53 protein-coding genes and 1 pseudogene (2 of these 54 cut by a window edge) are annotated in these 57,200 nt (G+C 71.9%); 35 read left to right on the forward strand and 19 right to left on the reverse strand.

What is annotated here, in order from left to right; genetic code table 11:
* On the reverse strand, positions 1 to 834 hold the start of the coding sequence (locus QCD66_RS00525; protein ID WP_375732706.1) for an ABC transporter. Its footprint begins 903 nt before the window's first position; the window shows 834 of its 1,737 coding nt (coding positions 1–834); it begins with the start codon at positions 832 to 834; its stop codon lies off the left edge, out of view.
* Positions 835 to 1,233: 399 nt separating this feature from the next.
* Between QCD66_RS00525 and dnaK the strand changes: the two genes are divergently transcribed.
* The 5 genes from dnaK to QCD66_RS00550 all read left to right on the forward strand — a co-directional run bounded on the left by dnaK (position 1,234) and on the right by QCD66_RS00550 (position 6,043).
* A complete protein-coding gene (gene dnaK / locus QCD66_RS00530; RefSeq protein ID WP_357543060.1) occupies positions 1,234 to 3,126 on the forward strand; it encodes a molecular chaperone DnaK in 1,893 nt (630 codons plus the stop codon).
* A gap of 37 nt (positions 3,127 to 3,163) precedes the next feature.
* Positions 3,164 to 4,042, forward strand: coding sequence for a nucleotide exchange factor GrpE (locus QCD66_RS00535; RefSeq protein ID WP_364212889.1), 879 nt, complete (start codon positions 3,164 to 3,166; stop codon positions 4,040 to 4,042).
* Between the two features lie 37 nt (positions 4,043 to 4,079).
* Complete coding sequence (dnaJ, locus tag QCD66_RS00540) at positions 4,080 to 5,261, forward strand: molecular chaperone DnaJ (protein ID WP_357543056.1); 1,182 nt, start codon at positions 4,080 to 4,082, stop codon at positions 5,259 to 5,261.
* A 39-nt stretch (positions 5,262 to 5,300) separates the two neighbouring features.
* Positions 5,301 to 5,744 carry a heat shock protein transcriptional repressor HspR gene (locus QCD66_RS00545; RefSeq protein ID WP_375732663.1) on the forward strand — a complete coding sequence of 148 codons (444 nt, stop codon included), beginning with the start codon at positions 5,301 to 5,303 and terminating at the stop codon, positions 5,742 to 5,744.
* Between the two features lie 95 nt (positions 5,745 to 5,839).
* A complete protein-coding gene (locus QCD66_RS00550) occupies positions 5,840 to 6,043 on the forward strand; it encodes an antitoxin (protein ID WP_375732664.1) in 204 nt (67 codons plus the stop codon).
* Between the two features lie 92 nt (positions 6,044 to 6,135).
* Here QCD66_RS00550 and QCD66_RS00555 read toward each other — a convergent pair whose 3' ends face one another.
* The 3 genes from QCD66_RS00555 to QCD66_RS00565 form a co-directional block, all read right to left on the reverse strand.
* Positions 6,136 to 6,567: a hypothetical protein gene (locus QCD66_RS00555; RefSeq protein ID WP_364212883.1), complete on the reverse strand. Its 432-nt coding sequence runs from the start codon at positions 6,565 to 6,567 to the stop codon at positions 6,136 to 6,138.
* A gap of 137 nt (positions 6,568 to 6,704) precedes the next feature.
* Positions 6,705 to 7,910 (reverse strand): cation:proton antiporter, encoded by a 1,206-nt coding sequence (locus QCD66_RS00560; RefSeq protein WP_357543048.1) that lies wholly within the window; start codon positions 7,908 to 7,910, stop codon positions 6,705 to 6,707.
* Between the two features lie 4 nt (positions 7,911 to 7,914).
* Entirely contained in the window at positions 7,915 to 8,415 is a 501-nt protein-coding gene (locus QCD66_RS00565) for a cation:proton antiporter regulatory subunit (protein ID WP_364212877.1), read from the reverse strand.
* Between the two features lie 146 nt (positions 8,416 to 8,561).
* Here QCD66_RS00565 and clpB point away from each other — a divergent pair, with 146 nt between their 5' ends.
* The 10 genes from clpB to QCD66_RS00615 all read left to right on the forward strand — a co-directional run bounded on the left by clpB (position 8,562) and on the right by QCD66_RS00615 (position 17,898).
* Complete coding sequence (clpB, locus tag QCD66_RS00570; protein WP_375732665.1) at positions 8,562 to 11,153, forward strand: ATP-dependent chaperone ClpB; 2,592 nt, start codon at positions 8,562 to 8,564, stop codon at positions 11,151 to 11,153.
* A 153-nt stretch (positions 11,154 to 11,306) separates the two neighbouring features.
* Positions 11,307 to 11,960 (forward strand): DUF4178 domain-containing protein, encoded by a 654-nt coding sequence (locus tag QCD66_RS00575; protein ID WP_364220964.1) that lies wholly within the window; start codon positions 11,307 to 11,309, stop codon positions 11,958 to 11,960.
* Positions 11,961 to 11,963: 3 nt separating this feature from the next.
* Complete coding sequence (locus QCD66_RS00580; protein WP_375732666.1) at positions 11,964 to 12,455, forward strand: DUF2617 family protein; 492 nt, start codon at positions 11,964 to 11,966, stop codon at positions 12,453 to 12,455.
* The gene (locus tag QCD66_RS00585) at positions 12,452 to 12,877 is read left to right on the forward strand and encodes a DUF4247 domain-containing protein (RefSeq protein WP_375732667.1); all 426 of its coding nucleotides are present in this window, start codon (positions 12,452 to 12,454) and stop codon (positions 12,875 to 12,877) included. Before QCD66_RS00580 ends, QCD66_RS00585 begins: the two co-directional genes overlap by 4 nt.
* A 38-nt stretch (positions 12,878 to 12,915) precedes the next feature.
* Positions 12,916 to 13,341, forward strand: a complete 426-nt coding sequence (locus QCD66_RS00590) for a DUF350 domain-containing protein (protein WP_364220765.1) — start codon at positions 12,916 to 12,918, stop codon at positions 13,339 to 13,341.
* A 142-nt stretch (positions 13,342 to 13,483) separates the two neighbouring features.
* The gene (locus QCD66_RS00595; RefSeq protein WP_375732707.1) at positions 13,484 to 15,031 is read left to right on the forward strand and encodes a polyamine aminopropyltransferase; all 1,548 of its coding nucleotides are present in this window, start codon (positions 13,484 to 13,486) and stop codon (positions 15,029 to 15,031) included.
* A gap of 142 nt (positions 15,032 to 15,173) precedes the next feature.
* Complete coding sequence (locus QCD66_RS00600) at positions 15,174 to 15,881, forward strand: hypothetical protein (protein ID WP_364220768.1); 708 nt, start codon at positions 15,174 to 15,176, stop codon at positions 15,879 to 15,881.
* Between the two features lie 105 nt (positions 15,882 to 15,986).
* Positions 15,987 to 16,796: an SDR family NAD(P)-dependent oxidoreductase gene (locus QCD66_RS00605; RefSeq protein WP_375732668.1), complete on the forward strand. Its 810-nt coding sequence runs from the start codon at positions 15,987 to 15,989 to the stop codon at positions 16,794 to 16,796.
* 127 nt (positions 16,797 to 16,923) lie between these two features.
* Complete coding sequence (pyrE, locus tag QCD66_RS00610; RefSeq protein WP_357542188.1) at positions 16,924 to 17,463, forward strand: orotate phosphoribosyltransferase; 540 nt, start codon at positions 16,924 to 16,926, stop codon at positions 17,461 to 17,463.
* Between the two features lie 57 nt (positions 17,464 to 17,520).
* Positions 17,521 to 17,898: a helix-turn-helix transcriptional regulator gene (locus QCD66_RS00615; RefSeq protein WP_212824755.1), complete on the forward strand. Its 378-nt coding sequence runs from the start codon at positions 17,521 to 17,523 to the stop codon at positions 17,896 to 17,898.
* 251 nt (positions 17,899 to 18,149) lie between these two features.
* Here QCD66_RS00615 and QCD66_RS00620 read toward each other — a convergent pair whose 3' ends face one another.
* The 6 genes from QCD66_RS00620 to QCD66_RS00645 form a co-directional block, all read right to left on the reverse strand.
* On the reverse strand, positions 18,150 to 18,887 hold the full coding sequence (locus QCD66_RS00620; RefSeq protein ID WP_375732669.1) for a DedA family protein: 738 nt from the start codon (positions 18,885 to 18,887) through the stop codon (positions 18,150 to 18,152).
* A gap of 103 nt (positions 18,888 to 18,990) precedes the next feature.
* On the reverse strand, positions 18,991 to 21,531 hold the full coding sequence (locus QCD66_RS00625; RefSeq protein WP_375732670.1) for a polynucleotide kinase-phosphatase: 2,541 nt from the start codon (positions 21,529 to 21,531) through the stop codon (positions 18,991 to 18,993).
* 70 nt (positions 21,532 to 21,601) lie between these two features.
* Positions 21,602 to 23,071 (reverse strand): 3' terminal RNA ribose 2'-O-methyltransferase Hen1, encoded by a 1,470-nt coding sequence (locus QCD66_RS00630; RefSeq protein ID WP_375732671.1) that lies wholly within the window; start codon positions 23,069 to 23,071, stop codon positions 21,602 to 21,604.
* 58 nt (positions 23,072 to 23,129) lie between these two features.
* Complete coding sequence (locus tag QCD66_RS00635) at positions 23,130 to 23,708, reverse strand: YdeI family protein (protein WP_375732672.1); 579 nt, start codon at positions 23,706 to 23,708, stop codon at positions 23,130 to 23,132.
* Positions 23,705 to 24,322 (reverse strand): hypothetical protein, encoded by a 618-nt coding sequence (locus QCD66_RS00640; protein WP_375732673.1) that lies wholly within the window; start codon positions 24,320 to 24,322, stop codon positions 23,705 to 23,707. The genes QCD66_RS00635 and QCD66_RS00640 overlap by 4 nt, the downstream gene beginning before the upstream one ends.
* Before the next feature lie 210 nt (positions 24,323 to 24,532).
* Complete coding sequence (locus QCD66_RS00645; protein WP_357542201.1) at positions 24,533 to 24,742, reverse strand: hypothetical protein; 210 nt, start codon at positions 24,740 to 24,742, stop codon at positions 24,533 to 24,535.
* 129 nt (positions 24,743 to 24,871) lie between these two features.
* Between QCD66_RS00645 and QCD66_RS00650 the strand changes: the two genes are divergently transcribed.
* The 3 genes from QCD66_RS00650 to QCD66_RS00660 all read left to right on the forward strand — a co-directional run bounded on the left by QCD66_RS00650 (position 24,872) and on the right by QCD66_RS00660 (position 27,083).
* Entirely contained in the window at positions 24,872 to 25,261 is a 390-nt protein-coding gene (locus tag QCD66_RS00650; RefSeq protein WP_364220788.1) for a phage holin family protein, read from the forward strand.
* A gap of 131 nt (positions 25,262 to 25,392) precedes the next feature.
* Positions 25,393 to 26,418 (forward strand): class II fructose-bisphosphate aldolase, encoded by a 1,026-nt coding sequence (gene fbaA / locus QCD66_RS00655; RefSeq protein ID WP_375732674.1) that lies wholly within the window; start codon positions 25,393 to 25,395, stop codon positions 26,416 to 26,418.
* Between the two features lie 146 nt (positions 26,419 to 26,564).
* Positions 26,565 to 27,083, forward strand: coding sequence for a hypothetical protein (locus QCD66_RS00660; RefSeq protein ID WP_357542207.1), 519 nt, complete (start codon positions 26,565 to 26,567; stop codon positions 27,081 to 27,083).
* Between the two features lie 32 nt (positions 27,084 to 27,115).
* Here QCD66_RS00660 and QCD66_RS00665 read toward each other — a convergent pair whose 3' ends face one another.
* The gene (locus QCD66_RS00665) at positions 27,116 to 28,297 is read right to left on the reverse strand and encodes an LOG family protein (protein WP_375732675.1); all 1,182 of its coding nucleotides are present in this window, start codon (positions 28,295 to 28,297) and stop codon (positions 27,116 to 27,118) included.
* A gap of 90 nt (positions 28,298 to 28,387) precedes the next feature.
* On the opposite strand from QCD66_RS00665, the gene QCD66_RS00670 reads away from it, so the two are divergent.
* The gene (locus QCD66_RS00670) at positions 28,388 to 28,816 is read left to right on the forward strand and encodes a DUF3151 domain-containing protein (protein ID WP_357542211.1); all 429 of its coding nucleotides are present in this window, start codon (positions 28,388 to 28,390) and stop codon (positions 28,814 to 28,816) included.
* 15 nt (positions 28,817 to 28,831) lie between these two features.
* On the opposite strand, the pseudogene QCD66_RS00675 reads toward QCD66_RS00670, so the two are convergent.
* Positions 28,832 to 30,229, reverse strand: a pseudogene (locus QCD66_RS00675) (MinD/ParA family protein); the annotation flags it as partial.
* 911 nt (positions 30,230 to 31,140) lie between these two features.
* Entirely contained in the window at positions 31,141 to 32,127 is a 987-nt protein-coding gene (locus QCD66_RS00680) for a hypothetical protein (RefSeq protein ID WP_375732676.1), read from the reverse strand.
* Positions 32,128 to 32,254: 127 nt separating this feature from the next.
* Between QCD66_RS00680 and QCD66_RS00685 the strand changes: the two genes are divergently transcribed.
* The 3 genes from QCD66_RS00685 (at position 32,255) to QCD66_RS00695 (ending at position 35,570) form a co-directional block, all read left to right on the forward strand.
* On the forward strand, positions 32,255 to 33,544 hold the full coding sequence (locus tag QCD66_RS00685; protein WP_375732677.1) for an adenylosuccinate synthase: 1,290 nt from the start codon (positions 32,255 to 32,257) through the stop codon (positions 33,542 to 33,544).
* A 56-nt stretch (positions 33,545 to 33,600) separates the two neighbouring features.
* A complete protein-coding gene (gene purD / locus QCD66_RS00690; protein WP_375732678.1) occupies positions 33,601 to 34,848 on the forward strand; it encodes a phosphoribosylamine--glycine ligase in 1,248 nt (415 codons plus the stop codon).
* Between the two features lie 101 nt (positions 34,849 to 34,949).
* On the forward strand, positions 34,950 to 35,570 hold the full coding sequence (locus QCD66_RS00695) for a hypothetical protein (RefSeq protein ID WP_375732679.1): 621 nt from the start codon (positions 34,950 to 34,952) through the stop codon (positions 35,568 to 35,570).
* Between the two features lie 49 nt (positions 35,571 to 35,619).
* Here the strand turns inward: QCD66_RS00695 and QCD66_RS00700 are convergent, their stop codons facing one another.
* The 3 genes from QCD66_RS00700 to QCD66_RS00710 all read right to left on the reverse strand — a co-directional run bounded on the left by QCD66_RS00700 (position 35,620) and on the right by QCD66_RS00710 (position 38,435).
* Positions 35,620 to 36,072, reverse strand: coding sequence for an SCP2 sterol-binding domain-containing protein (locus tag QCD66_RS00700; protein WP_375732680.1), 453 nt, complete (start codon positions 36,070 to 36,072; stop codon positions 35,620 to 35,622).
* 84 nt (positions 36,073 to 36,156) lie between these two features.
* Entirely contained in the window at positions 36,157 to 37,083 is a 927-nt protein-coding gene (locus QCD66_RS00705) for a MaoC/PaaZ C-terminal domain-containing protein (RefSeq protein WP_364220812.1), read from the reverse strand.
* Positions 37,083 to 38,435 carry a 3-oxoacyl-ACP reductase gene (locus QCD66_RS00710; RefSeq protein ID WP_364220815.1) on the reverse strand — a complete coding sequence of 451 codons (1,353 nt, stop codon included), beginning with the start codon at positions 38,433 to 38,435 and terminating at the stop codon, positions 37,083 to 37,085. Before QCD66_RS00710 ends, QCD66_RS00705 begins: the two co-directional genes overlap by 1 nt.
* A 62-nt stretch (positions 38,436 to 38,497) precedes the next feature.
* Here QCD66_RS00710 and QCD66_RS00715 point away from each other — a divergent pair, with 62 nt between their 5' ends.
* The 4 genes from QCD66_RS00715 to purB all read left to right on the forward strand — a co-directional run bounded on the left by QCD66_RS00715 (position 38,498) and on the right by purB (position 44,450).
* A complete protein-coding gene (locus QCD66_RS00715) occupies positions 38,498 to 39,790 on the forward strand; it encodes an acetyl-CoA C-acetyltransferase (protein ID WP_375732681.1) in 1,293 nt (430 codons plus the stop codon).
* A gap of 58 nt (positions 39,791 to 39,848) precedes the next feature.
* Entirely contained in the window at positions 39,849 to 41,159 is a 1,311-nt protein-coding gene (locus QCD66_RS00720; protein WP_375732682.1) for an MFS transporter, read from the forward strand.
* Between the two features lie 63 nt (positions 41,160 to 41,222).
* Positions 41,223 to 42,893 carry a sugar ABC transporter permease gene (locus tag QCD66_RS00725; protein ID WP_375732683.1) on the forward strand — a complete coding sequence of 557 codons (1,671 nt, stop codon included), beginning with the start codon at positions 41,223 to 41,225 and terminating at the stop codon, positions 42,891 to 42,893.
* 126 nt (positions 42,894 to 43,019) lie between these two features.
* Entirely contained in the window at positions 43,020 to 44,450 is a 1,431-nt protein-coding gene (gene purB / locus QCD66_RS00730; RefSeq protein WP_364220827.1) for an adenylosuccinate lyase, read from the forward strand.
* 43 nt (positions 44,451 to 44,493) lie between these two features.
* On the opposite strand, the gene QCD66_RS00735 is transcribed toward purB, so the two are convergent.
* Both QCD66_RS00735 and QCD66_RS00740 read right to left on the reverse strand, forming a co-directional pair.
* Positions 44,494 to 44,919: a heavy metal-binding domain-containing protein gene (locus tag QCD66_RS00735; protein WP_364220830.1), complete on the reverse strand. Its 426-nt coding sequence runs from the start codon at positions 44,917 to 44,919 to the stop codon at positions 44,494 to 44,496.
* 128 nt (positions 44,920 to 45,047) lie between these two features.
* Entirely contained in the window at positions 45,048 to 45,731 is a 684-nt protein-coding gene (locus tag QCD66_RS00740) for a DUF1986 domain-containing protein (RefSeq protein ID WP_364220833.1), read from the reverse strand.
* A 404-nt stretch (positions 45,732 to 46,135) separates the two neighbouring features.
* Between QCD66_RS00740 and QCD66_RS00745 the strand changes: the two genes are divergently transcribed.
* From QCD66_RS00745 to QCD66_RS00765, 5 genes are all read left to right on the forward strand, one after another.
* Positions 46,136 to 46,750 carry a TMEM165/GDT1 family protein gene (locus QCD66_RS00745; RefSeq protein WP_364220836.1) on the forward strand — a complete coding sequence of 205 codons (615 nt, stop codon included), beginning with the start codon at positions 46,136 to 46,138 and terminating at the stop codon, positions 46,748 to 46,750.
* Positions 46,751 to 46,986: 236 nt separating this feature from the next.
* On the forward strand, positions 46,987 to 47,241 hold the full coding sequence (gene purS / locus QCD66_RS00750) for a phosphoribosylformylglycinamidine synthase subunit PurS (RefSeq protein ID WP_357542243.1): 255 nt from the start codon (positions 46,987 to 46,989) through the stop codon (positions 47,239 to 47,241).
* Positions 47,238 to 47,921, forward strand: coding sequence for a phosphoribosylformylglycinamidine synthase subunit PurQ (gene purQ / locus QCD66_RS00755; RefSeq protein WP_364220840.1), 684 nt, complete (start codon positions 47,238 to 47,240; stop codon positions 47,919 to 47,921). The genes purS and purQ overlap by 4 nt, the downstream gene beginning before the upstream one ends.
* Entirely contained in the window at positions 47,918 to 50,509 is a 2,592-nt protein-coding gene (purL, locus tag QCD66_RS00760; protein ID WP_375732684.1) for a phosphoribosylformylglycinamidine synthase subunit PurL, read from the forward strand. The genes purQ and purL overlap by 4 nt, the downstream gene beginning before the upstream one ends.
* Before the next feature lies 1 nt (position 50,510).
* Positions 50,511 to 51,260 (forward strand): 2-phosphosulfolactate phosphatase, encoded by a 750-nt coding sequence (locus QCD66_RS00765; RefSeq protein ID WP_357542338.1) that lies wholly within the window; start codon positions 50,511 to 50,513, stop codon positions 51,258 to 51,260.
* Positions 51,261 to 51,273: 13 nt separating this feature from the next.
* On the opposite strand, the gene QCD66_RS00770 is transcribed toward QCD66_RS00765, so the two are convergent.
* On the reverse strand, positions 51,274 to 53,094 hold the full coding sequence (locus tag QCD66_RS00770) for a carboxypeptidase regulatory-like domain-containing protein (protein WP_375732685.1): 1,821 nt from the start codon (positions 53,092 to 53,094) through the stop codon (positions 51,274 to 51,276).
* A 496-nt stretch (positions 53,095 to 53,590) separates the two neighbouring features.
* Here QCD66_RS00770 and QCD66_RS00775 point away from each other — a divergent pair, with 496 nt between their 5' ends.
* The 4 genes from QCD66_RS00775 to amcB form a co-directional block, all read left to right on the forward strand.
* Positions 53,591 to 53,944 carry a sterol carrier family protein gene (locus tag QCD66_RS00775; protein WP_364220849.1) on the forward strand — a complete coding sequence of 118 codons (354 nt, stop codon included), beginning with the start codon at positions 53,591 to 53,593 and terminating at the stop codon, positions 53,942 to 53,944.
* Between the two features lie 135 nt (positions 53,945 to 54,079).
* On the forward strand, positions 54,080 to 55,660 hold the full coding sequence (gene purF / locus QCD66_RS00780) for an amidophosphoribosyltransferase (RefSeq protein WP_364220852.1): 1,581 nt from the start codon (positions 54,080 to 54,082) through the stop codon (positions 55,658 to 55,660).
* A gap of 110 nt (positions 55,661 to 55,770) precedes the next feature.
* Positions 55,771 to 56,931, forward strand: a complete 1,161-nt coding sequence (purM, locus tag QCD66_RS00785) for a phosphoribosylformylglycinamidine cyclo-ligase (RefSeq protein WP_357542255.1) — start codon at positions 55,771 to 55,773, stop codon at positions 56,929 to 56,931.
* A gap of 131 nt (positions 56,932 to 57,062) precedes the next feature.
* A protein-coding gene (gene amcB, locus QCD66_RS00790) for a cyclophane-forming radical SAM peptide maturase AmcB (RefSeq protein ID WP_375732709.1) crosses the window boundary here: on the forward strand, positions 57,063 to 57,200 show its 5' portion. It continues 966 nt past the right edge of the window; the window shows 138 of its 1,104 coding nt (coding positions 1–138); its start codon is at positions 57,063 to 57,065; the stop codon falls past the right edge of the window.

Consider the following 57,200-nt stretch of genomic DNA (forward strand, 5'->3'; position numbering starts at 1 on the left):
GTCGAGGGTCTGCCGGACCACCGCGGCGCGGGCGGCGGCGTCGCCGGCGAGCTGCTGGAACCAGTCCCGCAACGGCTCGGTGACCTGGTACGGCAGCAGGCCCTGGCCGTCGACGTCGGTCTCCGGCAGCACGAACAGCGGTGCCGCCGCGAGGTCGTGGGCGGCGAGCATCTCGGACAGGTGGTCGGCCACCTCGTCACTTGCCTCCGGTGGCACCCGGTCGAGGACGAGGGCGATCACGGTGCCGCGCAGCCGCGCGGTGCGCAGCAGCTCCCAGGGGACGGCGTCGGCGTAGCGGGCCGCGGTGGTGACGAACAGCCACAGGTCGGCGGCGGCGAGAAGCTGGCCGGCGAGGGCCCGGTTGGCGTCGACGACGGAGTCGATGTCGGGGGCGTCGAGGAACGCGAGGCCGGGGGGCAGCGCGGGCGCGGCGACCAGTTGCAGGGTGCCGGGGTCGTCGCCGGGCTCGGTGGTACGCGTCAGGCCGGGCAGCAGGTCGCCCTGGCGGAACCAGCCGATGTCGGCCGGGTTGGCGACGAGCACCGGCGACCGGGTGGTGGGCCGCAGCACCCCGGAGGCCGTGACCCGGGCCTGGACGATGCTGTTGACCAGGGTCGACTTGCCGGCGCCGGTGGAGCCGCCGACGACGACGAGCAACGGCGCGTCGAGCCGGGCCAGCCGGGGCAGCAGGTAGTCGTCGAGTTGCGCGACGAGGGCGGCACCGACCCGTCGTGCGTCGTCGGCGGAGGGCAGCACCAGCGGGTAGGCCGACGAATCGATCACGGTCCGGAGTCGGTGCAGGGCGTCCGGGAGGGCCGACGTGTCCTCGGTCACGTCCGCCTCGGCGGGCTCGGCGGCGCCGGCATCCGGGTCGTCGGTCGAGGGCTTCTCAGCCGGCGAGTCGGACTTTTCCGGACTATTCACGCTGGAATCGTCGGCGGGCGTCTCGACGACATCCTCGGGCGGCTCGGGAACGACGGACACGCCGGGATCGGTGGTCGGGTCACCCTGCGTCGTCACGGGTAAAAGGGTGCCTGATCCGTGCACCAGTCACAACATGAACCGCCCTGGGGGCTCCCTGCCCGCGATCGGTGTACGGGGTGGTCAGGGTGGGTCCGTCGACCCAGAGTTGCGTGTACCCGACTCAATGCCAACTTGACGCTGCCGATGATCGTGGCACTATTGAGTCCGGTCCACTCAACTTGTGACAACCAGTGAAGCGAGGAAGCGAAGATGGCACGTGCGGTCGGCATCGACCTCGGCACGACGAACTCCTGCGTCAGCGTTCTCGAGGGTGGTGAGCCCACCGTCATCGCCAACGCCGAGGGCTCCCGTACCACGCCCTCGATCGTGGCGTTCGCGCGTAACGGCGAGGTGCTCGTCGGTGAGGTCGCGAAGCGCCAGGCGGTGACCAACCCGGACCGGACCATTCGTTCGGTCAAGCGTGAGATCGGCTCCAGCTGGTCCGTCGACATCGACGGCAAGAAGTACACCCCGCAGGAGATCTCGGCGCGCACGCTGATGAAGCTCAAGCGGGACGCCGAGGCGTACATGGGCGAGCAGATCACCGACGCGGTGATCACCGTTCCGGCGTACTTCAACGACGCGCAGCGCCAGGCCACCAAGGAGGCCGGTGAGATCGCCGGCTTCAACGTCCTGCGGATCGTCAACGAGCCGACCGCGGCGGCGCTGGCGTACGGCCTGGACAAGGGCTCCAAGGAGCAGACCGTCCTGGTCTTCGACCTCGGCGGCGGCACGTTCGACGTCTCGCTGCTGGAGTTGGCCGAGGGCGTCATCGAGGTCAAGTCGACCAGCGGTGACAACCACCTCGGTGGCGACGACTGGGACGAGCGGATCATCGACCACCTGGTCAAGACGTTCCGTGGCCAGCACGGCGTCGACCTGTCGCAGGACAAGATGGCCATGCAGCGGCTGCGCGAGGCCGCCGAGAAGGCCAAGATCGAGCTGTCCGCGGCGTCGACCAGCAACATCAACCTGCCGTACATCACGGCCGGCCCGGCCGGCGCCGACGGTGCCCCGTCCGCGCCGCTGCACCTCGACGTCACCCTGACCCGCGCCGAGTTCCAGCGCATGACGCAGGACCTGCTCGACCGCACCAAGGGCCCGTTCGAGCAGGCCGTCAAGGACGCCGGCGTCAAGGTGTCCGACATCGACCACGTCATCCTGGTCGGCGGCTCGACCCGGATGCCGGCCGTCACCGACCTGGTCAAGCAGCTCATCGGCCGCGACCCCAACAAGGGCGTCAACCCCGACGAGGTCGTCGCCGTCGGTGCCGCGCTGCAGGCCGGCGTGCTCAAGGGCGAGGTCAAGGACGTCCTGCTGCTCGACGTGACCCCGCTGAGCCTGGGCATCGAGACCAAGGGCGGCATCTTCACCAAGCTCATCGAGCGCAACACCACCATCCCGACCAAGCGCTCCGAGGTCTTCACCACGGCCGACGACAACCAGCCGTCGGTGCTGATCCAGGTCTTCCAGGGTGAGCGCGACATCGCCGCCTACAACAAGAAGCTCGGCACCTTCGAGCTGACCGGCCTCCCGCCGGCGCCGCGCGGCGTGCCGCAGGTCGAGGTGACGTTCGACATCGACGCCAACGGCATCGTCCACGTCAACGCCAAGGACCTCGGCACCGGCAAGGAACAGTCGATGACGATCACCGGCGGCTCGGCGCTGCCGAAGGACGACATCGAGCGGATGATGCGCGACGCCCAGGACCACGCCGACGAGGACAAGCGGCGGCGCGAGGAGGCGGAGACCCGCAACCTGGCCGAGCAGCTCCAGTGGCAGACCGAGAAGTTCCTCGCCGAGAGCGGCGACAAGCTTCCGGCCGAGTCCCGCGACCAGATCAACGACGCGCTCGGCGACCTGCGCGGCGCCCTCGGCGGCTCCGACCTGGAGAAGATCAAGTCGGCGCACGAGAAGCTGGCCCAGGTCTCGCAGCAGGCCGGCTCGCTGCTCTACGCGCAGCAGGCCGAGCAGGGCGCCTCGGCGGGTGCCGGCGAGGCTCCGGGCGGTGCCGGTGCGACCGGTGCGACCGGTGGCCCCTCGGCGGGGGCCGACGACGTGCTCGACGCCGAGATCGTCGACGAGGACAAGGGCAAGAAGTGACCCGTCGTCCCGATGTCGAACGGAGTGAGGTAACCGAATGACGGACCAGCCACGAGCCGCCGCCCCGGCATCCGGGTCGGCGCCGGGTGGCTCCGCGTCCGGCGACGCGGCCGACGGCCGTCCCGCCGAGCGCGTCGTCATCCGCGACAAGCGCAAGATCGACCCCACCGGTGGCGCGGGGCAACCCGCCGCCACCGGCGGCAAGGAGACCGCCGCCGGGCAGCCGGCGGACGGCGAGCCGAAGCCGGCGGCCAAGGCCGGGCCGGCGGGCGACGACGGCACCCGGGCAGCCGAGGAATCGGTCGTCGAGGACACCGCGAGCGGTGAGGTCTCGGCGAGCGAGGAGCCGGCTCCCGGCGACGACGCCGAGCGCCCGGCCGCCGAGGGCGAGGTCCTGGTCGGCGAGGTGGAGGAGACCGTCGAGGAGGCCACCGCCCCCGTCGTCGACGCGCCCACGCCGGCCGCCGGGGCCAAGCCGCTCGGGGCCGAGCTGGAGGCACTGCGGGCCGAGCTCGACGAGCGGACCCGTGACGTCCAGCGGGTGTCGGCGGAATACGCCAACTACCGCAAGCGGGTCGACCGGGACCGCGGGGTGGCCGCCGAGCAGACGACCGGCACGGTGCTCACCGAGCTGCTGCCGGTGCTCGACGACCTCGACCGGGCCCGCGACCACGGTGACCTGGTCGGGCCGTTCGGCTCCGTCGCCGAGAAGCTCACCGCGGCACTCGGGAAGTTCGGGCTGACCGGCTTCGGGGAGAAGGGCGACCCGTTCGACCCGACCCGGCACGAGGCGGTCGCGCACCTGACCTCGGCCGAGGTCACCGAGCCGACCTGTGTCGAGGTGATGCGTCGGGGCTACCTGCTCGGCGAGCGTCTGCTCCGGCCGGCGCTGGTAGCGGTGGCCGATCCCGAGTGACCAGGTGACGACGGGCGTACGAGGGGAGGTGGACTAGATGGGTTCCAAGGACTGGCTGGAGAAGGACTTCTACTCGGTACTCGGTGTCTCGAAGTCCGCCTCCCCGGACGAGATCAAGAAGGCGTACCGGAAGATCGCCCGGGAGTCGCACCCGGACCACAACCCGGGCGACGCGCAGGCCGAGGAGCGGTTCAAGTCCGCGTCCGAGGCGTACGACGTGCTCTCCGACGAGCGCAAGCGCGGCGAGTACGACGAGATGCGCTCGTTGTTCGGTTCGGGGGCGTTCCGGCGCGGTGCACGGGCCGGTGGGCCGGGCGGCTACCCGTTCGACCCCTCCGATCTCTTCGGCGGGGCGGCGCAGGGCGGCGACCGGCGCTTCGGTGGCGCCGGGTTCTCCGACCTGTTCAGCTCGATCTTCTCCGGTGGCGGCGGACCCGGTCCGGGCCGCGGCACGGGGCCGAGCCGGGGCCGCGACGTCGAGACCGAGGTCGTGCTCGACTTCGGTGACGCCGTACGCGGCATCACCCTGCCGCTGTCGCTGCGGGCGCCCGGCGTCTGCGACACCTGCCACGGCAACGGCGCCCGGCCGGGCACCCAGCCCCGCACCTGTCAGCAGTGCCAGGGCTCCGGGCTGGTGACCCGCAACCAGGGGGCGTTCAGCTTCTCGGAGCCGTGCCGGGAGTGCCAGGGCGTCGGGACGATCGTCGAGGACAAGTGCCCGGAGTGCCACGGCACCGGCGGGGTCACCAAGACCCGTACGTTGAACGTCCGGTTCCCCGCCGGGGTGGCCGACGGGCAGCGGATCAGGCTGGCCGGGCGCGGTGAGCCCGGTGAGCGCGGTGGGCCGGCCGGCGACCTGTTCGTGCTGGTCAAGGTCCGTGGCGACGACCTGTTCGGGCGTACGGGCGACGACCTGACCCTGACCGTGCCGATCTCGTACGCCGAGGCGGTGGCCGGCACCGACCTGCGGGTCCCGACCCTGGACGGGGCGGTGACGCTGCGGGTGCCGCCGGGCACGCCGAGCGGGCGGAAGCTGCGGGCCCGGGGCAAGGGGGTCGTCCGGCGGGACGGTCAGCCGGGCGACCTGCTGGTGACGCTCGAAGTCGTCATACCGAAGGACCTGTCCGAGGAGGCCCGGGAGGCGCTGGAGAACTTCGCCAAGCTGGCACCGGCCCCTGATCGGGAACATATCGACGCCCGCGTGCGTCGGTCTGAGTGACGGTTTCCGGGAGGGGACGGGCATGAGGGAGGGGTTGTCATGACGGAGGAGTTCGTGATCTCGGTCACCGAGGCGTCCGACGCCAAGGTCTTGATGATCTCTGTGGCGGCGCGGATGGCCGGCATGCACCCGCAGACCCTGCGGCAGTACGACCGCCTGGGGCTGGTGCAGGCCGGCCGGGCCTCCGGCGGCGGCCGGCGCTACAGCGTGCGCGACGTGGTGCTGCTGCGCGAGGTGCAGCGGCTGAGTCAGGACGACGGGGTCAACCTGGCCGGCATCAAGCGGATCATCGGCTTGGAGCAGCTCGTCGAGCAGTTGCAGGAGCGGGTCGCGGCGATGGAGGCCGAGTTGGTCGCCGCCTACCGGCGGATCGCCGAACTGGAGGCGGTCGGGCCCTACCCGCGCCGTGACCTGGTGCCGACGAACCGTACGACGACGGCGCTGGTGGTCTGGCGGCCGGGCAGGTCGGGTGGCACGGACTGAGCCGTTCGGTCACCTGATCTGATCTTCTGGACTAATCTCCCTAATAGTTCGGAGGGCACAATCCGGACTAAAGGTCGACTAGGGAGGGGGTTGCGATGGGGATCGCCGACTCGTTCAAGGAGATGGCGGACAAGGCCGTCGACAAGCTCGGTGGCAGCGACAAGGCCAAGGAGGCCGTCGAGACCGCCGGCGACAAGGTGGACGAGCGGACCGGCGGCAAGTACGCCGGCCACGTCGACAAGGGCCAGGAGATGGCCCGCGACTACCTGGAGCAGAACCGGGACGACCGCACCGCCTGAACCGGGCGCACCCAGGGCGACACGGGGCCGGGACCCACGGGGGGTCCCGGCTCTGTCGTTTCCGCCCCCGCTCGCCCCGCCGGGACCAGCCCTCAGGCCAGCCGGCGGCCGCTGCGGACCAGGCCGCCCTCGCACCAGTCGGGGTAGGCGAACAGGTGCGGTTTGGCCAGCAGCATCCGGCAGTTGTGCGCCCAGTTGACCATCAGTTCGTCACCGGCCCGTTCGGCCTGCTCGACCAGCTTGCGCAGCCGCCGCTTCGGGTGGGCGCGGAAGTTGGTGCGGATGCCGTCGGCGGCATAGATGTAGAGGCAGTGCAGGGCGAACCGGCGGGCCGGGCAGTTGCGGTCCATCGCCAGCTCGAAGAGGGTGCCGACCAGCCGGTCACCGGAGACCAGCAGATCCCAGTCCTGTGGCATCGACTGCAACGGGACCGAGTCGGGCCGGTAGGCCCAGGCCCGCAACTCGGCCGGGGACGGGTCGACCGGATTGCCGAAACCGGTGAAGCCCGACTGCTCCACGCCCACGGGTCGACCCTCCGCTCGCGACCGGGGAGCATGCCCCGCGGACAGCACAGTGGTTGCGGCGCAACGGTAACGCGCCGCACGGAGACTGCGGTAGCGCCGCGCGGGCCGGGCGGCCGGCCGTGCGCGGCGATCGAAGATCAGTCGGGTGCGGCCAGCGCCGTCCGGCGGCGGGCGGCACTGCGCTCGGCCAGCCACTTCTTGAACCACGGATAGTCGGGGATGCGGGCCAGCATCGGTCCACTGACGACGGTGATCAGGACGTACGCCGTGGCGAGGGCGGCCAGTTGCGGTTCGATGCCCGGTGTGGCGACCGCCAGTCCGGCTATGACGATCGAGAACTCGCCGCGCGGCATCAGCCCGAGCCCGGCCCGCCACCGGCCGGGTATGGCGATCCCGACCCGTTTCGCGGCCACGTAGCCGGTGACCACCTTGGTCGCCATGGTGATGACGGCCAGCGCGAGCGCGGGCAGCAGGACCGGCGGGATGTCGCGCGGATCGGTGGCCAGGCCGAAGAAGACGAAGAACACGGCGGCGAACAGGTCACGCAGCGGGGACAGCAGTTCGGTCGCGTTGTGGGCGACCGGGCCGGACAGGGCGATCCCGACCAGGAACGCGCCGACCGCCGCCGAGACGTTGAGCTGCGCGGCGATGCCGGCGACCAGCAGGGTCAGCCCGAGCACGCCGAGCAGCAGCGCCTCGGGGTCCTTGGCCGAGAACATGGTGGAGATGAGGTTGCCGTACCGGATCGCCACCACGAGCACGACGACGACGGTGAAGACCGCGACGGCGAGCGCGATCCCGCCGCCGATCAGGCCGGTGCCGGCCAGTACGGCGGTCAGCAGCGGCAGGTAGAGCGCCATCGCCAGGTCCTCGATGACCAGGACGGAGAGGATGACCGGCGTTTCCCGGTTGCCGAGCCGGCCGAGGTCGGCGAGCACCTTGGCGATCACGCCGGACGAGGAGACCCAGGTGATTCCGGCCAGTACGACGGCGGCCACCCAGCCCCAGCCGAGCAGCAACGCGAAGGCGGCGCCGGGCAGCGCGTTGAGTACGCCGTCGACGAGCCCGGCCGGGGCGGCCGCGCGCAGGTTGCCGACCAGTTCGCTCGCCGTGTATTCGAGGCCGAGCATGACCAGCAGCAGGATCACGCCGATCTCGGCGCCGACGGCGAAGAACTCCTCGCTCGCCGACAGCGGCAGCAGGCCGCCGTGCCCGAAGGCGAGCCCGGCGAAGAGGTAGAGGGGGATGGGGGAGATGCCGAACCGGCGGCTGATCCGGCCGAGCAGGCCGAGCAGCAGCAGGAGGGCGCCGACCTCGATCAGAAGGGTGGTGGTGTGGTGCATCCGGTCAGCCGTCCGGGTCGCCGTCGGCGAGGATCGCGGTGACGCCGTCGAGCCCCTTGCGGGTGCCGACGACCACGACCACGTCACCGGCCTCGAACCGGAACTGCGGGCCGGGCGACGCGATGACCTCCCGGTCGCGCAGGATCGCGACGATCGACGCGCTGGTCCTGGTCCGGGCCTTGGTGTCACCGAGCGAGCGGCCGACGTACGTCGATCCGGCCGGGATGGCGATCTGTTCGGTCAGCAGCCCGGCGGCCTGCTGCCGGAGCCCGGCGAGCTGTCCCAGCATCAGCGACGCGCCCAGGATGTCGGCCAGCGCCTCGGCCTCGTCGTCGGTGAGCGGGATGTCCTCGGTCGAGGCGTCGGGATCGTCCTCGTCGTAGATGACCAGGTCACGCCGGCCGGTGCGGTGTGAGACCACACCCACCCGGCGGCCGGATTCGGTCACCACGTCGTGGCGTACCCCGATTCCGGGCAGGGTCGTCTGTTCCACGCGTACTCGCACGCCGCTCACCGTACTCGCGGGCGCAACGGTCTCCGGGGCGGTGAAATACGGGCGAAATGTGATCGGCGTCACTGCTCTAGAGTTGAGTGGAATAGACTCAAGTCTGGTTGTGTCGTGATCAGTGGACACGCCTGACAGGGGAGCCCATGAACGCCGAACGTCTTACCACGAAGAGCCGTGAAGTAATCACCGGCGCCGTCGCCATCGCCAGCCAGCGCGGGCACGCCACCGTCGAGCCGTGGCACCTGCTGCTGTCGCTGCTCGACACCGCGGGCTCGACCGCCGGTGGACTGCTGCGGGCGGTCGGCGCCAACCCCGTAGAACTGCGCCGGGCCGCCGCCCGGGCGGTGGAGAACATGCCGGCCGCGCGCGGCTCCAGCGTCGCCGAACCGAGCCTCGCCCGCGAGTTCGCCAACGCCATCGGCGCCGCCGAGCAGATCGCCCGCCCGCTCGGCGACGAGTACACCTCCACCGAACACCTCCTGGCCGGGCTGGCCCAGGTCGGTGGAGCCGTCGCCCAGGCGCTCAAGGCCGCCGGCGCCACCGAAGAGAACCTCGTCGCCGCTTTCCCGGCCGTCCGTGGCGGGGACCGCCGGGTCACCACCGCCGATCCGGAGCAGACCTACCAGGCCCTGGAGAAGTACGGCGTCGACCTGACCGCGAGTGCCCGGGACGGCAAGATCGACCCGGTGATCGGCCGCGACTCCGAGATCCGCCGGGTGATCCAGGTGCTGTCCCGGCGTACGAAGAACAACCCGGTGCTGATCGGCGAGCCCGGCGTCGGCAAGACCGCGATCGTGGAGGGCCTGGCCCAGCGGATCGTCGCCGGGGACGTACCCGAGTCGCTGCGCGACAAGAAACTGGTATCCCTCGACCTCGGCGCGATGGTCGCCGGCGCGCAGTACCGCGGCCAGTTCGAGGAACGGCTCAAGTCGGTGCTGGAGGAGATCCGGGGAAGCGACGGCCAGGTGATCACCTTCCTGGACGAGCTGCACACCGTGGTCGGCGCCGGCAAGGGCGAGGGCTCGATGGACGCCGGCAACATGCTCAAGCCGATGCTGGCCCGCGGCGAACTGCGCATGGTCGGCGCCACCACCCTCGACGAATACCGCGCGCACATCGAGAAGGACCCGGCGCTGGAGCGGCGCTTCCAGCCGGTGCTGGTCGGCGAGCCGACCGTCGAGGACACCATCGGCATCCTGCGCGGCCTCAAGGAGCGCTACGAGGTGCACCACGGCGTACGGATCACCGACGCCGCGCTGGTCGCGGCCGCGTCGCTGTCCGACCGCTACATCACCGACCGCTTCCTGCCGGACAAGGCGATCGACCTGGTCGACGAGTCCGCCTCCCGGCTGCGGATGGAGATCGACTCGCGGCCGGTCGAGGTCGACGAGATCGAGCGGGCCGTCCGCCGGCTGGAGATCGAGGAGATGGCGCTGGCCAAGGAGCCCGACATCGCCTCCGCCGAGCGGCTCGAACGGCTGCGCAAGGAGCTGGCCGACCGGCGCGAGCAGCTGACCGCGCTCAGCGACCGCTGGCACCTGGAGAAGGACCACATCACCCGGATCTCCACCGCCAAGGAGGAGCTGGAACGCCTCGGTGGCGAGGCCGAACGCGCCGAACGCGACGGCGAGCTGGAACGTGCCGCCGAGCTGCGCTACGGCCGTATCCCGACCCTGCAGGGCGAACTGAAGCGGGCCGAGACCGAACTGGTCGGCCTGCAGGCCGACGGCGCGATGCTCAAGGAGGAGGTCGGCGCCGACGACATCGCCGCCGTCGTCGCCTCCTGGACCGGCATCCCCGCCGGCCGGCTGCTGGAGGGCGAGACCGCCAAGCTGCTGCGGATGGAGGAGTCGCTCGGCGAACGGGTGATCGGTCAGCGGGAGGCCGTCACCGCGGTCTCCGACGCGGTCCGCCGGGCCCGTACCGGCATCGCCGACCCGGACCGGCCGACCGGTAGCTTCCTCTTCCTCGGCCCGACCGGCGTCGGCAAGACCGAGCTGGGCAAGGCGCTCGCCGAGTTCCTTTTCGACGACGAGCGGGCCATGGTTCGCATCGACATGAGCGAGTACGGCGAGAAGCACTCGGTGGCCCGCCTGGTCGGTGCCCCACCCGGCTACGTCGGGTACGAGGAGGGCGGCCAGCTCACCGAGGCGGTGCGCCGCCGGCCGTACTCGGTGGTGCTGCTCGACGAGGTGGAGAAGGCCCACCCGGACGTCTTCGACGTGCTGCTCCAGGTGCTCGACGACGGCCGGCTCACCGACGGCCAGGGCCGTACGGTCGACTTCCGCAACGCCATCCTGATCCTGACCTCCAACCTCGGCTCGGCCATGATCGCCGATCCGACTTTGACGGAGGAACAGCGGCGCGAAGAGGTGCTCGCGGTCGTCCGCACGCACTTCAAGCCGGAGTTCCTCAACCGGCTGGACGACATCGTGGTCTTCTCCTCGCTGACCGGCGAGGAACTGCGGTCGATCGTCGACATCCAGTTGGCCCGGATGCGGCGGCGGCTGGCCGACCGCCGGCTCACCCTGGACGTCAGCGACGACGCCCGGGCCTGGCTGGCCGACCACGGCTACGACCCCATCTACGGCGCCCGGCCGCTGCGCCGACTGGTCCAGTCGGCGATCGGCGACCGGCTGGCCAAGGCGCTGCTTGCCGGCGAGGTCCGCGACGGCGACACCGTCCGGGTGGACCTCGCCGAGGACAAGGACGGCCTCACGGTCGCCGCGGGCTGACCCGCGCACAGGGACGACGGCGCGGCCGGACCGTCGACGGTCCGGCCGCGCCGACGTTTCCCGAACCCTCATGGATCACCGCCAGCGTGCGGCACCTGCGGACACTTGTTACCGTCGTTGCCCACCACCGGGTGGCCTAAGGAGGCGGGCGTGTTGAACGGGTCGACGGCGTGGCTCGTGGCGGGACTCGGCTGCCTGCTCGGCGTCGCCGGCGTCGTCGTCGCCCTGTGGGCCGTGCAGTCCGCCAAACGGAAGGCCGCCCCACCGCCCGGTCCGGTCCGCGGCACCGACCCGTTCCGGTCCCACGACGACGACGCCGACGCACTACGCGGCGACCCGCGCCGCCTCAGGCCCGGCGACATCGTCGAGATCCGCGGCACGTCGTACGGGGTCCGGGGCTCGCTGCGCTTCGACGAGGGCGGCTGGAGCTGGACCGAGCACCTGATCGACGACGCCAGCGGGGCCAAGCTGTGGCTCTCCGTCGAGGAGGATCCGGACCTCGAACTCGTGCTGTGGACCGTGGTGCCGTCCGCGACCGTCACCCCCGGCCTGCCGACCATCGACTTCGACGGCCGGCGCTACGTCTCCGACGAGTCCGGCCTGGCCCGCTACACCGCCACCGGCACGACCGGGCTCCAGCCGACCGGCGGCGTCCGCTACCACGACTACACCTCCCCCGACGGGGCCCTGCTGTCGTTCGAGTCGTACGGCGACAGCATGAAGTGGGAGGTTTCCCGGGGCGAGAAGCTGCACCGCGCCGAGGTGCTGGTCTATCCACAGGCCGGGCCACCCGCGAAGGCCGGGTGAACCGTGCTGGTCACCCTCGCCACCCCGTACGCCGACACCACCGCAACCGACCTGAGCTTCGCCCTCGGCCTGCCCGAGCAGCCCGCCCTGCACGTGCTCGACCTCGCCCGTCTCGGCCTGCGGCTGCGCCTGCTCGGCGCCTCGCACCAGGTGGTCGTCGACACCCCGGCCGGCCCGCTGACCGAGACGGTGGCCTGCCTGCCCGGCCGCGCTCCGGCGCTGCCCGCGGCGGTGGCCGACGAGGCGGCCGGCTATTCGTTCACCTCCCGCGTGCACCGGCTCGACCGGGCCGGCATGTCGGAGCGGATCGGGCTGCTGCGCGGGCGGCTCGCCGACGACCCGTACGCGCTGGTCGGGGTGTTTCCGGGCGGGGCCGACGCGGTCACCGCCCTGCACGCCTTCTCCGCCGGGCCGACGGTCGGCTGGCACACGTGGCACGCGTACCCGCAGAGCGGTGAGCTGGTGGAGACCGAGACGGTGGTGACGGTGCGGTGAACAGGCGTGGCTGGCTCGTGGTCGGGGTGTCGATGGCGCTGGTCGGCGCGCTGGTGGCCGGGGCCGCGATCGTCTTCGGCACGTTCTCCGCCCGCGCCTGGGTCGAGGACCGCTACTCCCGCTCGGTGGCCGACGACATCGGCCGGGACGCGACCGCCTACCGGTCCGACCAGACCCCCGCCCGGGTCGCCGACGAGATCACCGACTCCTGGAACCCCGACGACCGCTACGTCGACGACAGCGGCGTCTACCTGCGCTACGACGACGACTCGGTGGTGATCCTGCCGCTGGCCGCCGGGTCGCTGATCCTGCTGGAACGGATGTCGACCGCCCATCCGCGTTACCACAGCACGGTCGGCACCGCGTGGGTCTGGGGACGCGACACGAACGTCCGGGGTGGCGGCCCCGGCGCCGGCAAGTAACCCCCTCCGTCCACCGCCTGCCTCCGGGAGCCGCAGAGATGTTGGAAGACCTGTTCACCGACCTGCTGGTCGTACTCGCCTACGGCGGGGTCGGCGTCGTGCTGATGGCGATCGGCTACGTCCTGGTCGACGTCGCCACGCCGGGCCGGCTGCGGGACCTCATCTGGACCGAGCGCAACCGCAACGCCGCCCTGCTGCTGGCGTCCAACCTGGCCGCCGTCGGCATCATCGTCATCGCCGCGATCACGGCCAGCGCCGACGACCCCGTCGACGGCCTGATCAGCGCCGGGGCGTACGGCCTGCTCGGTCTGGTCATCATGGCGGTGTCGTTCCTGCTGCTGGACGCGGTCACCCCGGGCAAGCTCGGCGAGCTGCTGGTCGACGCGCAGCCGCACCCGGCCGTCTGGGTCAACGCGGTCGTGCACCTGGTCACCGGCGGCGTGATCGCGGCGGCGATCCTGTGACACCGGCGGCGTCGCCGCCCGTCGCGCGGTGAGCGCGTCGGCGGACCCCGCCGCCACGATCGGCGCGGACCAGGCCGGTACGGACACCGACACCGGCACGGACCGGACGGACCAGGCCGGTAGGGACGGTGGTGCGGTCGGCGTGGCCGGGCACCGGTGGCGGCTCGCCCGCGCCGCCGTGCTGGCGGCCGTCTTCGTCTGCGCCGCCTGCGGCCTGGTCTACGAGCTGGCGCTGGTGGCGCTCGGCAGCTACCTGATCGGTGACACGGTCGGGCAGGCGTCCATCGTCCTGGGCGTCATGGTCTTCGCGATGGGGGTCGGCGCACTCGCCGCCAAACCGCTGCAGTCCCGCGCCGCCGCCGCCTTCGCCGCCGTCGAACTGCTGCTCGCCCTGCTCGGCGGGTTGTCGGTGCTGCTGCTCTACGCCGCCTTCGCCTGGCTGGACCTCTACGGACCCGCGCTCGTCGCGACCGCGTTCGTACTCGGCCTGCTGATCGGTGCCGAGATCCCGCTGCTGATGGTTCTCCTGCAACGCATCCGGGAGCAGTCGGCCGGCAGTGCCGTCGCCGACCTGTTCGCCGCCGACTACGTCGGCGCGCTGCTCGGCGGGCTGGCCTTCCCGTTCCTGCTGATCCCGGTCTTCGGCCAGTTGCGCGGTGCGCTGGTCGTCGGGGCGGTCAACGCGGTCGCCGGCCTCGCCCTGGTCTTCACCGTCTTCCGGCGCGACCTGGGGCCCCGGGCCAAGGCGGGGCTGACCGCCGGGGCCGTCGCGGTCATCCTCTGTCTCGGATACGCCTATCTGGTCGCCGAGGACTTCGAGGTGACCGCCCGCCAGCAGCTCTACCGGGATCCGGTGGTGCACGCCGAGCGCAGCCGCTACCAGGAGATCGTGCTGACCCGGTCGGTGGCCCGTGGCGGCCAGCCCGACCTGCGCCTGTTCCTCAACGGCGACCTGCAGTTCAGCTCGCTCGACGAATACCGCTACCACGAGGCGCTGGTGCACCCCGTGCTCACCGGTCGGCGCGGTTCGGTGCTGGTGCTCGGGGCCGGCGACGGGCTCGCCGTACGCGAGGTGCTGCGCTATCCCGACGTGTCGGCGGTGACCGTGGTCGAGCTGGACCCGGCGGTGGTGGCGCTGGCCCGTGCCGAGCCCGCGTTGCGGGCGCTGAACGGCGACGCGTTCGCCGACCCCCGGGTACGCCTGCTGCACACCGACGCCTTCGGCTGGCTGCGTACGGCGGCGGAACGGTTCGACGCGGTGATCGTCGACCTGCCCGACCCGGACGAGACGGCGACCGCGAAGCTGTACTCCGTCGAGTTCTACGCGCTGGTGCGGCAGGTGCTCGCCCCCGGGGCCCGCATCGTCGTGCAGGCCGGGTCGCCGTACTTCGCGCCGCGGTCGTACTGGTGCATCGAGGCGTCGATCCGGGCGGCCGGCTTCGCCGTGACGCCGTACCACGTGGACGTGCCGTCGTTCGGCGACTGGGGTTTCCTGCTCGCCGGGCCCGGCCCGGGGGCGCCGCCACTGGAGTTGCCGGCGGGGGCACCGCCGCTGCGGTTCCTCGACGCCAACACGCTGGCGCTGGCCGCGAACTTCCCGCCGGACCGGGCCCGGCTCGACGTACCGGCCTCGACGCTGCTGCAACCGAGGGTGCTGGAGTACGCCCGGGCGGAGTGGCGCGGCTACTGACCGCTTTCCGGAGCTGGGCGGCTGGTTGTTTTACGACTTTTGTCGACCAGGCGATTCTTCCGTCGCACGACGCGCGCGGGTTTGGTGAAACAACGGTGCAGGGTACCGCTACGGTGGTTTCTGGATCTAGGAAGGGAGAAACGTGTCGATTCCGACGAATCCCGGCCGGCCGGGCCCAGCCGCGCGCCCGAGCACGGTCACCATCTCCGGATATCTGCTCTACGCGGTGGCCGCCATTCTGGCGATCACCGGGCTTCTGTCGCTGGTCACGATCGGTCCGATCAGCGACGTATACAGCGAGTCGTACGCCGGTACGGAACTCGAGGGCACGGAGAGCTTCGTCGTGGTCGGCGTCATCGCCACCCTCGTCGTCAACATCCTGCTCGCCATCGGGCTCGCCGTCCTCGCCGTCCTCAACCTCAAAGGCAAGAACGTTGCCCGGATCATCACCTGGGTGGTCGGTGGCCTCGGTGTCTGCTGCCTCGGCTTCGGCCTGATCGGCTCGTCCGCCACCAGCAGTTTCGGGGCGCCGACGACCGGTGACCTGCCGGATCCCGCCGAGATCCAGGAACGGACGATGGAGGCCCTGCCGGGCTGGTACAACCCGCTGTCCATGACGCTGAGCGTCATCGCCCTGCTGGCCCTGCTCGCGGCCCTGATCCTGCTGGCCCTTCCGGCCTCCAACGAGTACTTCCGCCGGGCCGGCCACGGCGGCGGCGAACCGCCGCTGCCCGGAGGGTCCTACCCCGGCTACCCGCAGTCGCCGGGCGCCGAGCCGGGCTATCCGCAGGCGCCCGGGTCGGATCCCGGCTACCCGCCCGCGCCCGGGAGCAACCCGCCGCCCCGCTGACCCGACGACCACCCGCGATCCCCGTTCGGCTCAGCCGTTCGGGGATCGCGCGTTTGCAACCCCGGCCGGCCCGAACCCGACCCGAGCCCAGTGAGGACAGGAACGATGGCAGCACCCAAGGAGCACCGTCGCACCGCACTGATCACCGGCGCCACCGCCGGGATCGGAGCGGCCTTCGCCGAACGCCTCGCCGCCGACGGCTACGACCTCGTGCTGGTCGCCCGGGACGGGCAGCGTCTGGCGGTGTCCGCCGCCGACCTGTCCGAACGGCACCGGATACGCGCCACCGCGCTGCCGGCCGACCTGTCCACCGACGACGGCTGCACGCTCGTGGAGGACCGGCTGCGGGCCACCGACGAGCCGGTCGACCTGCTCGTCAACAACGCCGGGATCAGCCTGCACAAGCCGTTCCTGCGGTCCAGCGTCGCCGAGGAGACCCGCCTGTTGCGGCTGAACGTGCACGCGGTCATGCGGCTGACCCTCGCCGCCGTGGCCGGCATGACCGAACGGCGGCACGGGGCAGTGATAAATGTCTCTTCGGTCGCTGGGTTCGGTCCGGTCATGCCGGGATCGACGTACTCGGCCAGCAAGGCGTGGGTGACCAATTTCAGCGAGTCGATAGCCATGTCGGTGCGCCGGTTCAACGTACGGGTGATGGCGCTGTGCCCCGGATACACCCGAACCGAGTTCCACGACCGGGCCGGCATAGACATGTCGGGGCTGCCCGGTTGGCTCTGGTTGCGGGCCGAGAACGTGGTCGACGCCGCGCTGCGGGATCTCGGCCGGGGGCGTCTGGTGAGCGTGCCGGACTGGCGCTACAAGAGCGCTACGTTCGCGCTGCGTCACGCCCCGCGTGGACTGATCAACTCAGTGACGCGCGACACTCGCGGTCGGATTGGCCGCGCGGAGCGATGATCGCAACCGTCCAGAGTCACCAGCCAGCCGACTGGCCCACCTGCAGACTCATCTAACGAGTCAATCTTTGCCCCGGTGCCCGGGCCGACAGTTTGCTTCACAGAGTTGAGCAGTACCCTTGTGCGCCATGGGGGACCACGACGACCTGCGTAAATTCATCACTGAACTTGCCGTGGTGCACGGACGGGTGGTGCTGTCATCGGGGCGTGAAGCGGATTGGTACGTCGATCTGCGACGAGTCACGTTGCACCACGCGGCGGCCCCCCTGGTGGGTAGTGTGCTGCTAGACCTCACTGCGGACTGGCAGTTCGATGCGGTTGGCGGTCTGACGTTGGGTGCGGACCCGGTGGCTCTTTCGATGCTGCACGCCGCTTCGGCGAGGCAGCGGCGACTCGACGCCTTCGTGGTGCGCAAGACCGGCAAGGCACACGGATTGCAACGGCGGGTCGAAGGACCCGACGTGAAAGGCCGTCGGGTGCTGGCGGTTGAAGACACCTCGACCACGGGTAGCAGTGTGCTGACCGCGGTCGAGGCTCTGCAAGAGGCCGGGGCAGAGGTGGTCGGCGTGGCAGTGATCGTCGATCGCGGTGCGGGCGAAGCGGTGCGGGCCGCTGGTCTGCCGTACCGAGCGGCCTATTCGTTGGCTGACCTTGGCCTTGTGGCCTAAAAGTTTGCCGATTCGGACCGGCCGATATGCAGGCAGGTCAATGCTCTTGGTGGAAGGATGGATTACGTGGGAACTGCGTTGGCTGAAATGACAATGCCTCAGATCTCGCCGCTGGCCGGCGAGCCGATCGAACGTGCCGACGCCGAGCGACTCGCGGGAGTCCTCAAGGCGCTCGCCGATCCTGCCCGACTGCGGCTGCTCAGCCTCATTCAGTCGGCGCCGGAGGGCGAAGCCTGCGTCTGTGACCTGACCGCACCGCTCGGCCTCTCGCAGCCGACCGTGAGCCACCACTTGCGCATCCTCACCGAAGCCGGCTTGCTGGAGCGGGAGAAGCGCGGTGTGTGGGCTTACTACCGGCTGGTGCCGACCGCGATCGCTACGATCGCGGACCTGCTGACTCCGCCGCGTAAGCGGGCCACCAAGAAGGCTCGCTGAATCAGACAGTGGTCCTCGTCTGGCGTCCCTCCGCAGTGAGGTGACGCCAGACGGTTCCGCCGGCCGGTGACTTCCCGCAAGTCACCGGTTTTGCCCGGCTGCGCACAGACCCCGCCACCCTGGCGGACGCCGTGCGAGGCCGGGCTGACGTGTCCCTGGTCCCGGTCGCCGCTGCTTCGGCACCGGTGGGCCAAACACGGCTGCGGGCGAGGAATCCCCCGCCCGCAGCCGTTTCGTGTCGGTAGCCGTGTTCAGCCGCGCTCGTATCGCTCGCGGGCCGTCTCCTGGGCGGCGTGGGCGATCGCGTCCCGCTCCGCCTCGGCCAGCGCCGCCTGGTCCGCCGGCTTCGGTTGCCGGCGTCCCGCCAGCCAGGCGCGGCCGAACTCGATGATGATCGGCAGCACCGACAGGAAGACGATCAGGATCAGGATGAACTCGATGTTGGCCTTCACGAACGGGATCTGGCCGAGGAAGTAGCCGAGCACCGTCACGCCGGTGCCCCACAGGATGCCGCCGACGATGTTGTAGATGACGAACGTGCGGTAGTTCATTTTGCTGACGCCGGCCACGATCGGCGTGAACGTCCGGACGATCGGCACGAAGCGGGCCAGCACGATCGAGCGGGGACCGTACTTCTCGAAGAACTCGTGCGCCTTCAGCAGGTTCTCCTGCTTGAACAGCCGCGAGTTCGGACGCCGGAACAGCGCCGGCCCCACCTTGCGGCCGAACATGTAGCCGACCTGGTCACCGGCGATCGCCGAGAGCGTGATCAGCAGACACACCAGCCACAGCGGGTACGGCAGGTACTGACCGTCCGCCACCAGCAGACCGGTGGTGAACAGCAGCGAGTCTCCCGGCAGGAAGAAGCCGATCAGCAGGCCGGACTCGGCGAAGACGATGACCAGGATGCCGATCAGCCCGAACGTCTGGATCAACCACTCCGGGTCGAGCCATTCCGGGCCGAGGGCGAGTGGCGTGGTTGGCGGCACGAGAGAGTCCTCCGAGTCTTGCCATCCGATTGGCCCGGCCCTTCCCGGGCGGGCGGCGACGACAGCAGTCTAGGCGTCCTGCCTGAGAGTCGGGTGGCTACCGTCACAGCCGGGGGTCCACCGGCTCCGACTCGCAGGCCAGGATCGCGAACACCAATTCGTGCCGGCGCCACAGCGGCGCCCCCTCGGTCAGGCGGTCCAGAGCCGCCAGCCCCAGCCCGTGCTCGCGTAGCGCCAGCCCGCGCTTGCGGCCCAGCGACCGCTGCCGCAACGCGGCCAACCGCTCCGGTGCCGTGTACTCCGGGCCGTAGATGATCCGCAGATAGTCGCGCCCCCGGCACTTCAGCCCCGGCTGCAACAGCCGTCCCCTGCCGTCCAGTGCGGCCGGTCCGGCGTACGGCTTGACGACCATGCCCTCGCCACCGGCGGCGGTCAGCTCCGACCACCAGTCGGTCGCCGCCGCGACCTGCGCCTCGTCGGCCAGGTCGACGACCGTACGCCGGGTCGGCGTGAACGTCTGCGGATCGGCGGCACACAGCCGGTCGGCCAGCGCCAGATGCCAGCCGTGGTCCCGGTCGGTGTACGCCGTACCCGCCCCGGCCAGCACCGCGAACGGCGCCAGCGTCACCCCGGTCAGCCCGTCCGTCGGCCGGACGTACGCCCGGTAGGCGTCGGTGTAGCGGGCCAGGTCGGCGGCCCGGCCGATGGTCCGCTCCCGCAACTCGTCGACGGCGAGCCCGCGCGCCGCCGCCCCGGCGAGCACGTCCAGTACGGCCGGCAGCGCCGCCCGTCCGGCCGCACCGACGCTGGCGTACTGTTCGCGGATCAGGCCGGTCGCCTTCGCCGACCACGGCAGCAACTCGCAGTCCAGCAGCAGCCAACCGGTGGCCAGTTCGTCCCACAGTCCGGCCGACGTCACCGCCGCCCGGACCCGGGCCAGCAGCGCCTCGTTCAACGCCGGGTCGGCGAAGAACGGCCGGCCCGTACGGGTGTAGACGACTCCGCCGCCCTCGCCGAAGCCGGCGGTCACCCCGCCCCCGTCTTCTCGGACGACGAGTACGACGCACCGCGACCCCATGTGCTTCTCCTCGCACACCACCCGGTCGACACCGGCCGCCCGGTAGTCGCCGAACGCCTGCGCCGGATGCTCCAGAAAGCCGTCGACCGTCGACGTCGACGACGGTGCCATCGTCGGCGGCAGCCACGGCAGCCAGCGCGGGTCGACCGCGAACCGGCTCATCACCTCCAGCGCGGCGGCGGCGTTCTCCGCCGCGATCGTCGTGGTGCCGTATCCGTAGTCGTGGTGCCGTCGCCCGGCCACGTCGGCGAGGTCGAGCACGCCCGGGTCGCGTACCGGCTCGACCGGAACCAGCGGGCGGACCGGCGGGTAGTGTTCCCGCTCCGCCGGCACCGAGACCAGGTCCCGCTCCGGATAGCGCAGCGCCGTCAACTGCCCGCCGAAGACACAACCGGTGTCGACACAGATGGTGTTGTTGACCCACTCGGGTGTCGGGGTCGGGGTGTGGCCGTACACGACCGTCGCCGACCCCCGGTAGTCACGCGCCCACGGATAGCGCACGGGTGCGCCGTACTCGTCGGTCTCGCCGGTCGTCTCGCCCCACAGCGCGAACGCCCGCACCCGGCCGGAAGCCCGCCCGTGGTATTCCTCCTTGAGCCCAGCGTGCGCGACCACCAGCCTGCCGCCGTCGAGCACGTAGTGGCTGACCAGGCCCTCGATGAACTCCTTCGCCTCGGCGACGAACGCGGGCTCCTCGGCGTCGAGCTGCTCCAGCGTCTCGGCCAGCCCGTGCGTCACCCGTACCTGCTGGCCGCGCAGCTTGCGACGCAGCTTCTCCTCGTGGTTGCCCGGTACGCAGATCGCGTTGCCGGCCGCCACCATGCCCATCACCAGGCGCAGCACCCCGGGCGAGTCCGGGCCGCGGTCGACCAGGTCACCGACGAAGACCGCGGTACGCCCCGCCGGATGCGTCGCGTCGACCGGCCGGCCCAGCCCGTCGCGGCGCAGCACCCAGCCCAGCTTCTCCAGCAGCGCCTCCAGTTCGGCCCGGCAGCCGTGCACGTCACCGACGATGTCGAACGGACCGGTCACCTCGCGACGGTCGTTGTACAGCCGCTCGTACCGGACCCGCGCCGCCTCGACCTCGTCGACGCCGCGCAGCACGTGCACCTTGCGGAACCCCTCCCGGCCCAGCTGGCCGAGCGAGCGCTTCAGGTCCCGCTGCATCCGGGCGAGCACGTGCCGGCCGAAGTCACGTTCCGGCCGGTCACGCGTACGCTCCCAGCACACCTGCTCCGGCACGTCGAGCACGATCGCCACCGGCAGCACGTCGTGTTCGCGGGCCACCTTCACCAGTCCGGCCCGGGCGTGCGGCTGGAGGTTCGTCGCGTCGACCACGGTGAGCCGGCCGGCCCGCAGCCGCTTGCCGGCCACGTAGTGCAGCACGTCGAACGCGTCCGACGAGGCGGACTGGTCGTTCTCGTCGTCGGCGACCATCGCCCGGAACGTGTCCGACGACAGCACCTGGGTCGCCGCGAAGTGCCGCCGGGCGAACGTCGACTTGCCGGACCCGGACAACCCGACGAGCGCCACCAGCGCCAGCTCGGGGATCTCCAGCTCGCTCACGTCGTCACCTCGCTTCGCTCGGCGCCACCGTGTTCTCGGCTGAGCCCGATGGTTCGCTCGCTGCGCTCGCTCACTGGGCCTGTCCTTCCGTCGGTCGGGTGGTCTCGGCCCGGTTGAACAGGGCGAGCTGGGTCGGGGGGCCGACCTGCGGATCGTCGTCGCCGACGCCGGAGAACGCGACCGTGTAGCCGTACCGGTCGGCGACCTCGGTCGCCCACCGGGTGAACTCGGCCCGGGTCCACTCGAACCGGTGGTCGGGATGCCGCGTCGCGCCCGGCGCCAGCCCCTCGTAGCGCACGTTGTATTCGACGTTCGGAGTCGTCACCACCACCGTCCCCGGCCGGGCGTGGCCGAAGACCGCGTCCGCCAGCGCCGGCAGCCGCGGCGGGTCGACGTGCTCGATGACCTCCATCAGTACGGCCGCGTCGAACCCCCGCAACCGGTCGTCCCGGTACGTCAACGCCGACTGCCACAGCTTGATCCGGCCACGCTGCCGATCCGGCAGCCGGTCGAGCCGCAGCCGCCGCTCGACCATCTCCAGCAGCCGGGCCGATACGTCGACGCCGACGATCTCGGTGAACCGGCGGTCCCGGGCCAGGTCGCCGAGCAGCGCGCCGCCGCCGCAACCGAGGTCGAGCACCCGGGTGGCGCCGACCTCGGCGAGCGCCGCCAGCACCGCGGCCCGGCGCCGCACCGCCAGCGGCCGGCGGACCGTCTCGTCGGCGGCCGGGCCGGCGGCGTCCGGTTCCACCGCGTCCGGGTCCGGCGCGTCCTCGACCAGCCGCTGCTCGGCCAGCCGGGCCAGCGCCTGCCCGGCCAGCGCGCGGCGGTGTGCCAGGTAGCGCCGGGTGATCAACCCGTGCTCCGGGTGGTCGGCGAGCCAGCCGGTGCCGGCCCGCAACAGCTTGTCGATCTCGTCGGGAGCCACCCAGTAGTGCTTGGCGTCGTCGAGCACCGGCAGCAGCACGTACAGGTGGTTGAGGGCGTCGGACAGCTGTACGGTGCCGGCCAGGGTCAGGTCGACGTAGCGGCTGTCGCCCCACTGCGGATACCGCTCGTCGAGCGGGATCGCGGTCGCGGTGACCGTCCAGCCCAACGGGGCGAACAGCCGGCCGGCCAGTTCCGCACCGCCCCGGCAACGCAGCACCGGCACCCGCACCTCCAGCGGGATCGCGGTCGCCGCCAACTCCGGGCGGTCCTTCGAACTGCCCCGCAGCGCCGACCGGAACACCTTGGCCAGGGCGGCGGCGAGCAGGCTCGACGCGGCGTAGGACCGGTCGTTGACGTACCGGCCGAGGGTGAAGTCGTCCGGCATCGCCCCCGGCTGACCCTTGCCGCCCCTGCCCTTCGCACCCGACAGCCGCAGCGGATCGACGTCGAGCAGCAGCGCGGCCGTGCAGCGCTGCGGCGTCGCCTCCGGAAACAGCACGTGCGCGGTGCCGGTCGGCATCTCGAACGAATGTGCCCGGTCGGGATGCTTGACCAGCAGATAGCCCAGATCCGTCGCCGGTTGGTGGGTGGTGGACACGGTGATCAGCACACCGGCGATGATGGCAGCCGGAGGCCCTGCCCGGCGCCCCGGTTTTTCGGTGCCGGGTCTACTGCGGGTACGGCGTCTCCCCGCGCGCCAGCATCCCGACCAGGTTGGCGATCCGGCGTTGCCTGGTCGCGTCGGTCGCGGCGGTGGTGACCCGGTGCAGGACCGCGTACCGGTTCTGGCCGTTCAGCGTCGCGAACTTCGCCGCGGCGGCCGGGCTGTCGTCCAGCGCCCTCGCCAGATCCGGCGGCATCTCGATACCGGCCGGCCCCTGGTAGGCCCGCTCCCACCGGCCGTCAGCCCTGGCCCGCTCGACCTCGGCGACCCCGCGCGGGCGCATCCGCCGCTCGGCGGTCAGCCGGGCCACGTTCTGTACGTTGCGGGCCGACCACAGGCTGCGTTGGCGGCGGGGCGTGAAGCGTTGCCGGTAGGTGCGCTCGTCGACCCGCTTGGCCTGCCCGTCGATCCAGCCGCTGCACAGGGCCTCGTCGAGTGCCTGCGCGTAGCTCAGCGACGTGGGATCGGTGACACCTTTGCGGGCCAGCAGCAGCCAGACACCGTCGGAACTGTCCTCGTTGGCGTCGAGCCAGGCCCGCCACGCCGCGCCGTCGGGGACGACCAGGACATCAGGATCGGTCATCCCGCCACTATCGTCCGCCGGGAGGTCCGGGTCTTGTACTTTCCCGACGTGTCCGCGGCCGTCTCCTGCCGGCACTCCGGGCGTGGATCACCGAGCGGTACGACCTCACGGGCCTGCCGTACGCCGCGCAGCCCGTCGTGCCGCGTCACCTCGGTGGCGAGGGCGGACGGGGTGCTGGCCTGCGCCCGTAACGCGGCGTCGACCACGGCGAGTGCGTCGATCCGGGAACAGGTCCGGGCCAGGTCGACGACCACTCGTTCGGGTGCCGCGCAGGGCAGTCCGGCCATCTCGACCGGGACCAGGGGCAACACGGCCTGGTGGCCGACGACGCCGTTGATCTGGGGGACGGGACGACCGGTCGGGCTGACGACGTGGATTCGGTCGGTCGGCACGACGTCGAAGCCGTACAACCGGGCGGCGGTGTGGAACCCGAAAACGGTGTCGGGTGGCAGCACCTGCCGAACCGCGTGCAGGCGGTCGGTGAAGGACGGCGGGCCGCCGGACACGTATGTTCCCCGCGAGATCCGGTGCAGGGCGCCGGCGCGTACCCGGTCCTGGATCTGGTTCGGGCTGAGGCCGCGCGCGAGCAGATCGGCGTACCGCCAGGTCGTCATGCCCGAGAGCGTGGCCATCGCCGGACCCGGCCCGCCACCCCGTACCCGGAACCTGTGGACAACCGGGTGCCCTGTGGATAACCGGCGGTCCGCCGCCGCCGTGCACGCCCACCCCGCCCTACGCGTTGATCGAGGAGTAATCGTGGGTCTTTTGTCCGTTCCTGCCCACGACTAGTCCTTGATCAACGGGAAACCCCGCCGGGCCGCGGGCTAGCGGTAGTCCTCGTCGAGGTTGACTATGCGGGACTGTTCGGCCGCGTCCCATTCGGTGACTTCCAGGCCGCGGTGCATCTCGGGTTCGTCCTCGGCCGGATCGGCGACGGTCGCCTGCTCGACGGCGTCGGCCTGCGGCGTTTCCGGGTCGCGCTCGTCGGGAGCAAGGTGGTCGCCGGGTGCGAAGTCCTCGTCTGGCCTGGTCATCGCCGCCTCCTCGCGGTTCGCGGTGCTGAACTCACCGTACGGGTTGACATCCGTGCCCGCCGGGCGCCGTCGGTAAACGAGTCATCCATTTCCGTGTCACGACTGGTCCTGCGGTGACACGATGGGACCGTGGGGATTCTGATCCGATTGGTGGTCAACGCCGTCGCGCTGTGGGTGACCACACTCGTGGTGCCGGGGATCGACGTGACCGGCGGGTCGGCCGGCCGTAACGTGCTGACACTGCTGGCGGTCGCCTTGATCTTCGGCATCGTCAACGCGGTGATCAAGCCGATCGTCAAGGTGGTCGGCTGCATCTTCTACATCCTGACCCTCGGTCTGATCGCCCTTGTCGTCAACGCCCTGTTGTTCCTGCTGACCGACTGGCTCGCCAGCGCGCTCAACCTTCCGTTCCACGTGGACGGCTTCTGGCCGGCGTTCTGGGGCGCGATCGTGATGGCCGTCGTCGGCTGGGCGATCAGCCTCGCGGTGCCCGACCGGTGGGAGGGCACCAGGGCCTGAGGCGGCCGGGGCCGATTCTCGGCCCGCGAAGCAACTACGGGATACTGCCGGGCGGAGGACAGCGCGGTCCGGCGCACACACCCAGGACACTGCGGCCCGTGGCCGTGAGCGGTCAGTAAGGAGCATTTGTCATGCCCATCGCTTCCCCCGAGGTCTACGCCGAGATGCTCGACCGCGCCAAGGCCGGCGCGTTCGCCTACCCCGCGATCAACGTGACGTCCTCGCAGACCCTCAACGCGGCCCTGCGCGGCTTCGCCGACGCGGGCAGCGACGGCATCATCCAGGTGTCGACCGGTGGCGCCGAATACCTGTCCGGCCCGACCGTGAAGGACATGGTCACCGGCTCGGTGGCGTTCGCGGCGTACGCGCACGAGGTGGCGAAGAACTACCCGGTGAACATCGCGCTGCACACCGACCACTGCCCGAAGAACAAGCTCGACGGGTTCGTCCGCCCGCTGCTCGCCATCTCGAAGGAGCGGGTCGCCAAGGGCGGCGAGCCGCTGTTCCAGTCGCACATGTGGGACGGCTCGGCGGTGCTGCTGGAGGAGAACCTCCAGATCGCCGAGGAACTGCTCGCCGAGGCCGCCGCCGCCAAGATCGTGCTGGAGATCGAGGTCGGCGTCGTCGGGGGCGAGGAGGACGGCGTCGTCGGCGCCATCGACAACAAGCTCTACACCACGGTCAGTGACGGCATGGCGATGGTCGACCGGCTCGGGCTGGGCGAGAAGGGCCGCTACATGGCGGCGCTGACGTTCGGCAACGTGCACGGCGTCTACAAGCCCGGCAACGTCAAGCTCCGCCCGGAGATCCTCAAGGAGATCCAGGACGCGGTCGGTGCCAAGTACGGCAAGGAGAAGCCGCTCAGCCTGGTCTTCCACGGCGGATCCGGCTCGCTGCTGTCGGAGATCCGTGAGGCGCTCGACTACGGCGTGGTCAAGATGAACATCGACACCGACACCCAGTACGCCTTCACCCGCCCGGTCGCGGACCACATGTACCGCAACTACGACGGCGTGCTCAAGGTGGACGGCGAGGTCGGCAACAAGAAGATGTACGACCCCCGGGTCTGGGGCAAGGAGGCCGAGGCCGGCCTGGCGCAGCGGGTCGTCGAGGCGTGCGAGCACCTGCGTTCGACGGGCACCTCGCTGAGCAAGTGATCTTTCAGCGTCACCGGACGGGCGTCACGAATTCGTGGCGCCCGTCGCCGTGTCCGCCGTCACCCCCGGTCACCGCCTAGAATTGTCCGATTCGGAGGTTGGCGTACGCCCCACGCCGGCCTGCCCCCGGACGGTGGAGGTCGGTCGTGCTCGGCATCGAGGGCTACGAGCCGCAGTGGACCCACAGTGCCCGTACCCTCGCCGCCGCCCACCGGGCCCGGTTCAGCCGGCTCGTCGGACGGCCGCTCGTCGGGGCCTGGCTGATGTGGGACGTCGACCAGCGGACCTGGTTCGCCGGCGGACCGGTGATCCTCGGCTTCGGCGACGTCAACGTCGAGGTGACCCACCGCAAGTTCGACGAGTGCGCGATCACCTGGAACCAGATCGACATGTCGATGCCGCTCGACTGGCCCGGCGTCACCCTGGACTGGCGGGCCGACGGACACGAGGCGCTGCGTGGTGCCCGGGGCCGCCGGCTGCTGGCGGTGAACGTGATCGAACGGATCATGCCGTCGCCCTGGCGCCCCCGGGTGCTGCACGCCGTCGAGTTCCTCTTCGACGGCGCCCGGCTGGCAGTCCACAACGCACTCGACGAGAACGGACTGACCGACTCGCCCGAGGTGGCCCTGCCGATCGGCTTCTGGCGCCGGGTCTCGGTCGCCTGAAGCGGACCGCGGGCACCCGGGCGACCCGCCGGTCAGGCTGTCAGCAGCCGTACGACGTCGTCGACATCGTCGGCCAGGTGGACGGTCTTGGACAGGTCGCCGTCGGGTGACAGCGCCAGCAGCGGTCGCAGCAGCGCCTCGACCGGCAGGGTCTCGGTCCAGAACGCCCGGTCGAGGAAGACGTACGGCCCGCTGTCGCCGTCGGTGCGGTAGAAGGTCTTCGTCGCCGCCTGGAAGACCTCCTGTACGGTGCCGGCCCGCCCGGCGGCGAAGACGATCCCGCCCCGGGCCAGCCGCAGGATGGTGTCCTCGCGGATGGCGTTGGAGAAGTACTTCGCGATCTGGCCGGCGAACAGGTTGGCCGGCTCGTGGCCGTAGAGCCAGGTCGGGATGGCGAGCCCGCCGCACCGGGCCCAGTCGTCCGGATCGGTTGGCCCGAACCGTTCACGTACGTCGAGTGCCGCGGCCGTGTACGGGTCGTGGTCGTGGAAGTCCGGTGCGCCGGCCAGCAGGTCGATCGCGGCCGCCAGTTCGTCGGCCGTCCGGCTGGCGAGGTAGGCGCCCAGGTTCGCCGCCTCCATCACCCCCGGGCCGCCACCGGTGACGACCAGCCGGTCGGCGCGGGCCAGCCGCCAGCCGATCGCGGCGGCGAGCCGGTACGTCGCCGTACCCCGGGGCACCGCGTGCCCACCCATCACCCCGACCACCGAGGCCGGGCCGTGGGTCGCCAGCCAGGCGTCGGTCACGTGGGCGAGGGCGTTGTCGATGGCGTGGTCGTGCAGCCGCTGCGCCAGCGCCTCACGGATCTCCGGCAGCGCCCCGCCGTGTGCCCGGAAGTGCTCGTAGACGGCGGTGTCGTACATGCCGGCGAACCCGGCGGCGCCGAAGCCGGCGGCCAGGTCCGGCGGGGTGTAGAGCCGGGACGGGTGGATCGCGTACGGTAGCGCCCGGAACGGCGGGACCACGTGGGCGCCGCGCAGCACCACCTCCGCCTCGACGGCGCGGGACGCGAAGCGGCACCCGATGAACAGGGTGTCGGTCAGGTCGACCGTGGCCAGGTCGGGGACCGGCTCCTCGTCGAGCCGCAGCCCCTGGACGGTCAGGCCGGCGAGGCTGCCGGCCCGCAGGTGCAGGTCGAGTTCGGCCCGCGACTCGATCTCGTCGGGCGAGTTGTCGTGGGGGAGCAGGACGTCGATCGGCGGTGGGGTGGACACGCCGCCATCCTGCCCGGTGCCGGCAACCGGGACGGACGCGTACCCCGCCCCTGGATCGGCCCGGTCCGGTGCGGCGGGTTGAATGGGTTCATGCAGAACCTGTTGCCCGAGCCGCCGCCGACCCTGCTGCCCGCCGACGACGACGCCGAGGCGGCGCTCGCCGCCGCCGAGAAGGAGGAGACCGACGAGGCGTACGCCTCGGTCGCCGCACGTTTCCCGACCCACAGCGGGGCCTGGGCCGCGCTCGGCGCCCGGGCGTTCGACGCCGACCAGGTCGTCGCGGCGTACGCCTACGCCCGTACCGGCTACCACCGGGGCCTCGACCAGCTGCGCCGCAGCGGGTGGAAGGGCCACGGCCCCGTGCCGTGGTCGCACTCGCCCAACCGCGGCTTCCTGCGCAGCCTGCACGTGCTGTCGAAGGCCGCCGGTCAGATCGGCGAATCCGACGAGGCGGCCCGGTGCGCCCAGTTCCTGCGCGACTGCGACCCGGCGGCCGGCGACGCGCTCGCGAGTTCCTGAGCCGCCGCCAGCCCGTCACAACCCGACGGCCACCGCCGCGGCGATCTTCAACCAGGCGTCGCGGGTGGCCGTCGACAACTGCCCGTAACGGACCGGCTCGCCACTGTCGATGAGCCGCTCGTACGGCGCCAACAGCACCGCCCGGGTACGCGCCGAGAAGTGGCGCTCGATCGCCGGCAGGTCGATCTCCTTGCGGGACGGTGGCATCGACACGACGGTGATCGCCTGGCGGACCAGCCGCTGCCGGCCGGTCTGCTCCAGATGGTCGAGCATCCGGGCGGCCGGTTCGGCCGAGTCGTTGCGGGCCGACATGGTCACCACGAGCTGGTCGGTGGCGTCGATGGCGGCCTGCCAGTTCTCCGCCCGTACGTTGTTGCCGGTGTCCACGAAGATCAACTTGTAGAACCGGCTGACCACCTCGCGGATGTCGCCGAACGCCATCCGGGTCAGCATCTCGCCCGCGGTCGCCGACTCGTCCGAGGCGAGCACGTCGAACATGCCCTCGCCCTGCGCGCGGACGTACTGCGACAGGTCGCCGACCCGGCCGTGCGTGCCCCGGAACTGGTCGAGGTCGCGCAGCAGGTCACGGACCGTACGCGAGTGGAAGTCCTGCTGCGCCCGCATGCCGAGGGTGCCCTGCGTCTCGTTGTTGTCCCAGGCCAGCACGTATCCGCCGCGCTTCTGGCCGAACGTCATCGCGAGCAGCAGGATCGCCACCGTCTTGCCGGCACCGCCCTTGGGGTTGACCACGGTCACCTGACGCAGTCCGCCGAAGTTGCGGCGGACCATCTCGATGTCGTGCTTGATCTCCTGCTCGTAGCGGCCGGGACGCATCTTGACCAGCCCGAGCGTGGTCTTGTTGACCGCCGCCCGGACCCCCATCGTGGCGACCGGGTCGGGTGGCCGGACCGCCCGCCGCCGGGCGAACTCCTCGGCGGTCGGGATGACCGTTGGCGGCCGGCCGGGACTCGGGGGCCCGCCATACGGCCCGCCGGGCGCACCGGGCGCGGGCTGACCGGGCGCCGGGTGACCGGGTGCGGGGTGACCGGGGGCCGGGTGACCGGGCGGTGGCAGCGCGGGGCCGGGCTGGCCCGGCGGCATGCCAGGGGTGTAGACGGAACCCGGATGGCCGTACGGCGGGGCAGCGGGTCCGGCGGGCGATGGGGCGGCCGGCCCGGTGGGTGCGCCCGGTCCGGGCGGGCCGCCGTGTTCCGCCGCCGGCGGTGCCGAACGGGGAACCCCGGTGGGAACCCCGGAATGGCCCACGACACCGGGATGGCCCCCGGTATCGGGATGGCCCGCGTTGCCGGAATGGTGCCCGGCACCGGGAGGGACGCTGGTCGGGGCGGGGTAGGTGCCGTCCGGCGGCGGGCCGGCGGGACGAGGCTCGGGACGGCCGGGCTCGTCGGGCGCGACCGCCGGGGGCACGTCGCGAAGCGGCATCTGGTGGATTCCGGTCGCCTTGTGCGGTTGGGGCGCCGCCACCCCGGGCGCCGCCGGGCCGGAAGGCGTCGGGCCGGAGGGCTCGGGACCGGAGGGCGTCACACCGGAAGGCATCGGGCCGGAAGGCATCGGGCCGGAAGGCATCGCGCTGGGTGCTGCCGGACCCGACGCTGGGCCGGGCTGTTCCTGCCAGGTCGGCGTGCCGGGTTGGGCCGTCGGCCCGTACGACCAGGGCGAGACCGGGCGTGGCCCCGGCGGCGGCCCGGGCTGCGCCGGCACCGGGGGCTGCGGTGGCACCGGGGACTGCTGCTGATCCGGTGGCGGCGGCGCACCCCACGCCGGGGCGGCGGCCCAGGCCGGCCGCGCCACGGGCTCGGGGCGGGCCGGTGGCTCGGGCCGGACCGCCGGATCGGGCTGCTCCGTCGGGGCGGGGCCCGGTTCGGGCTGTGTGGTGGGCGCCGGACCCGGTGGCTGCGTCAGGCCGGCATCCGGTCCGGGCGGACCGTCGAGCGGGACCGGCTGGTCGAGGGAGGACGCCCCCGGGCCTTCGGGCGGCTCGGGGCTTCCGGCCGGCCGGGGCGCCTGATCGCGCCGGTCGCCGAGGATCGGGACCAGCTGGGTCCGCGACGCGACCGCGTGCGGGCGGCCGTGCACCGGCCCGCTCTCCGGTACCTCTCCGTCGGGCTCCTCCGGCGGCCAGTACGGCTCCTCGGACCAGGTCGGGCCGGTCCCGGCGGGCCCCGGTGGAGGCTCCGGACCGGTCCACCTCGGCTCGCTCGCGCCCGGCACGTACAGCCGGTCTGCATGATCGTTCGCCACGGCGGCCTCCCCTCGTCCCTACGAGGATAGGTAAGCCGGCCAGATCGCACCCGTTGCCGACATCAACCGGGGTAGACCGCCCAGGCACCCGGCTCGGTCCACCAGGACCGCTTCCGGCCCAGTTCGCCGGCCACCCCGTCGTCGAGGTACGGCACCTCACCGTCGCGCGGAACGACCGCGGTCGCCCGCCCCCGGGCGCGGCGTACCTCGAGGCGTACCCGTGATCTGCGCCACCGTGACCGGACGGTCACCGGGACCGCCACCGCGACCTCGACCAGGCCGTCGGCCGGGTCGGCGTGGGCCAGCAGGGTCACGTCGGACAGTGCGGCGTAGCCGCCGGCGTTGCCGATCGCGCAGGCGAGCAACGGTTCGTCGCCGTTGCTGAGCACCGTGTCGTCGACCTCGACCCGGCCCCGCCAGGCCAGCGGCCGGCCGGCCTCGTCGGCCCCACCGAGAAGGGCACCGTCGAGAGTGACCGAACCGCCGTCGTTGCGGAGCAGGTCGAGGCGGCGGACCCGGTCGCCGAGCACGGCCGCGGCGACCGCCGCCGGGTCGCGGGGCAGGCCGAGCTGGGCCGCCAGGTCGCGCTGGTCGGCGCCCCGGGCCGGGTCGAGCGGCAGGATGCCGATCGCCGGCAGGTCCGGCAGGGTGCGGTTGGCGGCGAGATCGGCGGGCCGGCGGCTGGGCGGCGGGGCGTACCGCCGGACCATGCGGCGCATCACGGCGCGTAACTGCCCGTCGCTGGCCGTAGCCACCACCAGCCGGGTCTTCGCGTCCTCGTCGGGCCAGTCGAGGCCGTCCGGCCGGGCCGGGCCGTCGAGCCGGGCCAGCACCGAGTCGATCTCGGCGTCGGAGTGCGCGGTCACCGTCGTCACCCGGGCACCGGCCGCGGTGAGCGCGTCCGCGCAGTTCAGCACCGGTACGCGGGGTGTCTCGGCGCACTCGTCGCCGGCCGGTCCGGACGCGCCGCCGCAACAGCCGCCGCCGGTGCCGCAACCCGCCCCGCCGTCGTCGGCGGAGCCGAGCGTGAGCAACACCACGTCGTACACGCCGATGGCCTCCTGCCTCGAGATACAGCCCTTTGCCGGCCGTACCGTAACTTCTTGTTAGCCTGACACCTCGGGCTCGCCACGCGGTCGCCACCTGGCACCCGAGCCCTTCGGAGGCGGGATTTAGATGCCAGCGATCGTGCTCATCGGCGCTCAGTGGGGCGACGAGGGCAAGGGCAAGGTTACCGACCTGCTGGGCGAGCGGGTCGACTACGTGGTGCGCTACTCGGGCGGCAACAACGCCGGCCACACGGTGATCACCCCCGACGGCCAGAAGTACGCCCTGCACCTGATGCCCTCCGGGGCACTGTCACCCAACGCGATGATCGTCATCGGCAACGGTGTCGTGGTCGACCCGAAAGTGCTGCTCGCCGAGATCGACGGCCTCGCCGAGCGCGGCGTCGACGTGTCCCGGCTGCGGATCTCCGGCGACGCGCACCTGATCATGCCGCACCACCGGGCGATGGACCGGGTGGTCGAGCGCTACCTCGGCTCGTCGCGGATCGGCACCACCGGCCGGGGCATCGGCCCGGCGTACGGCGACAAGGTCGCCCGGATGGGCATCCGGCTGCAGGACCTGCTCGACCCGGGCATCCTGCGCAAGAAGCTGGACCTGGTGCTGCGGGAGAAGAACCAGATCCTGTTCAAGGTCTACAACCGCAAGGGCCTGGAGGCGGACACAGTCGCCGAGGAATACCTGGAGTACGCCGAGCGGCTGCGGCCGTACATCGCGGAGACCCGCACGATGCTCTGGGACGCCCTCGACCGGGGTGAGACCGTGCTGATGGAGGGCGCCCAGGCGACCATGCTCGACATGGACCACGGCACCTATCCCTTCGTGACGTCGTCCAACCCGACCGCCGGCGGGGCGTGTGTCGGCGCCGGGATTCCGCCGACCGCCATCTCCAAGGTCATCGGCGTGACGAAGGCGTACACCACGCGGGTCGGGTCGGGGCCGTTCCCGACCGAACTGTTCGACGACAACGGCGTACACCTGCGCAAGATCGGTGCCGAGTACGGCACCACGACCGGTCGCGAGCGCCGGTGCGGCTGGTTCGACGCGGTGGTGGCCCGCTACGCCACCCGCCTCAACGGCATCACCGACCTGGTGGTGACCAAGCTCGACGTGCTGACCGGCCTGGAGAAGGTGCCGATCTGCGTCGGCTACGAGATCAACGGCGAGCGGTTCGACGACATGCCGATGACGCAGACCGACTTCCACCACGCCGTGCCCGTCTACGAGGAGCACGACGGCTGGTGGGAGGACATCTCCAAGGCCCGCACCGAGGCGGACCTGCCGGAGAACGCCCGCCGCTACATCGCCCGGATCGAGGAACTCTGCGGCACGAAGGTGTCCGTGGTCGGCGTCGGCCCCGGCCGTGAAGAGAACGTCGTCCGCCACCCGCTGCTGCCGTAGGACCTCCGTCCCCACTCTTCCCCCCAAGGAAATCCCACTCTTCCCCAAGGAAAACAGTGCGCGTACTTCTCATCGGTGGTGGCGGGCGTGAGCACGCCCTCGCGCTCGGGCTCGCCGCCGACCCGTCCGTCGACCACCTGATCGCCGCACCCGGCAACCCGGGTATCGCCGAGGTCGCCGAGCTGCGGACGGTCACCCCGACCGATCCCGACGCGGTCGCGGCGCTCGCCGTCGAGACCAACGCCGACCTGGTGGTGATCGGCCCGGAGGCGCCGCTGGTGGCCGGGGTCGCCGACGCCGTACGCGCCAAGGGGGTCGCCGTGTTCGGCCCGTCCGCCGCCGCCGCGCGGCTGGAGGGCTCGAAGACGTACGCGAAGGAGATCATGGCGGCGGCCGGGGTGCCGACCGCCCGCGCCCACACCTGCACCGACCCGGACGCGGCGGCTCGGGCGCTCGACGACTTCGGTGCCCCGTACGTGGTGAAGGACGACGGCCTCGCCGCCGGCAAGGGGGTCGTGGTCACCGACGACCGGGAGGCCGCGCTGCGGCACGCCGCCGAGTGCGGCCGGGTGGTGATCGAGGAGTACCTGTCCGGCCCCGAGGTCTCGCTCTTCGTGGTCACCGACGGCGAGGCGGCGGTGCCGCTGCTGCCGGCCCAGGACTTCAAGCGGGTCGGCGACGGCGACACCGGGCCGAACACCGGCGGCATGGGGGCGTACGCGCCGCTGCCGTGGGCGCCCCCCGGCCTGGTCGACGAGGTGATGGCCAAGGTGGTGCACCCGACCCTGGCGGAGCTGCGCCGGGCCGGGAACCCGTTCGCCGGCCTGCTCTACGTCGGCCTGGCGATCACCGCCGACGGTCCCCGGGTGATCGAGTTCAACGCCCGCTTCGGCGACCCGGAGACGCAGGTGGTGCTCGCCCTGCTGGAGACGCCGCTGGCCGGCCTGCTGCACGCGGCGGCGACCGGCACGCTGGCCGGGCACCCGCCGCTGCGCTGGCGCCCCGGTGCCGGGGTGACCGTGGTCGTCGCGTCGGACGGCTACCCGGCGGCGCCGCGCACCGGGGACGTGATCACCGGTGCCGACCGGCCGGGCATCATCCACGCCGGCACCCGCCGGGCCGACGACGGCGCACTGCTGTCGGCCGGCGGCCGGGTGCTCTGCGCCACGGCGACCGGCGCCGACCTGGCCGCCGCCCGGGAGACCGCGTACGCCCTGGTCGACGGCGTACGGCTGGACGGCTCGCACCACCGCGGCGACATCGCGCTCGCCGCCGCCGAGGGCCGGGTGACGCTGCCCGGCTGACGCTGCCGGCACGAAAGCGGGATTCGCGGATGTCGCTGCGTTCCTAGCGTGGAACACATCACCGGTCGTGCGGCCGGGGTGATTCCCGCTAGGAGCGAATCATGAAGCTGTCCACCACGACCCGCCGGGTGACCGGGTCCGTCACCGGCCGGGCCGCACTCGTCTTCGCCGGGGGTGCGCTCGCCCTGCTGGCCACCGGCTGCAGTGTGCAGGTGACTCCGGCGCCGGGCACTCCAAGCGCCGCGCCGGTCGAGTCGACCGCACCGGCCCAGCCGACCGGTGAAGCCTCGCCCGTGGTCAGCGCCACGCCGGCCGGGCTACCCGGCGGGATGCCCGGCGGCCTGCCGACCAAGGGCGCTCCGGGGGGCGGCCACCCGACCCAGGGCGGCGGGCACCCGACGAAGCCGCCGGCCGGCGGCACGTCGATCGTCTACTTCAAGGTCGTCCAGAAGCCGACCTGCCCGAGCGGCACCGACCCGGGCCGGTCGCTGATCGTCGGGTGGAAGACCACCGGCGCGACGGCGGTCGCGTTGTCGGCCGACAACCCCGGCATGGTGGGCAGCTACGGCACCTACCACGGCAACGAGGGTTCGCAGGAGTTCTCGTTCTCGTGCGCGGACAAGGGCAACACCGAGACGCACACCTACACGATCCACACGATCGGCGACGGCCCGCAGCGGTCGAAGACCATCAACGTCTCGTTGCGGGTGCCGCAGAGCTGAACGACGACCGGGTCGGCGCCACCGGCGCCGACCCGACCGCCGCGCCCGGCTACGCCTTCGGGATGTCGAAGAGGTTCGGGATGCTGGCGGCCAGCGCCATGTCGCCCTTCGCCTTCACCTTGCCGGTCATGAAGAGCATGACCGGGTTGGCGCCGCCTGAGATGATCTTCAGGAACTCGACCGGGCCGACGGTCAGGGTCAGCTTCGGCTCGCGCTGCGGCGGCTTCGCGGTGGTGCAGGTGCCGTTCTCGATCACGACCTCGTACGTGTCGGAGCCGCCGTCCAGGGCGCCGGTGATGACCCAGTGCAGCACCGTGTTGGTGTTGGCGCCCTTGTCGGCGCGGAAGAGCGAAGGCATCCGGTTGAACACCTCGTCGAGGACCTTGCCGCGTACGTCGCTCTGCATCACCTGCGCGATCTGCGCGTCCGGGGTGGCCTTGACGAGCCTGGCGAACTCCTGGGGCTCTACCGAGGCGAACGTGGCCGGGTCGAAGTCGGTCATCGCTGATACCTTCCGCCGGTCGAGAAACTTACTGACAAGTAACCTTATGCAGGAGCAGGAACGGCGGCAAGCCGGCCACGCCGGCTAGCCGGGCGTGACGGTACCGGTCAGGTGCGGCCGGCCCGACCGCGCGTCGTGCAGCGCGAAACTCCAGGCCGGACTGGCGCTGAAGGCGACCGTCGCCGGCAGCAGGATCGGCAGCTTGAAGGCCGCCTCCACGGTGTAGGCGTCCGGCAGTCGGCCCTCCAACGCGGCCAGGCAGCGGGCCTTGCTCCACATGCCGTGCGCGATCGGGCGGGCGAAACCGAACAGCCGCGCCCCGATCCGGGACGTGTGGATCGGGTTGTGGTCGCCGGACAATCGCGCGTACTCCGTACCCACCCGGGGCTCGACCCGGAATCGGCCGGAAGCGGCCGGCGGCGCGGGACGCTCACCCGGGCCGCGCCCGTCCCGGTCGCCGCTGGTGCGCTCCCGCCGCAGGTACGTCGACACGCCGCGCCACACCACCTCGCCGGCGACCGACGCGGTGGCGAGTACGTCGAACTGCCGGCCCCGTGGATGCGGCCGCAGGTCGGCGGCCCGGACCGACAGGTCGAGTGGCTCGTTCGCGTCGACCGGGCGTTCGACGGTGACCCGGTTGGCCACGTGCACGAGCCCGACCAGCGGAAACGGGAAGTCCGGCGCCGACATCAGCCGCATCGCCAGGGGAAAGGCGAGGACGTGCGGATAGGTGGCCGGCAGCGTGTCGGTGAGCCGGAACCCGCACACCCGGTCGTACGCGGCCAGGTGGCCGCGGTCGACGGTGACCCCGCGCAGCCGCAACTCCAGCCCGGGCAGGCTGTCGCCGCCGCGCCGGCCGCCGAGGCCGGGCACCAGCCCGATCGCCGCCTGCCGGTAGAGCGCGCCGACGGCGGGTGGACTGGTCAGCACCAGCGTGCCGGCGGGCCGGGGCGCGCCGTCCTTCGTACCGGCGGTGCCGTCAGCGGGGTCGGTCGTCGGGTCCTCGCTCATCACGCCCCCAGCAGGCTCTGGCCGCAGACCCGGACCACGTTGCCGGTCACCCCGCCCGAGCCCGGCGAGGCGTACCAGGCGATCGTCTCGGCCACGTCGACCGGCAGGCCGCCCTGGGCCATGCTGTTCATCCGCCGCCCGGCCTCGCGCAGCGCCAGCGGCATCTTCGCGGTCATCTTCGTCTCGATGAAGCCGGGAGCGACGGCGTTGACGGTCACGCCCCGCTCGGCCAGGACCGGCGCCATCGACTCGACCAGCCCGATCACCCCGGCCTTCGAGGTCGCGTAGTTGGTCTGCCCCCGGTTGCCGGCGATCCCGGCGATCGACGCCACCCCGATCAGCCGGCCACCCTCGGGCAGCAGGTCACGTTCCAGCAGTACGTCGTTGATTCGCTCCTGGCTGGACAGGTTGACGTCGAGTACGGCGTCCCAGCGGGCGGCGTCCATCCGGCCGAGCGTCTTGTCCCGGGTGATGCCGGCGTTGTGCACGACGACGTCGACCCGGCCGTGCCGGGCCGCGAGGTGGTCGGCGAGCCGGGCGGGCGCGTCGGGGACGGTCAGGTCGAGCTGCAACGCGGTGCCGCCGATCGAGTTCGCGACGTCGGCGAGCGCGTCACCGGCCGCCGGTACGTCGAGCGCCACGACATGGGCCCCGTCACGGGCCAGCACCCGGGCAATGGCCGCACCGATGCCCCGCGCCGCGCCGGTGACCAGGGCGACCTTGCCGTCCAGCGGCCGTTCCCAGTCGGCCGGCACCGTCCCGGCGCCACCGGTGCCGATCCTGACCACCTGGCCGGAGACGTACGCGGAACGCCCGGAGAGCAGGAACCGGACGGTGCTCTCCACCGCCGTCTCGGCGCCGGGGGCGACGTAGACGAGCTGGGCCGTGCTGCCCCGGCCGAACTCCTTGCCGATGCTGCGGGTCAGTCCCTCCAGGGCGCGCTGGGCGGTGGCCTCGCGCGGGGTGGCACAGAGCTCCGGCGGGGTGCCGAACACGATCACCCGCCCCGAGCCCTTCAACGCCCGGGCGTGCGGGTGGAAGAAGTCGTAGAGCCGGCGCAGGCCGGTCGAGTCGGTGATGCCGGTGGCGTCGTAGACCAGGGCGGCGTCCGTACGGCCGCCCGGCTGCGCGGTCGTGCCCGGGTCGCGTACGTCGACACCGGCGGCGGTGAGCAACTTGGCGACCGGTTCGCGCAGCCGCCCGCCCGGCGCGGCGTCGAGCACCACCGGTCCGGTGACCAGCGGATCGCCGGGGCGGTAGCGGCGCAACCGGGGCGGGTCGGGCAGGCCGAGCCGCTTGACCAGCGCCTTGCCGGGGCCCGAGTTGGCGAAGCTCGCGTACCTGTCGCTCATGCGAATAGAGCGTACTGGCGGGTAGGTTGGCGGCAAGTCCAGAACGTGCAGGAGGCGGGATCGTGCAGACCATCCGGCGGGTCGCGGTGATCGGTGGCAACCGCATCCCCTTCGCCCGGTCCAACGGGCGCTACGCGACCGCCACCAACCAGGACATGCTCACCGCCGCCCTGGACGGGCTGGTGGCCCGGTTCGGGCTCGCCGGCCAGCGGCTCGGCGAGGTCGTCGCCGGTGCGGTGCTCAAGCACGCCCGCGACTTCAACCTCACCCGCGAGGTTGTGCTCGGCTCGAAGCTCGACCCGCGCACCCCGGCGTACGACATCCAGCAGGCTTGCGGCACCGGCCTGGAGGCCGCGATCCTGGTCGCCAACAAGATCGCCCTCGGGCAGATCGAGGTCGGTGTGGCCGGCGGTGTGGACACCACCTCCGACGCTCCCTTGCAGCTCAACGAGGAGATGCGGCGCACCCTGCTGGAGATCAACTCGGCGCGGACCCTCGGCGCCCGGCTGCGGGCCGCCAGCCGGCTGCGCCCGCACCAGCCGTTCCGGCCCGAGTTGCCGCGCAACGCCGAGCCGCGCACCGGACTGTCGATGGGCGAGCACGCGGCGATCACCGCCGTCAGGTGGGACATCGGCCGGGCCGAGCAGGACGCCCTCGCGCTGGAGTCGCACCAGCGGCTCGCGGCAGCGTACGACAAGGGCTTCTTCGACGATCTCGTCACGCCCTACCAGGGGCTGACCCGCGACCAGAACCTGCGGCCGGACACCTCGCTGGAGAAGCTCGGCAAGCTCAGGCCGGTCTTCGGCACCCGGGGGCCGGACGCCGACCGGGCCACCATGACCGCCGGCAACTCGTCGCCGCTGACCGACGGCGCGTCGACGGTCCTGCTCGCCTCCGAGGAGTGGGCCGCCGCGCACAAGCTGCCGGTGCTCGCCTACCTCGGACCGTCCGAGGTGGCCGCCGTCGACTTCGTGCACGGCGACGAGGGGCTGCTGATGGCCCCGGCGTACGCCGTACCGCGACTGCTGGCCCGGACCGGGCTGACGTTGCGGGACTTCGACTACTACGAGATCCACGAGGCGTTCGCGTCGCAGGTGCTGGCCACCCTGGCCGCCTGGGAATCGCCGGAGTTCTGCAAGGACCGGCTCGGGCTCGACGCCCCGCTCGGCGCGATCGACCGGGATCGGCTCAACGTCAACGGTTCGTCGCTGGCCGCCGGACACCCGTTCGCCGCGACCGGCGGCCGGATCGTCGCCACGCTGGCCAAGCTGCTCGCCGAGAAGGGTTCCGGACGCGGTCTGATCTCCATCTGCGCGGCCGGCGGCCAGGGAGTGGTCGCCATCCTCGAACGCTGACCCTGATCGGTGGAACCGGGGTCGCCCGGCGTCCGGCCGAACCCTAGGGTCTGTGCACGTGAACTGGTCACAGACGTTCGCCCCGCTGCGCAACCGGGCGTTCCGCTACCTGGTCGCCGGCCGCACGGTCAGCGTGCTGGGCAACGCCGTCGCCCCGATCGCGCTCGCCTTCGCCGTGCTCGACCTGACCGGGTCGGCCCGCGACCTCGGGCTCGTCGTCGGCGCGCGGTCCCTGGCCAACGTCCTGTTCCTGCTGATCGGCGGGGTGATCGCCGACCGGTTTCCCCGGCACCTGGTGATGGTCGGCGCCAACCTGCTGGCGGCCGGGACCCAGGCCGCCATCGCGGCGGCCGTGCTCACCGGCACCGCGACGATCCCGCTGCTGCTCGGCCTCTCCGTGGTCAACGGGATCACCGCCGCGCTGGCCCAGCCGGCCACCGCCGCGGTGATCGGCCAGATCGTGCCGCAGGAGTCCCGACAGCAGGCCAACGCGCTCAACCGGCTCGGGTTCGCCAGCGCGGCCATCTTCGGCGCCTCGCTCGGCGGTCTGCTCGTCGCCGCCATCGGCCCCGGCTGGGGACTGGCCGTCGACGCCGCCGCCTTCGCCGTCGCGGCCGGGCTCTTCGTGATGGTCCGGGTGCCCAGGGCCAGCGCCGCCGAGCGGACCGGGCCGGCCCCGAACGTCTTCCGCGAACTGCGTGAGGGCTGGGTCGAGTTCAGTTCGCGGACCTGGCTCTGGGCGGTGGTGCTCGGCTTCTGCCTGCTCAACGCCGCCTACGTCGGTGGGGTCAACGTGCTCGGGCCGGTCATCGCCGACGAGAGCTTCGGCCGGGCCGGGTGGGGCCTGGTGCTGGCCGTGAAGACCGTCGGCATGATCGTCGGTGCGCTGGTCGCCCTGCGGCTGCGGATCCGCCGTTTCCTGTTCTTCGGGGTGGCCTGCATGGCCGCACCGGCCCTGCTGCTCGGCGGCCTGGCGCTGGCGCCGTATCTGATCGTGCTGGTGGGCGCGGCGTTCCTGACCGGGCTCGCCATGGAGCAGTTCGGCATCGCCTGGGAGACGACGATGCAGGAGCACGTGCCCGGCGACAAACTCGCCCGGGTCTACTCCTACGACATGCTCGGCTCCTTCCTGGCCATCCCGATCGGTCAGGTCGCGGTCGGTCCGCTGGCCGAGGCCCTCGGCACCCGGGTCACCATGCTCGGGGCCGCCGCGCTGGTCCTGATAGCGGTGCTCGGCATGCTGGCCAGCCGCGACGTACGCCGGCTCGAACACCGCCTGGATCCACCCGCCGTCCCGGTGACCGCCGATCCGGTGGCCGGTGCCCCGGCCGCCGCGGCCGACCCGGGTGACCTGCTGACGAAGTCCTGACCGGGGCATCGACTGGATGGGCGTTGCTAGCATCCAGCAGCATGATTGTCGAGGTGTCGACGCATGACGTCTGAGCAGCCGTTCCCGGCCCCACCGGCACATCTGTCCGCCGATCCGGGCCGGTCCGCCGGTCCGAGCCGACCCGTCCGTACCGTCGTCGGGCTGCTCCTGCTGCTGCCCGCGCTCCTCGCCCTGCTGTGGTCCTACGTCCTGCCGTCGGTGTCCACACTGGTCAAGAGCTTCCAGCGGGATCCGCTGATCGGCACCGTCGAGCAGGTCGGCGGCGCCAACTACGAGCGGATCCTCGAGATGGGGTTCCTCGGGGCGTTCAGCTTCGCGCTGGGGCTCGCGCTGGTGCCGCTGCTGTGCGCACTCCTGGTCGCACCGCTGCTGGCTGTCGTCGCCGACCGTGCCGGTCGGGCCGCCCGCCTGGTCACCCGGGGCCTGCTCGCCCTGCCCCTGGCCGGATACGCCCCGGTGGCCGTCCTGGTGTTCTGGATGATGCACCGGTCCGACCCGCGGGTGCTGAGCGAGAGCCCTCGGCTCACCCTGATCTGGATCGTCGGCATCACGTCGTTCGGGCTGGTCGTCGGCGTCGCCGCGACGTTCTTCCTGAGTGCGTTGCGCGGCCGGCGGGCCGGTGGCCGCCCGGGGCCGGCGATGCTGGTCACCGGTGCCGTGCTCGCCCTCGGCGTCGTCGCGGCGGCCCTGCAGACCTACACGGTGCCGGCGCTGCTCACCGGCGGCGGGCCGGCCCGCCGCACGGCGACGCCGGTGCTCGACGCGATGCAGAACAGCCTGATCCGGATGGACCTGGGGCCAGGTTCGGCGATCTCCACCATCCTGCTCGCGGTGCTCGGCGTGCTGGGCCTGACCACCGTCGGGCTGTTGCTGATCACCCGGGCGAGGATCGAGTGGGACGGCTGGCGCGACCGGCCCGCGTCCCCTGGAATCCCGCCGGCGCCGTCCGGAATCCCACCGGAGCGTGCCGGTCGCCCGCTCTTCCTGGTCCTGCTGGTGGTCGCGTTGGTCGGCTTCCTGGCGGTGACCGCCTACGCCGTCCTGTTCCCGTGGGTGCGGGCCGCCTTCAGCGACGGCGAGTTGCCGATGGGTGCCACCAGCGGCGGGATCTTCGTCAATACCTGGCTCCCGCCGCTGATCGGTGCGGTGGTCTCGGTCACCCTGGCCGCCGTCGGCGGCTTCGCGATCGGCGGCCTCCGCCCGCTCGGCCGGTGGAGCGAGATCCTGCTGCTGCTCTTCGCTCCGTGGCTCTTCGTCGGCACCGGTCCGCTGGCCATCGCCAACTACCTGCGCGCCCGCGACCTTGACCAGATCGACTCCCTGATCGGGCTGATCCCGCCCGGCTGGGTCTCGATTCCCGCGCTGGTCGCGTTCACGTTGCTGTTCCGTGGCCTGGAGCCGCGCTGGCGGGCGGGCGGCGGGTTCGCCCGTACGGTCCTGCTTCCGGCGCTGCCGTTGCTTCCGCTCGCCGTGGTGGTGTCGTGGCTGATCAGCGCGCAGCAGCTGCTCTGGCCGTGGCTGATCGGTCAGGGGCCCGGCAGCTGGACCGCCGGCCTGGTCGCCCAGCAGGTGCTGTACCGGCGGATCGCCACCGACGACGCCGCGCTGGCACTGGTGCTGCCGTTGCCGATGATGCTGCTGTTCCTCCTCGTCCTGGTGGCGGCGCAGATCACCTACCTGGATCGCCTGGCCATCCGCGTCGGCCGTCGCTGAGCCTCACCCCCGCGATCTTGCGGTTGTCGCCCTCCATTTCCGGCAAATGGGGGAGACAGCCGCAAGATCGCGGGAGGCTCGGTAGGAGCGGCTGAGCGGGACCGGGGGCGTGAAAGACTGCGGTACGTGACGAAACCGCAGGTGCCCAACGTTCTCGCCGGCCGCTACGCCTCTCCCGAACTCGTTCGACTCTGGTCGCCCGAGGAGAAGATCCGGATGGAGCGGCGGCTCTGGCTGGCCGTACTCCGGGCCCAGCGGGACCTCGGCATCGAGCTGCCCGACGGGGTGGTCGAGGCGTACGAGGCGGTCGTCGACGACGTCGACCTAGAGTCGATCGCGGCCCGCGAGCGGCTGACCCGGCACGACGTGAAGGCGCGGATCGAGGAGTTCAGCGCGCTGGCCGGGCACGAGCACATCCACAAGGGAATGACCTCCCGCGACCTGACCGAGAACGTCGAGCAGCTCCAGATCCGGGCCTCGCTGGAACTCGTACGCGACCGCGTCGTCGCCACCCTGGCCCGGCTGGCCCGGCTCGCGGTCGAGCATTCCGACCTGGTGCTCGCCGGGCGCTCGCACAACGTCGCCGCCCAGGCCACCACGCTCGGCAAGCGGTTCGCGTCCGCGGCCGAGGAACTCCTGATCGCCTACGAGCGGATCGAAGACCTGATCGGGCGCTACCCGTTGCGTGGCATCAAGGGGCCGGTCGGCACCGCCGCCGACCAGCTCGACCTCTTCGACGGCGACGCGGGGCGGGTGGCCGAGCTGGAGCGCCGGGTGGCCGCGCACCTCGGGTTCAGCCGGGTGCTCGACAGCGTCGGCCAGGTCTATCCGCGGTCGCTCGACTTCGACGTGGTCGCCGCGCTCGCGCAGACGGCCGCGGCGCCGTCGTCGCTGGCCCTCACCATCCGGCTGATGGTCGGTCAGGAGCTGGCGACCGAGGGCTTCAAGCCCGGCCAGGTCGGGTCCAGCGCCATGCCGCACAAGATGAACACCCGCTCCAGCGAGCGGGTCAACGGCTTCGCCGTGATCCTGCGCGGCTACCTGTCGATGGTCGGCGAGCTGGCCGGCGACCAGTGGAACGAGGGCGACGTCTCCTGCTCGGTGGTCCGCCGGGTGGCCCTGCCCGACGCGTTCTTCGCCGCCGACGGGCTCTTCCAGACCTTCCTGACCGTGCTCGACGAGTTCGGGGCCTACCCGGCGGTGATCGCCCGGGAACTCGACCGCTACCTGCCGTTCCTGGCCACGACCAGAATTCTGGTGGCGGCCGTACGTCGCGGGGTGGGTCGGGAGGTCGCCCACGAGGTGATCAAGGAGCACGCGGTGGCGGTGGCGCTGGCGATGCGGGAGAAGGGGATCGCCGAGAACGACCTCTTCGACCGGCTCGCCGCGGACGGCCGGCTCGGACTCGGCCGGGCCGAGATCGACGCGCTGGTGTCCGACCGGGGTGCCTTCGTCGGGGCGGCCGCCGCCCAGGTGCGGGCGGTCGCGGACCGGGTCGCGACGGTGGTCGCCGCGCACCCCGACGCGGCGGCGTACGACCCGGCACCGATCCTCTGACCGGTCCGGCCGTTCGGCGGGCCCGGTCGGGTCCGCCGGAGGGTCAGCCCTCGCGGACCGGCAGCCCCTCGATCGGCGCGGTGTCCTCCTCGTCGTCGTCCACGTCCGGTCCACGCCCCTCCCGTTCCCAGCGGTCGACCGGGCCGGAGTCGTGCGGTAGACGGGCGACGACGACGGCGGTGCCGTACGCGCACATCTCCATCCACATCAGGCCGACCTCGCGGTGTTCGAACCGCATCGCGAGTACGGCGTTGGCGCCCATGAGTTCGGCCGAGGCGCCGAGTTTCGTCAGCGCACTGACCCGCCAGCGCTGGAGGTGGTCCGATGCCCTGGGGTGGAGGAAGTTGCCACGAAGGGTCTTCACGCCTTCCGAGAACGGGTTGCGGGTACGCGGCACCGAGACGATCACCTGTCCGATGACGTGCCGTACCTCGTAACCGGGTAATGAATCCGTGGTAACCACCATCATGCTGCGATGCTAGGCATGTCGGATGTATCCCAATAGCGAGGTTCTGTTCAGCTGACCGCAGTCTGCGAAACGGTGCGGCGCGGACGCCCGGGTCATCCGAGCATCCGCGCCGCACGCGGGACAGGTCGTCAGACGCCGGCCACCGAGGTGATCCAGGCGCGGTTGTACGCGACGCTGCCGTAGTTCTGGATGTTGACGCCGTCGGCGGTCGAGGCGACACCGACCTGGGCACCGTTGTAGAACTGCGGGCCGCCGGAGTCACCGCGCCAGGCGTTGCCGTTGATCCGCGTGCTGCGGATCGCCCGGCCGCCGTACGCGTCGGTGACGCTGGTGCTGGTGACCCGGACCGAGGCGGTCTTGAGCACGGTCGACGCCGAGCAGCCGCTGTAGCAGGTCATGCCCCAGCCGTAGATGGTGTTGGTGGAGTTGACCGGCGGGTAGCTGTTGGACAGCGTGACGGCCCCGCTGGTGACCGGGCTGCTCAGGCGCAGCAGCGCGAGGTCGTACTGACCGTACGAGGCGGTGACGCTGCGGGTCACGCCGCCCGAGGTGCGGTTGACGCTGCCGATCCGCACCGACATGGTGCCGCTGACGCAGTGCCGGGCGGTGAGCACCCAGTTGGCCGCGATGACCGAGCCGGAGCAGGTGAACGAGCCGTTGCTGAAGACGGCGGCGGCCCACGGGGCGGACGAGACGGTGCCGCCGCCGATGATCGGGTCCGGGCCGGCGGGGGCGGCCGTGGCGACCGACGGGGCGGCCACCACGCCGACGAGGGCGGTGGCCAGCGTGGCCAGGGCGAGACGAGCGCGCATGGACGGGCTCCTTCCGAGGGGGTTTGCCCGGCGGGGGTCGGCCGGGTCGGGGTGAGCCGCCGTCGGTGGACTGGTCGTCCGCCGTACGGCTGTTTCGAAATGGATCAATGAACTCGGGGGTCTGATCCTTCCGACGGACACGCTAGGACGTCCGCCATTGATTCACAATGGTCGAATCGACATAACACGATGTTATGGCCCTGGTGGGCGGCGGCGCGGCGGTGGGATACGCTCGCCACCAGCGAAGGGGAGTAGCCCCCAATCACGCGGTCGACACACTGGCGCCCGGCGCCCGGCCACGTGGACCGCACCCGATCCGGTGCGGTGGGCGAGACCTTCGACCCAGGCCGTATGGCCGGGTCGAGGGCATCCCGCTCCCGGTCCGGCCGGGAAGGAATCCTCCGTTGGAATACGTTCTCGTCGCGCTGACCGCTTTCGTGCTCATCGCGCCGGTCGAACTGCCGGACAAGACGTTCGTCGCCACCCTGGTGCTCACCACCCGCTATCCGCCGCTGCCGGTGTGGCTCGGCGTGGTGGCCGCCTTCGGCGTGCAGTGCCTGGTCGCGGTGGCGGCCGGCAGCCTGCTCGCCCAGTTGCCGCAGGCGCCGGTGGCGCTGGTCTCGGCCGGACTCTTCGCGGTCGGCGCACTGCTGCTACTGCGCGGGGCACGGCGGGCCGACGCCGAGGGCGCCGAACAGGAGCAGGCCTTCGCGAGCAAGGTCGGCGAGGGGAAGCGGGGCTGGCGGGCCTTCGGCGCCAGCTTCCTCGTCCTGTTCACCGCCGAATGGGGCGACCTGTCGCAGTTGCTCGTCGCCGGCCTGGTGGCCAGCGGGCAGCCCGCCATTCCGGTCTTCTTCGGCTCCTGGGCGGCGCTGGCCACCGTGTCCGGACTCGCCGTCCTGCTCGGCCGCTGGCTGCTCAAGAAGATCCGGCTGTCGCTGGTGAGCTACGTCGCCTCCGGGGTGTGCGCCATCCTCGCCGTGGTGACCGCCGTCACCGCCATCAACTCGCTGATCTGAGGAAATCCCTGCTGCTGCCCCCGGCGGACGGTGATCCGCCGGGGCCGGCCGGGTGCCGGTCCGCCCCGGTGCGAACTATGTCCCGTCGTGCCTGCCCCGCCGCAGGCCACAGGCGACCTCCGCCGGCCCGTGTACGCCGCCGGGCGGTGCGTCGACCGGTCCATCTACCAGGTAGGCTGGCTCCGCTCGCCCCATTGGGGTCGGCACCCAACTGCGTACACAGTCAGGAGTGCCCAGTGGCTCGCGTCGTCGTCGACGTCATGCTCAAGCCGGAGATTCTCGATCCCCAGGGTCAGGCGGTCGTAAACGCCCTACCTCGCCTCGGGGTCGACGATGTCTCCTCCGTGCGCATCGGCCGGCGCATAGAGATCGAGTTCGCCGGTGAGGCGGACCTCGACCGGGCCCGTGAGATCGCCGACAAGCTGCTCGCCAACCCGGTGATCGAGGACTTCGAGGTCCGGCTGGCCGAGACCGAGGAAGTCCGACCGTGACAGCGCGCGTAGGCGTCGTCACCTTCCCGGGCTCCCTCGACGACGGTGACGCGGCCCGTGCCGTCCGTCTCGCCGGTGGCGAGGCCGTACGCCTCTGGCACGCCGACCCCGACCTGCACGGCGTCGACGCGGTGGTGCTGCCCGGCGGCTTCTCGTACGGCGACTACCTGCGGTGCGGCGCCATCGCCCGCTTCGCGCCGGTGATGGAGAGCATCGTCGCCGCCGCGGCCGGCGGCCTGCCGGTGCTCGGTATCTGCAACGGCTTCCAGATCCTCTGCGAGGCCCACCTGCTGCCCGGCGCGCTGACCCGCAACCAGCACCTGCACTTCCGCAACCGCGACCAGATCCTGCGGATCGAGTCGCCGGCCACCGCCTGGACCAACACCTTCGCCGCGGGGCAGGAGATCCTGATCCCGGTCAAGAACGGTGAGGGCTGCTACGTCGCCGACGAGCGCACCCTCGACGAACTCGAGGCGACCGGCCGGATCGTCGCCCGCTACGTGGGCGGCAACCCCAACGGCTCACTGCGTGACATCGCCGGCATCAGCAACGCGGCCGGCAACGTGGTCGGCCTCATGCCCCACCCGGAGCACGCGGTCGAGGCGCTGACCGGTCCGTCCCTCGACGGGCTGGGCTTCTTCACCTCGATCCTCAAGCACCTCGCGGGAGCACCTGCATGACCACCCAGTCAGACGTCCGGCCAGGCGCGGCACCGTCCGCCGAGGACCCGGACACCGTCGATGTGGCCGTGGCCACCCCCGAGGTGCCCCAGCCGTACGGCGAACTCGGCCTGCGCGACGACGAATACGACCGGATCCGGCAGATCCTGGGCCGCCGGCCGACCCAGTCCGAGCTGGCCATGTACTCGATCATGTGGAGCGAGCACTGCTCCTACAAGTCGAGCAAGGTCCACCTGCGCCAGTTCAGCGAGAAGGCGCCGCCGAGCGACCGGCTGCTCGCCGGCATCGGGGAGAACGCCGGCGTCATCCGGATCTCCGACAACCTCGCCGTGACCTTCAAGGTCGAGTCGCACAACCACCCGAGCTTCGTCGAGCCCTACCAGGGCGCGGCCACCGGGGTCGGTGGCATCGTCCGCGACATCCTGGCCATGGGCGCCCGCCCGGTCGCGGTCATGGATCCGCTGCGGTTCGGCGCGGCCGACCACGAGGACACCGCCCGGGTGCTGCCCGGCGTCGTCGCCGGGGTCGGCGGCTACGGCAACAGCCTCGGCCTGCCCAACATCGGCGGCGAGGTCGTCTTCGACCCCTGCTACCAGGGCAACCCGCTGGTCAACGCGCTCTGCCTGGGCGTGCTCCCGGCCGACCGTCTCCAGAACAAGGCGGCGGCCGGCGCCGGCAACGTGGTCGTCCTCATGGGCGCCAAGACCGGCCGGGACGGCATCGGCGGCGTGTCCGTGCTGGCCAGCGCCACCTTCGACGCCGGCAGCGCCAAGCGCCGCCCGTCGGTGCAGGTCGGTGACCCGTTCACCGAGAAGCTGCTCATCGAAGCCTGCCTGGAGCTCTACGACGCCCAACTCGTCGTCGGCATCCAGGACCTCGGCGGCGCCGGCCTGACCTGCGCGCTCACCGAGACCGCCGCCGCCGCCGGCACCGGCATGCGGGTCTGGCTGGAGCGGGTTCCGCTGCGCGAGCAGTCGATGGAGCCGCAGGAGATCCTGGCCAGCGAGTCCCAGGAGCGGATGCTGCTCATCGTCGCTCCGGAGAAGCTCGAAGCGGTGCTCAAGACCGCCGACAAGTGGGGCGTCCTCGCCACCGCGATCGGCGAGGTCACCCCGGCGGCGCCGGACGGGCAGCCCGGCCGGCTGGTCATCACCTGGAACGGGCACACCGTCGTCGACGTACCGCCGGGTTCGCTCGCCGACGACGGCCCGGTCTACGCCCGGCCGATGCGCGAGCCGTCCGACCTGATCCTGATCCAGGCCGACCGCGCCGAGACGCTGCCGCGCCCGGCCAACCCCGACGCGCTGCGGGAGACCGTGCTGCGCATGATCGCGTCGCCCAACCTGTGCGACAAGACCTGGGTGACCGAGCAGTACGACCGCTACGTCCTCGGCAACACCGTGCTCGCCCAGCCCGAAGACTCCGGCGTCATCCGGATCGACGAGCAGTCCGGGCTCGGGGTGGCGCTCTCGGTCGACGGCAACGGCCGCTACGCCCGCCTCGACCCCTACCAGGGCGCCCGGCTCGCACTCGCCGAGTCCTACCGCAACGTGGCCGTCACCGGTGCCCGCCCGATCGCCGTCACCAACTGCCTCAACTTCGGCTCGCCCGAGGACCCGGGTGTGATGTGGCAGTTCGCCGAGGCCGTACGCGGACTGGCCGACGGCTGCGCCGAGCTCGGCATCCCGGTCACCGGCGGCAACGTCAGCTTCTACAACCAGACCGGATCGGTCGCCATCCACCCCACCCCGGTCGTCGGGGTGCTCGGGGTGCTCGACGACGTGACCCAGCGGGTGCCGATGGGCTTCTCCCGGCCCGCCCACGCCGACGGCGACGTGATCTTCCTGCTCGGTGAGACCCGCCTGGAGCTGTCCGGCTCCGAGTGGGCCTGGGTGGCCCACGAGCACCTGGGCGGCGTACCGCCCCGGGTCGACCTGGCCCAGGAGAAGCTGCTCGCCGACCTCGTCGCCGAAGCCGCCCGGGTCGGGCACCTCAGCTCCGCGCACGACCTCTCCGACGGGGGCCTCGCGCAGGCCCTGGTCGAGTCGTCGCTGCGGCACGGGGTCGGCGCCCGGATCGCACTGCCCGAGGAGTTCGGCACCGGCTCGATGCCGTTCGTGTATCTCTTCAGCGAGTCGGCCGGCCGCGCCCTCGTCGCGGTGCCCCGGGGTCAAGAGAAGGCGTTCGCCGGCCTGTGCGTCGAATACGGCGTACCGGCGACGGCGCTCGGCGTGACCGATCCCAACCAGGACGGCATCGACATCCGGGACCAGTTCTCGATCGGCTTCGACGAGCTGCGCGCGGCGTTCACCTCGACCCTGCCCCGGCTCTTCGGCGGCATGACCGAGGCTGCCACGCCGGAGCCCGCCACCACGGACGGCGAGCCCGCCGCCGCCGAACCTGCCACCGGCGAGCCGCCCGCGCCCGCCGCGCGGGTGGCCGGCGGTCCCGCCGAGCCGGCCGTGTCCGGGGCGCCGCCCGCCGCGGCCGTGGTCGCCGGAACCGTCGACACCACCGCACCCGCCGAAGTCGCCGAAACCGGCGATCCCGGCACCGCAGCCCCGGCCGGGCCTACCGACACGCCCTGACCTGGTGGTATTCGCCCAGCCGGGCAGCGGGGCACGCTTCGACTGGGGTCTCGCCGGCGCCGCCGAACTCGGGCGGGTCTGCGCGGCCCTGGTCGTCGTCGACGTCCTTTCGTTCACGACGTCGGTCGAGGTAGCGGTCTCCCGGGGGATGCGGGTGCACCCGTTCCCCTGGAACGACCAGGCCGCCGAATACGCCACCCGGATCGGCGCGGTCGTCGCCGTCGGGCGGGACTCGGTCGACGACGTCAACCCGTGGTCGCTGTCACCGGCGGCGCTGCGGCGTGCTCCTGCCGTACCCGACCTGGTCCTGCCGTCACCGAACGGCTCGGCCATCTGCGCCGCCGCCGCGACCACCGGTGTCCCGGTCGTCGCCGGCTGCCTGCGCAACGCACCCGCCGTCGGGCGCTGGCTCACCGAGCACGGGTACGGCTCGACCGACGCCCCGGTCGGGGTGATCGCCGCCGGCGAACGGTGGCCCGACCTGACGCTGCGCCCCGGCGTCGAGGATCAGCTCGGTGCGGCCGCGGTCCTCGACGCGCTGGCGACGGTGCCGGGCGGGCTCTCGGTCGAGGCGGCGGTGGCGCTGGCCGCGTTGGCCAGCGTGCCCGATGTGCCGGCGGCCGTACGCGGCTCCGTGTCAGGGCGCGAACTGCGGAGCCGCGGCTACGGCGCCGACGTCGAGATCGCCGTCGAAACGGGTGTCTCGTCGGTGGTGCCGGTGCTGCGCAACGGGGTCTTCACCGCCGCCTGACGAGGCGCCGGGCTCAGCCGTCCAGCCAGTCCAGCGAACCACGATCCGGCCGGCCGGGCTGCTGCGGGCCGCCCCGCCGGGACTGGTCGCCCTGACCACCCCGGTCGGACGGGTAGTCGCCGGGCTGGTCGTAGCCGCCCCGGTCGTAGCCACCCCGCTGTTCCGGCGTCCGGTCGTATCCGCCACCGCGCTGGTCGTATCCACCGGGCTGCTGGTCGTAGCCGCCCCGGTCGTAACCGCCGCGCTGGTCGTAGCCGCCCCGGGGATCCTGGCCGCGCTGGTCGTAGCCGTCGCGGTCGTATCCACCGGTCTGCTCGTATCCGCCAGCCGCGCCGGAACGGTGGTCCTGCTGGCCGTAGCCGCCGCCGGTAGCGGGCGCGTCGTAGCGGTTCCCCCGCTCGTAGCCGCCGGTCGAGGGCTCGTAGCCACCGGTCGGCTGCTCGTGGTCGCCGCCACCCCGGCCGCCGTACTGCTGCCCGGACGGTTGCCGGTAGCCCTGGTCCTGGCCGCCGTAGCCACGGCCCTGCCCGTACGAGGAGGAATCCGAGTCGTACGGGTCGACGGCGGGGGCGTAGCCGCCCGCGACCGCGTTGCCGGTGTTGCCACCGGGCTCGTAGCGGCCGGTGGGCTCGTCGTAACGGTCGCCGTAGCCGCCGCCCGGCGCGGGCCGGTCCGCCGGGCTGCCGTAGTCGCGCCCGCCGTAACCGTCGCCCCGACCACCGCCCGCACCGTAGCCGGCACCCGAGCCGGGGGAGTCGCCGTAGCCGTAGCCGCTGCCGGAAGAGGGGGCATTGCCGTAGCCGGCACCCGATGCCGGGGCGGTCCCGTACCCGGCACCCGAGGCCGGGGCGTTGCCGTAGCCCGCGCCGGAGGCCGGGGCGTTGCCGTATCCGGCGCCCGAGGCGGGGGCGTTGCCGTATCCGGCGCCCGAGGCGGGGGCGTTGCCGTATCCGGCGCCCGAGGCGGGGGCGTTGCCGTAGCCGTAACCTGCCTGGGTGGGCTGGCCGCCGTCGTAGTCGTTGCCCCAGCTCTGCTTGTCCTGGGTGGTCGGCAGCGGTGCGCCGTACGGGTCGGGGAACTCGTCGACGACCGGCCGGGCCTGAAGCATGGTCGGCTGGTCACCCAGTGCGGGGCGGCTGACCATGGTCGGGTCGGGTCCGGCGCCGGCCCGGGGCGTGATCCGCGTCGCGTCGTCCATCCCGCCGTATCCGCCGGCGGCAGCGGCGGCGGCGGGACGGGCCGCCCGGCCCCCCCGCCCGGCCGCACCGTCCTCGGCGTCGTCGTCGGCCTCTTTGCGTCGTACGAGAAGCAGCACGATCGCGCCGACGCCCAGTGCGACGAGCAGGCCACCACCGAGGATCAGGGCCCACGAGCCGAAGCCGCCGGAACTGTCGTTGGCGGCCGGCTGGGTCGCTGCCCCGGGAGTGGGCTCGCCGCTTACCTCGCCCTCGCTCGGGGTCGGTTCGGCACTCGCCTCGTCGGACGGGCTGGCGCTGGGCGACGGCGACGGCTGGAGCGCGAGAGCGAGCCGCTGGTTGGTCACCGACTGGTTGGCCGCGCCGGTGATCGTGATGGTCTTGATCGCGCTGTCCTTGCTGGCACCGAGTTCGATGCTGCCCGGAGCGATCGGGTTCTGGGCCGTGCCGGCGAAGCGGAAGCGGCCGTTCTCGCCGGTGACGGTGTCGTAGCGGTTGTTCTGCGAGTCGGCGATCGCCACCGTCGCGCCGGCGACCGGGTTGCCGGTGGTCTGGTCGGTGACCGTGCCCGAGACCTCCCGGACCGTCGGCCGCTGTGCCGGTGTCGGGGCGGTGACCCGGAGCGAGAACTGAGCCACGACGGGGTCGCTACCCTCGCCCCTGACTGTCACGGTCTCGTTTGCCGCTTGGGCGTTGGCGTTCGCCTTGACGGTCAAAAGATGCACGTGTGGGTCGTTCTCGCCTACGGTTACCTGAGCACAACCGCCGGTGCAACTCACGCCGCCCGGCAGGTTGGTCATACTGATGGCGAAGTTGGTTCCGGGTTCGGCGCCAGAGATTTCGACTCGGACGGTCGCATCACCGCCCGCCCGCATGTTCACCGAATCGGTGGTGACCCGCATCTCGGCAGCCAGGGCCGGTGAGGCCGGTACGGTGATGAGGGCGCTGGTGGCCAGCGCCACGACCACACCCGCCCGCAGCATCCAGGCTCGTCGGTGTGTTGTCACGTCCACCGCCTTCCGGTCCGGCTCGCCCCGCACGAATACACCGTCGGCCACTATGCCTTGTCTGGCGGGATCAGCGCGACCCAGGGGCAGCATGATGTGCTCCGGCGAAAGGTCGTATCGTCCCGTCGTGTCCTCTGCGCACTTTAAGTCTGCCGCGGTGGCGGCGGCTCTGGCGGCCATCGAAGCTGGGCGACCGCTGGAGAAAGCGGTGCTCCGTGATGCCGTCCGTGCGCTGCTGTCCGAGCTTTCAAGATCCGCACCGGGCCGATCGGTGGAGGTGCGGGTCCCACCTTACGGCGCAGTTCAGTGCGGTGCGGGCCCCCGCCACACCCGGGGAACCCCACCGAACGTGGTCGAGACCGACCCGATCACCTGGGTCCGGCTGGCCACCGGTCGATTGGCGTGGTCCGATGCGACGGCGGACGGGAGTGTGCAGCTCAGCGGTAATCGAGCTGATATCTCCGGATACCTCCCGATCTGATCGGCGAGGCGACGCGAGGCATCGTAGCAGAACGGAGCTTATTCGTAGCCGTCTGTCATCACCGCTGGCTCGCGTACACTGTCTGGCGACGGTATCCCGGACACAGCTCACCAGAATTTCGAGAGGGAGCGGCAGGTGCCCCGAGGCGACGGCCGGTTGACTCAGGACCTCGACCCCCAAAAGCCCGGCCCGCAGGACGAGTGCGGAGTATTCGGGGTCTGGGCGCCGGGTGAGGAGATCGCCAAACTCACCTATTTCGGCCTTTATGCGCTGCAGCACCGCGGCCAGGAGGCGGCCGGCATGGCCGTCAGCGACGGCTCCGGGATCGTGGTCTACAAGGATCTCGGCCTGGTGGCCCAGGTGTTCGACGAGCCCACGCTGGCCAGCCTGCGCGGCCACCTTGCGATCGGGCACACCCGCTACTCCACGACCGGCGGCTCCACCTGGGAAAACGCCCAGCCGACGATCCGGTCCAACGCCGCCGGCACCACGATCGCGCTGGCCCACAACGGCAATCTGGTCAACACCGCCCGGCTCGCCGTCGAGGCCGCCCAACGGGGCCTGGACTCCGACGGCTCGACCACCGACACCGCGCTGATGACGATGCTGCTGGCCAGCCGGCCGGACCTGTCGGTCGAGGCGGCCGCGCTGGAGGTGCTGCCGACCCTGCGTGGGGCTTTCAGCCTCGTCTTCATGGACGACAACACCCTCTACGCCGCCCGTGACCCGTACGGGGTCCGGCCGCTCGTGCTCGGCCGGATGGAGCGCGGCTGGGTGGTCGCCAGCGAGACCGCGGCGCTCGACATCGTGGGTGCGAGCGTGGTCCGCGAGGTCGAGCCCGGTGAGTTGATCGCGATCGACGAGCACGGCCTGCGGTCGGCCCGGTTCGCCGCCCCGGAGCCCAAGGGCTGCCTGTTCGAATACGTATACATCGCCCGGCCGGACACCACGATCGCCGGCCGCAACGTCTACTCCGCCCGGGTCGCGATCGGCCGTCAGTTGGCCAAGGAGCACCCGGTCGAGGCCGACCTGGTCATTCCGGTGCCCGAGTCGGGCACGCCTGCGGCGATCGGCTACGCCGAGGGTTCCGGCATCACCTACGGCGCCGGTCTGATGAAGAACCCGTATGTCGGGCGCACCTTCATCCAACCGTCCCAGACCCTGCGCCAGCTCGGCATCCGGCTGAAGCTCAACCCGCTGCGCGAAAACGTCCGCGGCAAGCGGGTGGTCGTGGTCGACGACTCGATCGTGCGGGGCAACACCCAGCGGGCCATCGTCCGGATGCTGCGCGAGGCAGGGGCGCTGGAGGTGCACGTACGCATCTCGTCGCCGCCGGTCAACTGGCCGTGCTTCTACGGCATCGACTTCGCCACGCGCGCCGAGCTGCTGGCCAACGGACTCGACAACGAGGGCATCCGGCGTTCGATCGGGGCCGACACGCTCGGCTACGTCTCGCTGTCCGGGCTGATCGCGGCGACCGAGCAGCCGAAGACCAGGCTGTGCCGGGCCTGCTTCGACGGTGAGTATCCGATCGAGCTGCCCGCGGGCAACCTGATCGGCAAGCACGTGCTCGAGGGTGTGGGCCGGCGGGTGTCCGGCGACGCCGGCCCGCGGCCGGGCACCGGAGCGCAACCCGAAGACCCCGGGACGGATCGTCCCGGCACACTGCCACTCGTCGCCGTGCCCGGCGGCGCTGAGGCACCGCAGCGTCCGTAGGACGTAGCCGGTCCGGCCAACTGCCGTCCGGGCCGGTGAGACACACAGTCGAGTGATCCTCGACAGGCACCCGACGCGGTTCGCCGCGAGAAGCACTGAGGGGAAGAACCGTGACGCACGTGACTGAGCGCGGCGGCGTAGAAAGCGGACCGAACGGTGGCGCCGACGGCGGCGACAAGCAGGTCTGGACCGCGGGAACCGGCCGCACCGGCCGCAAGCGCACCGTGACGTACGCGGACGCGGGGGTCTCGATCCACGCCGGGGACCGCGCCGTCGAGCTGCTGAAGTCGAAGGTCAAGCGCACGATGCGCCCCGAGGTGATGGGCGATCTCGGCGGGTTCGCCGGGCTCTTCCGGCTCAACACGCAGAAATACCAGAACCCGATCCTGGCGTCGTCGACCGACGGCGTCGGCACCAAGCTGGTCATCGCCCAGCAGCTCGACATCCACGACACCGTCGGCATCGACCTGGTCGCGATGGTCGTCGACGACCTGGTGGCCTGTGGGGCCGAGCCGCTGTTCCTGCTCGACTACATCGCCTGCGGCGAGGTCGTGCCGGACAAGGTGGCCGAGATCGGCGCGGGCATCGCCGACGGCTGCCGTTACGCGGGCTGCGCCCTGCTCGGTGGCGAGACCGCCGAGCACCCCGGGGTGCTGCGTCCCGACGAGTACGACGTGTCGGCGACCGGGGTCGGCGTGGTGGAGGAGAGTGAGATCCTCGGCCGGGACCGGGTCGAGGTCGGCGACGTGGTCATCGCCATGCGGTCGTCCGGTCTGCACTCCAACGGCTTCTCGCTCGTGCGCCACGTGCTGCTCGGGGCCGGGCGGATGCGGCTCGACACGGTGATCGACGACTTCGGCCCGCAGCGCACGCTGGGCGAGGAGCTTCTCACCCCGACCAAGATCTACGCGCAGGACTGCCTCAAGCTGATCGAGGAGTGCGAGGTGCGCGCCCTGGCCCACGTGACCGGCGGCGGCATTCCCGGCAACCTCGTACGCATTCTGCCCGAGCACGTCGACGCCGTGGTCAACCGGTCGACCTGGCGGCCGCAGCCGATCTTCGACCTGGTGCAGGCCAAGGGGCGCATCGAGGACCCGGAGATGGAGTCGACCTTCAACATGGGGATCGGCATGTTCGCCATCGTCTCGGCCGAGGACGCCGACCGGGCGCTGGCGCTGCTGGCCGGCCGTGGACTCGACGCATGGCAGGCCGGGGAGATCATCGAGGGCACCGGGACCGTGCAGATGATCGGTCACCACACCCGAGGCTGAGGCGATCATCGATCAATGGCCGGCTGGATAGCTGCCCAGGGGTTCACCTGGCCGGCCATCTCCACCTAGCCTGAGGTGCGCCTCAGGCGGGAGGAGGGATCTTGACCGGCCAACGGCAGGTGTTCACGGGGATGCGCGGCATCGCCACGGTTCCGACCTACGTGGTGATGCAGCCGACCACCCTGTGCAACCTCGACTGCGCCTACTGCTACCTGCCGTTCCGCGCCGACGACCGGAAGATGTCGCCGGCGGTCGCCGCCGCGGTCGCC

Origin of the sequence: Polymorphospora sp. A560 (assembly GCF_045781765.1) — a bacterium.
GTDB classification, from domain to species: Bacteria; Actinomycetota; Actinomycetes; order Mycobacteriales; family Micromonosporaceae; genus Polymorphospora; species Polymorphospora lycopeni.

Bases quoted from the DNA above. Each gene is read 5' to 3' on its own strand.
- dnaK (WP_357543060.1), top strand. From the start codon at position 1,234: ATGGCACGTGCGGTCGGCATCGACCTCGGCACGACGAACTCCTGCGTC.
- QCD66_RS00535 (WP_364212889.1), top strand. From the start codon at position 3,164: ATGACGGACCAGCCACGAGCCGCCGCCCCGGCATCCGGGTCGGCGCCG.
- dnaJ (WP_357543056.1), top strand. From the start codon at position 4,080: ATGGGTTCCAAGGACTGGCTGGAGAAGGACTTCTACTCGGTACTCGGT.
- QCD66_RS00545 (WP_375732663.1), top strand. From the start codon at position 5,301: ATGACGGAGGAGTTCGTGATCTCGGTCACCGAGGCGTCCGACGCCAAG.
- QCD66_RS00550 (WP_375732664.1), top strand. From the start codon at position 5,840: ATGGGGATCGCCGACTCGTTCAAGGAGATGGCGGACAAGGCCGTCGAC.
- QCD66_RS00560 (WP_357543048.1), bottom strand. From the start codon at position 7,910: ATGCACCACACCACCACCCTTCTGATCGAGGTCGGCGCCCTCCTGCTG.
- clpB (WP_375732665.1), top strand. From the start codon at position 8,562: ATGAACGCCGAACGTCTTACCACGAAGAGCCGTGAAGTAATCACCGGC.
- QCD66_RS00590 (WP_364220765.1), top strand. From the start codon at position 12,916: ATGTTGGAAGACCTGTTCACCGACCTGCTGGTCGTACTCGCCTACGGC.
- QCD66_RS00605 (WP_375732668.1), top strand. From the start codon at position 15,987: ATGGCAGCACCCAAGGAGCACCGTCGCACCGCACTGATCACCGGCGCC.
- pyrE (WP_357542188.1), top strand. From the start codon at position 16,924: ATGGGGGACCACGACGACCTGCGTAAATTCATCACTGAACTTGCCGTG.
- QCD66_RS00615 (WP_212824755.1), top strand. From the start codon at position 17,521: ATGGATTACGTGGGAACTGCGTTGGCTGAAATGACAATGCCTCAGATC.
- QCD66_RS00635 (WP_375732672.1), bottom strand. From the start codon at position 23,708: ATGACCGATCCTGATGTCCTGGTCGTCCCCGACGGCGCGGCGTGGCGG.
- QCD66_RS00640 (WP_375732673.1), bottom strand. From the start codon at position 24,322: ATGACGACCTGGCGGTACGCCGATCTGCTCGCGCGCGGCCTCAGCCCG.
- QCD66_RS00645 (WP_357542201.1), bottom strand. From the start codon at position 24,742: ATGACCAGGCCAGACGAGGACTTCGCACCCGGCGACCACCTTGCTCCC.
- fbaA (WP_375732674.1), top strand. From the start codon at position 25,393: ATGCCCATCGCTTCCCCCGAGGTCTACGCCGAGATGCTCGACCGCGCC.
- QCD66_RS00670 (WP_357542211.1), top strand. From the start codon at position 28,388: ATGCAGAACCTGTTGCCCGAGCCGCCGCCGACCCTGCTGCCCGCCGAC.
- QCD66_RS00685 (WP_375732677.1), top strand. From the start codon at position 32,255: ATGCCAGCGATCGTGCTCATCGGCGCTCAGTGGGGCGACGAGGGCAAG.
- QCD66_RS00695 (WP_375732679.1), top strand. From the start codon at position 34,950: ATGAAGCTGTCCACCACGACCCGCCGGGTGACCGGGTCCGTCACCGGC.
- QCD66_RS00700 (WP_375732680.1), bottom strand. From the start codon at position 36,072: ATGACCGACTTCGACCCGGCCACGTTCGCCTCGGTAGAGCCCCAGGAG.
- QCD66_RS00705 (WP_364220812.1), bottom strand. From the start codon at position 37,083: ATGAGCGAGGACCCGACGACCGACCCCGCTGACGGCACCGCCGGTACG.
- QCD66_RS00710 (WP_364220815.1), bottom strand. From the start codon at position 38,435: ATGAGCGACAGGTACGCGAGCTTCGCCAACTCGGGCCCCGGCAAGGCG.
- QCD66_RS00725 (WP_375732683.1), top strand. From the start codon at position 41,223: ATGACGTCTGAGCAGCCGTTCCCGGCCCCACCGGCACATCTGTCCGCC.
- QCD66_RS00735 (WP_364220830.1), bottom strand. From the start codon at position 44,919: ATGATGGTGGTTACCACGGATTCATTACCCGGTTACGAGGTACGGCAC.
- QCD66_RS00740 (WP_364220833.1), bottom strand. From the start codon at position 45,731: ATGCGCGCTCGTCTCGCCCTGGCCACGCTGGCCACCGCCCTCGTCGGC.
- purL (WP_375732684.1), top strand. From the start codon at position 47,918: ATGACCACCCAGTCAGACGTCCGGCCAGGCGCGGCACCGTCCGCCGAG.